The organism is Variovorax sp. GW531-E2 (assembly GCF_059423125.1).
The window spans coordinates 1-56,927 of record NZ_JBWKXQ010000035.1 but is presented as its reverse complement, the minus strand read 5'-3'; the positions used below and the strand labels follow the sequence as shown (position 1 = coordinate 56,927).

Annotated in this window: 49 protein-coding genes (1 of these 49 running past the window's edge); 27 read left to right on the top strand and 22 right to left on the bottom strand. The window is 69.1% G+C overall.

Annotation, left to right across the window (positions count from 1 at the left end; translation table 11 throughout):
* Positions 1-1,926 carry part of the coding region annotated (locus AC07XP_RS20110; protein ID WP_495265660.1) for a tandem-95 repeat protein on the bottom strand (this coding region is incomplete at its 3' end). 1,909 nt of the annotated region lie to the left of the window's left edge, so 1,926 of the 3,835 annotated nt are shown.
* Positions 1,927-2,547: 621 nt separating this feature from the next.
* Between AC07XP_RS20110 and AC07XP_RS20105 the strand changes: the two genes are divergently transcribed.
* The 4 genes from AC07XP_RS20105 (at position 2,548) to AC07XP_RS20090 (ending at position 7,281) form a co-directional block, all read left to right on the top strand.
* Positions 2,548-3,375: a response regulator transcription factor gene (locus AC07XP_RS20105; protein ID WP_095746131.1), complete on the top strand. Its 828-nt coding sequence runs from the start codon at positions 2,548-2,550 to the stop codon at positions 3,373-3,375.
* Between the two features lie 15 nt (positions 3,376-3,390).
* Positions 3,391-5,700 carry a sensor histidine kinase gene (locus AC07XP_RS20100; protein ID WP_495265659.1) on the top strand — a complete coding sequence of 770 codons (2,310 nt, stop codon included), beginning with the start codon at positions 3,391-3,393 and terminating at the stop codon, positions 5,698-5,700.
* A gap of 139 nt (positions 5,701-5,839) precedes the next feature.
* Positions 5,840-6,427 (top strand): PadR family transcriptional regulator, encoded by a 588-nt coding sequence (locus tag AC07XP_RS20095; protein WP_062474958.1) that lies wholly within the window; start codon positions 5,840-5,842, stop codon positions 6,425-6,427.
* Between the two features lie 11 nt (positions 6,428-6,438).
* Positions 6,439-7,281 (top strand): siderophore-interacting protein, encoded by an 843-nt coding sequence (locus AC07XP_RS20090; RefSeq protein ID WP_495265658.1) that lies wholly within the window; start codon positions 6,439-6,441, stop codon positions 7,279-7,281.
* 43 nt (positions 7,282-7,324) lie between these two features.
* Here AC07XP_RS20090 and AC07XP_RS20085 read toward each other — a convergent pair whose 3' ends face one another.
* The 3 genes from AC07XP_RS20085 to AC07XP_RS20075 form a co-directional block, all read right to left on the bottom strand.
* On the bottom strand, positions 7,325-8,314 hold the full coding sequence (locus tag AC07XP_RS20085) for a magnesium and cobalt transport protein CorA (protein WP_307589033.1): 990 nt from the start codon (positions 8,312-8,314) through the stop codon (positions 7,325-7,327).
* A gap of 32 nt (positions 8,315-8,346) precedes the next feature.
* Positions 8,347-8,976: a hypothetical protein gene (locus tag AC07XP_RS20080; protein WP_495265657.1), complete on the bottom strand. Its 630-nt coding sequence runs from the start codon at positions 8,974-8,976 to the stop codon at positions 8,347-8,349.
* A 73-nt stretch (positions 8,977-9,049) separates the two neighbouring features.
* On the bottom strand, positions 9,050-9,238 hold the full coding sequence (locus AC07XP_RS20075) for a polysaccharide deacetylase (protein WP_390342593.1): 189 nt from the start codon (positions 9,236-9,238) through the stop codon (positions 9,050-9,052).
* 253 nt (positions 9,239-9,491) lie between these two features.
* Here AC07XP_RS20075 and mutS point away from each other — a divergent pair, with 253 nt between their 5' ends.
* From mutS to AC07XP_RS20060, 3 genes are read left to right on the top strand one after another with little or no spacing between them, the layout of a single operon-like run.
* Entirely contained in the window at positions 9,492-12,158 is a 2,667-nt protein-coding gene (gene mutS, locus AC07XP_RS20070; protein WP_495265656.1) for a DNA mismatch repair protein MutS, read from the top strand.
* A gap of 28 nt (positions 12,159-12,186) precedes the next feature.
* Complete coding sequence (locus tag AC07XP_RS20065) at positions 12,187-13,026, top strand: proteasome-type protease (protein ID WP_062474940.1); 840 nt, start codon at positions 12,187-12,189, stop codon at positions 13,024-13,026.
* A gap of 2 nt (positions 13,027-13,028) precedes the next feature.
* The gene (locus AC07XP_RS20060; protein ID WP_206167908.1) at positions 13,029-13,835 is read left to right on the top strand and encodes an alpha/beta fold hydrolase; all 807 of its coding nucleotides are present in this window, start codon (positions 13,029-13,031) and stop codon (positions 13,833-13,835) included.
* 7 nt (positions 13,836-13,842) lie between these two features.
* On the opposite strand, the gene AC07XP_RS20055 is transcribed toward AC07XP_RS20060, so the two are convergent.
* Positions 13,843-14,355, bottom strand: a complete 513-nt coding sequence (locus AC07XP_RS20055; protein ID WP_495265655.1) for an MOSC domain-containing protein — start codon at positions 14,353-14,355, stop codon at positions 13,843-13,845.
* Between the two features lie 113 nt (positions 14,356-14,468).
* Here AC07XP_RS20055 and AC07XP_RS20050 point away from each other — a divergent pair, with 113 nt between their 5' ends.
* From AC07XP_RS20050 to AC07XP_RS20030, 5 genes are all read left to right on the top strand, one after another.
* Positions 14,469-15,767, top strand: coding sequence for an RNA polymerase sigma factor (locus tag AC07XP_RS20050; RefSeq protein ID WP_495265654.1), 1,299 nt, complete (start codon positions 14,469-14,471; stop codon positions 15,765-15,767).
* On the top strand, positions 15,749-16,129 hold the full coding sequence (locus tag AC07XP_RS20045) for a YciI family protein (RefSeq protein WP_070062632.1): 381 nt from the start codon (positions 15,749-15,751) through the stop codon (positions 16,127-16,129). Before AC07XP_RS20050 ends, AC07XP_RS20045 begins: the two co-directional genes overlap by 19 nt.
* Positions 16,130-16,228: 99 nt before the next feature.
* Positions 16,229-17,041 (top strand): SDR family NAD(P)-dependent oxidoreductase, encoded by an 813-nt coding sequence (locus AC07XP_RS20040; RefSeq protein ID WP_495265653.1) that lies wholly within the window; start codon positions 16,229-16,231, stop codon positions 17,039-17,041.
* Positions 17,042-17,154: 113 nt separating this feature from the next.
* The gene (locus AC07XP_RS20035; RefSeq protein ID WP_095948901.1) at positions 17,155-17,868 is read left to right on the top strand and encodes a response regulator transcription factor; all 714 of its coding nucleotides are present in this window, start codon (positions 17,155-17,157) and stop codon (positions 17,866-17,868) included.
* Entirely contained in the window at positions 17,778-19,709 is a 1,932-nt protein-coding gene (locus AC07XP_RS20030; protein ID WP_495265652.1) for a sensor histidine kinase, read from the top strand. Before AC07XP_RS20035 ends, AC07XP_RS20030 begins: the two co-directional genes overlap by 91 nt.
* Here the strand turns inward: AC07XP_RS20030 and azu are convergent.
* From azu to AC07XP_RS20015, 3 genes are all read right to left on the bottom strand, one after another.
* Positions 19,702-20,154 carry an azurin gene (gene azu / locus AC07XP_RS20025; protein ID WP_495265651.1) on the bottom strand — a complete coding sequence of 151 codons (453 nt, stop codon included), beginning with the start codon at positions 20,152-20,154 and terminating at the stop codon, positions 19,702-19,704. The two genes, AC07XP_RS20030 and azu, sit on opposite strands and share 8 nt — an antisense overlap.
* Before the next feature lie 98 nt (positions 20,155-20,252).
* Positions 20,253-22,601: a cytochrome P450/oxidoreductase gene (locus AC07XP_RS20020; protein ID WP_495265650.1), complete on the bottom strand. Its 2,349-nt coding sequence runs from the start codon at positions 22,599-22,601 to the stop codon at positions 20,253-20,255.
* A 10-nt stretch (positions 22,602-22,611) separates the two neighbouring features.
* Positions 22,612-23,586, bottom strand: coding sequence for a Bug family tripartite tricarboxylate transporter substrate binding protein (locus tag AC07XP_RS20015; RefSeq protein WP_095746145.1), 975 nt, complete (start codon positions 23,584-23,586; stop codon positions 22,612-22,614).
* 113 nt (positions 23,587-23,699) lie between these two features.
* Here AC07XP_RS20015 and AC07XP_RS20010 point away from each other — a divergent pair, with 113 nt between their 5' ends.
* Positions 23,700-24,509 carry an IclR family transcriptional regulator gene (locus tag AC07XP_RS20010; RefSeq protein ID WP_095948905.1) on the top strand — a complete coding sequence of 270 codons (810 nt, stop codon included), beginning with the start codon at positions 23,700-23,702 and terminating at the stop codon, positions 24,507-24,509.
* Between the two features lie 10 nt (positions 24,510-24,519).
* On the opposite strand, the gene AC07XP_RS20005 is transcribed toward AC07XP_RS20010, so the two are convergent.
* The gene (locus tag AC07XP_RS20005) at positions 24,520-25,344 is read right to left on the bottom strand and encodes an undecaprenyl-diphosphate phosphatase (RefSeq protein ID WP_495265649.1); all 825 of its coding nucleotides are present in this window, start codon (positions 25,342-25,344) and stop codon (positions 24,520-24,522) included.
* 182 nt (positions 25,345-25,526) lie between these two features.
* Here AC07XP_RS20005 and AC07XP_RS20000 point away from each other — a divergent pair, with 182 nt between their 5' ends.
* On the top strand, positions 25,527-26,384 hold the full coding sequence (locus AC07XP_RS20000) for a hypothetical protein (protein ID WP_495265648.1): 858 nt from the start codon (positions 25,527-25,529) through the stop codon (positions 26,382-26,384).
* Here the strand turns inward: AC07XP_RS20000 and AC07XP_RS19995 are convergent.
* Genes AC07XP_RS19995 through AC07XP_RS19985 form a run of 3 tightly spaced genes read right to left on the bottom strand, consistent with a single transcriptional unit; the run spans position 26,376 to position 29,338 of the window.
* Positions 26,376-27,026 carry an aspartate/glutamate racemase family protein gene (locus tag AC07XP_RS19995; RefSeq protein ID WP_495265647.1) on the bottom strand — a complete coding sequence of 217 codons (651 nt, stop codon included), beginning with the start codon at positions 27,024-27,026 and terminating at the stop codon, positions 26,376-26,378. The two genes, AC07XP_RS20000 and AC07XP_RS19995, sit on opposite strands and share 9 nt — an antisense overlap.
* A 14-nt stretch (positions 27,027-27,040) precedes the next feature.
* Positions 27,041-27,958, bottom strand: coding sequence for a transporter substrate-binding domain-containing protein (locus AC07XP_RS19990; protein WP_495265646.1), 918 nt, complete (start codon positions 27,956-27,958; stop codon positions 27,041-27,043).
* Positions 27,959-28,003: 45 nt separating this feature from the next.
* Positions 28,004-29,338, bottom strand: a complete 1,335-nt coding sequence (locus AC07XP_RS19985; RefSeq protein WP_495265645.1) for an aspartate aminotransferase family protein — start codon at positions 29,336-29,338, stop codon at positions 28,004-28,006.
* Between the two features lie 203 nt (positions 29,339-29,541).
* Between AC07XP_RS19985 and AC07XP_RS19980 the strand changes: the two genes are divergently transcribed.
* On the top strand, positions 29,542-30,408 hold the full coding sequence (locus AC07XP_RS19980) for a MurR/RpiR family transcriptional regulator (RefSeq protein WP_495265644.1): 867 nt from the start codon (positions 29,542-29,544) through the stop codon (positions 30,406-30,408).
* Here the strand turns inward: AC07XP_RS19980 and AC07XP_RS19975 are convergent, their stop codons facing one another.
* From AC07XP_RS19975 to AC07XP_RS19960, 4 genes are all read right to left on the bottom strand, one after another.
* Complete coding sequence (locus AC07XP_RS19975; protein ID WP_083259300.1) at positions 30,409-31,140, bottom strand: GntR family transcriptional regulator; 732 nt, start codon at positions 31,138-31,140, stop codon at positions 30,409-30,411.
* Positions 31,141-31,304: 164 nt separating this feature from the next.
* Positions 31,305-31,769: a (2Fe-2S)-binding protein gene (locus AC07XP_RS19970; RefSeq protein WP_307637588.1), complete on the bottom strand. Its 465-nt coding sequence runs from the start codon at positions 31,767-31,769 to the stop codon at positions 31,305-31,307.
* A 28-nt stretch (positions 31,770-31,797) separates the two neighbouring features.
* Positions 31,798-34,077: a xanthine dehydrogenase family protein molybdopterin-binding subunit gene (locus AC07XP_RS19965; protein ID WP_495265643.1), complete on the bottom strand. Its 2,280-nt coding sequence runs from the start codon at positions 34,075-34,077 to the stop codon at positions 31,798-31,800.
* 62 nt (positions 34,078-34,139) lie between these two features.
* Entirely contained in the window at positions 34,140-34,724 is a 585-nt protein-coding gene (locus AC07XP_RS19960) for a TetR/AcrR family transcriptional regulator (protein ID WP_495265642.1), read from the bottom strand.
* A gap of 169 nt (positions 34,725-34,893) precedes the next feature.
* Here AC07XP_RS19960 and AC07XP_RS19955 point away from each other — a divergent pair, with 169 nt between their 5' ends.
* A complete protein-coding gene (locus AC07XP_RS19955) occupies positions 34,894-35,259 on the top strand; it encodes an SPW repeat protein (RefSeq protein ID WP_062474873.1) in 366 nt (121 codons plus the stop codon).
* Positions 35,260-35,390: 131 nt separating this feature from the next.
* On the opposite strand, the gene AC07XP_RS19950 is transcribed toward AC07XP_RS19955, so the two are convergent.
* The 4 genes from AC07XP_RS19950 to AC07XP_RS19935 form a co-directional block, all read right to left on the bottom strand.
* Positions 35,391-36,890, bottom strand: a complete 1,500-nt coding sequence (locus AC07XP_RS19950) for an efflux transporter outer membrane subunit (protein WP_495265641.1) — start codon at positions 36,888-36,890, stop codon at positions 35,391-35,393.
* Positions 36,891-36,901: 11 nt separating this feature from the next.
* Positions 36,902-40,162: an efflux RND transporter permease subunit gene (locus tag AC07XP_RS19945; RefSeq protein ID WP_495265640.1), complete on the bottom strand. Its 3,261-nt coding sequence runs from the start codon at positions 40,160-40,162 to the stop codon at positions 36,902-36,904.
* A gap of 748 nt (positions 40,163-40,910) precedes the next feature.
* Entirely contained in the window at positions 40,911-44,036 is a 3,126-nt protein-coding gene (locus tag AC07XP_RS19940) for an efflux RND transporter permease subunit (protein ID WP_495265639.1), read from the bottom strand.
* Positions 44,033-45,721, bottom strand: a complete 1,689-nt coding sequence (locus AC07XP_RS19935) for an efflux RND transporter periplasmic adaptor subunit (protein WP_495265638.1) — start codon at positions 45,719-45,721, stop codon at positions 44,033-44,035. The genes AC07XP_RS19940 and AC07XP_RS19935 overlap by 4 nt, the downstream gene beginning before the upstream one ends.
* Positions 45,722-46,009: 288 nt before the next feature.
* Between AC07XP_RS19935 and AC07XP_RS19930 the strand changes: the two genes are divergently transcribed.
* Genes AC07XP_RS19930 through AC07XP_RS19910 form a run of 5 tightly spaced genes read left to right on the top strand, consistent with a single transcriptional unit; the run spans position 46,010 to position 49,791 of the window.
* Entirely contained in the window at positions 46,010-46,531 is a 522-nt protein-coding gene (locus tag AC07XP_RS19930; RefSeq protein WP_495265637.1) for a DUF6622 family protein, read from the top strand.
* A gap of 41 nt (positions 46,532-46,572) precedes the next feature.
* On the top strand, positions 46,573-47,538 hold the full coding sequence (locus AC07XP_RS19925) for a sterol desaturase family protein (protein WP_495265636.1): 966 nt from the start codon (positions 46,573-46,575) through the stop codon (positions 47,536-47,538).
* Positions 47,535-47,849 (top strand): 2TM domain-containing protein, encoded by a 315-nt coding sequence (locus AC07XP_RS19920; RefSeq protein ID WP_495265635.1) that lies wholly within the window; start codon positions 47,535-47,537, stop codon positions 47,847-47,849. The genes AC07XP_RS19925 and AC07XP_RS19920 overlap by 4 nt, the downstream gene beginning before the upstream one ends.
* Positions 47,846-48,928, top strand: a complete 1,083-nt coding sequence (locus AC07XP_RS19915; protein WP_492684385.1) for a sensor histidine kinase — start codon at positions 47,846-47,848, stop codon at positions 48,926-48,928. The genes AC07XP_RS19920 and AC07XP_RS19915 overlap by 4 nt, the downstream gene beginning before the upstream one ends.
* A 26-nt stretch (positions 48,929-48,954) precedes the next feature.
* On the top strand, positions 48,955-49,791 hold the full coding sequence (locus tag AC07XP_RS19910; protein WP_495265634.1) for a LytR/AlgR family response regulator transcription factor: 837 nt from the start codon (positions 48,955-48,957) through the stop codon (positions 49,789-49,791).
* Between the two features lie 80 nt (positions 49,792-49,871).
* Here AC07XP_RS19910 and AC07XP_RS19905 read toward each other — a convergent pair whose 3' ends face one another.
* On the bottom strand, positions 49,872-50,231 hold the full coding sequence (locus tag AC07XP_RS19905; protein WP_070062581.1) for a hypothetical protein: 360 nt from the start codon (positions 50,229-50,231) through the stop codon (positions 49,872-49,874).
* Between the two features lie 137 nt (positions 50,232-50,368).
* On the opposite strand from AC07XP_RS19905, the gene AC07XP_RS19900 reads away from it, so the two are divergent.
* The 6 genes from AC07XP_RS19900 (at position 50,369) to AC07XP_RS19875 (ending at position 55,993) form a co-directional block, all read left to right on the top strand.
* Positions 50,369-52,186, top strand: coding sequence for a glutamine--tRNA ligase/YqeY domain fusion protein (locus AC07XP_RS19900; RefSeq protein ID WP_495265633.1), 1,818 nt, complete (start codon positions 50,369-50,371; stop codon positions 52,184-52,186).
* Between the two features lie 96 nt (positions 52,187-52,282).
* On the top strand, positions 52,283-52,846 hold the full coding sequence (locus AC07XP_RS19895) for a pseudouridine synthase (RefSeq protein WP_390342553.1): 564 nt from the start codon (positions 52,283-52,285) through the stop codon (positions 52,844-52,846).
* Positions 52,847-52,889: 43 nt separating this feature from the next.
* Positions 52,890-53,792 (top strand): peptidoglycan DD-metalloendopeptidase family protein, encoded by a 903-nt coding sequence (locus tag AC07XP_RS19890; RefSeq protein WP_495265632.1) that lies wholly within the window; start codon positions 52,890-52,892, stop codon positions 53,790-53,792.
* Between the two features lie 48 nt (positions 53,793-53,840).
* Positions 53,841-54,716: a hypothetical protein gene (locus AC07XP_RS19885; RefSeq protein WP_495265631.1), complete on the top strand. Its 876-nt coding sequence runs from the start codon at positions 53,841-53,843 to the stop codon at positions 54,714-54,716.
* Between the two features lie 60 nt (positions 54,717-54,776).
* Positions 54,777-55,652, top strand: a complete 876-nt coding sequence (locus AC07XP_RS19880; RefSeq protein ID WP_495265630.1) for a restriction endonuclease — start codon at positions 54,777-54,779, stop codon at positions 55,650-55,652.
* 14 nt (positions 55,653-55,666) lie between these two features.
* The gene (locus AC07XP_RS19875) at positions 55,667-55,993 is read left to right on the top strand and encodes a hypothetical protein (RefSeq protein WP_307587577.1); all 327 of its coding nucleotides are present in this window, start codon (positions 55,667-55,669) and stop codon (positions 55,991-55,993) included.
* A 17-nt stretch (positions 55,994-56,010) separates the two neighbouring features.
* Here the strand turns inward: AC07XP_RS19875 and AC07XP_RS19870 are convergent.
* A partial coding sequence (locus AC07XP_RS19870; protein ID WP_495265629.1) for a M14 family metallopeptidase occupies positions 56,011-56,927 on the bottom strand: 917 nt, incomplete at its 5' end.

Here is a 56,927-nt window from a genome sequence, read left to right as displayed (position 1 = left end):
CGCATCGCCGTCCACGTCAGTGCCCGTCACCTTGCCGTTGACCGGTGTGTCTTCGTTCGTGGTCTGGGTGTAGTTGGGTGCCGTGGGGGCGTCGTTGACCGGGTCGATCGTCACGGTAACGGTGCTGGTCGTCGTGCCGCCGTGGCCGTCGCTGACCGTGACGGTGAAGCTGTCGGCGCCGTTGAAGTTGGCGTTCGGGGTGTAGGTATAGGTGCCGTCCGCGTTGACCGTGACCGTGCCGTTCGCGGGGTCGCTGCCCTTCACGTAGGTCAGCGTGTCGCCATCGACGTCGCTGCCAACCACTTGACCGCTGACGGGTGTGTCTTCGTCCGTGGTCTGAGCGTAGTTAGGCACCGTGGGGGCGTCGTTCACCGGGTCGACGGTGACCGTGATGGTGCTGGTCGTCGTGCCACCGTTGCCGTCGCTCACCGTCACCGTGAAGCTGTCGGTACCGTTGAAATTGGCTCCAGGGACGTAGGTGTAGGTGCCGTCGGGATTGACCGTGACGGTGCCGTGCGCTGGATCGCTGCCCTTCGTGTAGGTCAGTGCGTCGCCATCGACGTCGCTGCCGACGACCTGGCCGCTGACAGGCGTGTCTTCGTTCGTGGTCTCGGTGTAGTTGGGCGCCGTCGGTGCGTCGTTGACCGGGTTGATGGTCACGTTCACCGTGCTGGTCGTCGTACCGCCATGGCCGTCGCTCACCGTCACGGTGAAGCTGTCGGTTCCATTGAAGTTCGGATTCGGCGTGTAGACATACGTGCCATCGGGATTGACCGTCACCGTGCCGTTCGCCGGATCGCTGCCCTTCACGTACGTCAGCGCATCGCCATCGACGTCACTGCCGACCACGCTTCCGCTGATCGGCGTGTCTTCGTTCGTCGTCTCGTCGTAGTCCGGAGCCTTGGGCGCGTCGTTGACGGGCGAGACCGTCACCGTCACCGTGCTCGTCGTCGTCCCGCCATGGCCGTCGCTCACCGTCACGGTGAAGCTGTCGGTGCCATTGAAATTGGGGTTCGGCGTGTAGACATACGTGCCATCCGGGTTGACCGTCACCGTGCCGTGCGCCGGGTCGCTGCCCTTCGTGTAGGTCAGCGTGTCGCCGCTGTCGATGTCGCTGCCGGTCACGCGGCCGCTCACGGGCGTGTCTTCGGCCGTGGTCTCGGTGTAGTCGGGCGCGGTGGGCGCGTCGTTGACGGGCGAGACGGTCACGGGCACCGTGACGGTGGTGGTGCCGCCCTTGCCGTCGCTGACGGTCACCTCGAAGCTGTCGGGCCCTTCGTAGCCGGGCTTGGGGGTGTAGACGAACTGGCCCGTGGTCGGATCGACGGTGACGGTGCCGTGCTCGGGGCCCTTGGCGACGGTGTAGGTCAGCGTGTCACGGTCCGGGTCGGTCGCGTGCACTTGTCCGCTAACAGGCTTGTCCTGATCGGTGACGACAGGCTCGGCCTTGCCTTCGGGGCCGCGGTTCTGCGCGGGAAGCAACGGCGGGATGAAGGCCGGGCCACCACCGCCGCCGCCGCCACCACCGCTCGCAGCGGCACCGACGCCCAGCACGCCGAGCGCGCCCAGCAGCCAGCCCGGCACGCCGTCGGGCAGCAAGGCACCGCCGGCGTCGTTCCATTCGATCTCGGTGAAGTGGAAGTCTTTCCAGGGCGCGGTGTACTGGCCCCACCACTGCACGCCGGCACCGTCTTCGAGCACGAGGTCGTTGCGGCCGGCGTCGGGGTACTCGGCGAAGAAGCCGCGCACGGCGACTTCCTGGCCGTCGCGCAGCACGAGCACGAGGTCGTCGCCGCGGCGCTCGAACTTGAGCACGCTCTCGGGCGCGATCTTCAGCGTGACGATCGACGGGCGATCCAGAACCAGAGGGGCTTCCGCCGTCGCTTTGCGGGATGACGCGCCACCAGACTTGTAAACAGCTTCCATGATTGGTCTTTCTCCTTGACTCCGGACCTCGGGCGAGCCCTCGCTTTCAGCGAACAGCCCGGGTCGCACGTTGGGAAATCTCGAAGGCCGCGGGTGGCTCTCGAGGACTCGCCGGCGCGACCCGGTGTGCGGATCACGCAGGCTTGCGCTTGCATGGGGCGGGATTCTTGGTTCGGGGGGGTGTCCGGACTTTTGCCGGAGAGGCCGTGGCGTTTGCCGTGGCGTACAACTGTTCACAAACGTGTGTGAATGTCGAATACTTCACACGATTGGCGAAAGAAAATCAGCAATTCGCAAGTTGGGAAAGCGAGCGCTGGCGGTCTTTTGGCTTACGGGCTTTTGCCGGAGCGTCCAATTCTTTTGATGGACGGAATCGGCCCGGCTATTTCCTGCAATACCGAACGGGCCCTGTCCAGCCCCCCGTTTTCCCTCTGACAGACCCCCTCGCCGCGGCACCTTTTTTAAGGCCTCGGGCGGCAATGGCGGGCGGATCGATCAGGAATGAAGACCGGTCATTGGATGAATTTGCATTTCTTGTGACAATGATTACCAAATTAATTCCTTGGTTACATTGTTTCGGTCACAGGGCGTTCCAACGCAGTGCCGGCGCCCCCTCTTTCCATGTCCTATTGGTCACCTCCGGAGCCCCGGAGAGCTCATCTGCTGGTTGTCGACGACAACGTCGACGAACTCAAGCTCTTGCTGGAAACGCTGCGGGGCACCGGCTACCGCATCACGCTCGCCTTCGATGCGATGGAGGGCTACCGGCGGGCGACGACGCTGCAGATGGACCTGGTGCTGCTGGACGTGCGCCTGGGCGGCACCGACGGGTTTGCCGCCTGCCGCCTGCTGAAGGCCGACCCGGCCACGGCGGACATTCCGGTGATCTTCGTGACCTCGTCGGCCAGCCTGGAAGAGCGCCTGACGGGCCTGCGGGCCGGTGCGGTCGACTACATCGTGAAGCCCTTCGACCCAGCCGAGGTGATGGCCCGCGTCGAGATTCACCTGGCGCTGGCGGAATCCCGCAGGGCGCGCATCGCCCCTGCCACGCAGGCGGCGCCCCCGCCCGACAGTCCCGCCGCGAACGACGGCGGCGCGCCGGGCTCGGGCATGGACCGCGCACTCATGCAGGCGGCGGAGCGGTTGATACTGGCCGACCTGAGCCGCGTGCTGCCGCTGCGCGAGCTGGCGGCGCGCGTGGGCACGCATGAAAAGCGCCTGTCGCGCGTGTTCAAGGAGCTGACGAATCGCACGGTGTTCGAGTTCGTGCGCGAAGCGCGGCTGCACGAGGCGCAGCGCCTGCTGCTCGAATCGGCCATGCGCATCGAAGAGATCGCTGCGGCGGTGGGGTTCTCGAGCGCCGCGAATTTCGCGACGGCGTTTCGCGAGTACTTCGACTGCACGCCCTCGGCCTGTCGCCAGGCCGGTGTCGAACGTTCCGGCACCTGACGCGCGATGCATCCGGTGCGCACACGCCCCTGGTGGGCAAGCGGCTTGCTGCTCGGCCTGGCCTTGTGGTTGTGGGGCTTCGCGGCCAGCGCGGCGGAGGCCGTCAGGTTCAGCGCGCTGAACCGGGGCAATGTCTCCGTCGAACAGACCGTCGAAGTGCTGGAAGACCCCACGGCCCGCCTGTCGGCGCGCGAGGTGCTCGCCGTGCCCAGCGGCGGTGCGAACGGGTTCGCGCCCGCCACGCCCGACCAGCTGATGCGCGGGTTCTCGACCTCGGCGGTCTGGCTGCGCCTGTCGCTGGTCAACGATGCGCAGGAAGTGCGCACAGCGCGGTTCGGGCTCAACGTGACGTGGCTGCGGAATGTCGACTTTCATCTGCTGCGCACGCGCAATGGCCAACCCGCATGGACGCACGCGCAGGCCGGCGTGTCCGACCCGATGGACGCCACGCACCGCCACGACCGCATTCCGCAGTTGCAGATCGACCTGCAGCCGGGCGAGTCGGTGCAGGTGCTGGTGCGCGTCATGAGCACGGGCCAGATCAAGCTGGTGCTGGAGCTGCACACCGACGAGGCGTGGCATCACATCGAACGCAACCATGCGCTGCTCAGCGGCCTGCTGATCGGCGGGCTGCTGGCCTTCGCGGTGTATTCGGCCGCGCTGTGGTGGATTTCGCGCACGCCGATGCTGGCCTTCCAGGCGGGGAGCTTTGCGCTGCTGGCGCTGTACGAGGCCACCTACCGGGGCTATGCGCGCATCGCGCTGTGGCCCGACAGCACCGTCTGGAGCTACCGCGGCCACAGCGTGATGGTGGCGGCCACGGCGCTGTGCCTGCTGCTGTACTTTCACGAGCGCGGCCGCCAGAGCCCGGTGCGCGTGCCCGGGCGCCCGCTGCTGTTCGTGCTGGCCGGCGTCGAGATCGTCGTGCTGCTGGGCACCCTGCTCGGCCCCTACGCGACCTTCGCGGCCATCGGCATCGTGAACGCGCCGCTGATCGTGCTCGCGCTGACGGTCTGCACCTTCATCTACCAGCGGCGCGCCGGGCCGGGCGGGCGGCTGTCGCTGCTGGTGATGTTGGTGATCTGCGTGGGCGCACTGATGCGCATGTCGGCGCTGATGTTCGCGGAGCGCTCGATGTCCGACTTCGACCACTATGCGCTGGCGTTCCCGGGCATGCTGGTCGGCGCCTTCGCGATCACGGCGTGGTCGTTCCAGGAAACGCGCCAGCGCAATGCGGCGCAGCAGACGCTGCTGGCGTGGCAGGCCCAGGAACAGCAGCGGCTCGAAGAAGAAGTGGTTCGCAAGACCCGCGCCCTGAGCGAGGCGCTGGGCCAGGCCGAGCAGCGCACGCGCGAACAGAAGGAACTGCTGGCCTACATCAGCCACGACCTGCGCGCGCCGGTGGCCACCATCCTGGGCAACCTGAAGCTGATGCAGGACGGCAGCGACACGCCCGCGCCCGCGCGGCTCGCCACCATCGAACGCAGTGCGGCCTACCAGCTGGAGCTGATCGATGACCTGGTCGACTACGCCAAGGGCGAGCTGGCGCCGCTGGCCGTCGAGGCGCAGCCGGTGCAGCTGCGCACGCTGGTCGACAACGTCGCGCAGTACGCGCACGCGCTCGCGCAGCGACAGCACAACAGCTTCGAACTGACGATCGACGGCGAACTGCCGGCCCTGGTCCGCCTGGACGGCAAGCGGCTGCAGCAGGTGGTGCTGAACCTGCTGTCGAACGCGGCCAGGTTCACGCGCAACGGCACCATCGGGCTGCGCTTGCAGGCGCAGCCGTCCGGCGGCGCGTGGCAGCTGCACTTCGAAGTGACCGACAGCGGCACGGGCATCGACGCCGACACGCTCGAGCGCATGACGCGCCTGCTGGCCGACAACGCGCCCAGCATGGCGGGCGGCGGCCTTGGGCTGGTGATTGCGCAGCGCATCGTGCAGCGGATGGGCGGGCGGCTCGCCATTCACAGCGGCATGGGCTCGGGGACGCGGGTGGTGTTCTCGCTGTCGACCGAGCCGGCGCCTTCGGATGCGCCTGCACCGCCGCCATCGGAACCCATCGCCGCGCCGCGCCCGCGCGCCAGGCCCCGGGCGCGCGGCCGGCTGCTGCCGGTGCTGACGCCGCTGTCGCCGGCGCAGAAGGACGAACTCGAAGTGCTCGCCCGCGACGGGCGCTGGAGCGACCTCCACGAGTGGGTGAACCGGCTGGCCACGGAGGCGCACAGCCAGCCGATGGTGCTGACGCTTCGCCAGGCGCTGGACCGGCTGGATTTCGAGCAGATCCGGCTGATTGCGCGCGCGGCGCCTTTGCGTCCGCTGTAGCCCGCTCTCACTCGCTCTCGCCCGCCAGGGCCGCGCCGCCAGAACCCATGCGACCGGCAGGGTCGCCCCATGGGTGGGCTTTCGCTTTCTATTTCGATATATCTAGAATAGTCTCGACCCACTCAAGAAAGCCATCCCCATGCGCCACCTTCACCACGCTCCGCACCACCATCACCACCGCCACGCCCCGCGCGGCGAACACGAAGACGGCCTGGCCGGCGGTGGCCGCGGGATGCGCGGCGGGCGCGGCGGCGGTGCGGGCCGGGTGTTCGGCCACGGCGGGCTGCGCTTCGTGCTGCTGCAGCTCATTGCCGACAAGCCCTCGCACGGCTACGAGCTCATCAAGGCCATCGAAGACCGTCTGGGCGGCACCTACGCGCCAAGTCCCGGCGTGGTCTACCCCACGCTCACGCTGCTGGAAGAGCTGGGCTACCTGAGCGTGGAAACCGCCGATGTCGGCGGTCGCAAGCGCTACAGCATCACGCCGAGCGGCCAGGAGTTCCTGGCTGCCAACCGCGAGACGGCCGACGCCATGATGGCCCGCATGGCGGGCGGCGTGGACGGCGCCGGCCCGCGCGCCGGACGGCCCCCGCAAGTCACCCGCGCCATCGAGAACCTCAAGCTCGCGATGCGCCTGCGCCTCGGCGGCGCCCCCCTCACCGAACAACAAGCCCACGAATTCGCCGCGGTGCTCGACAGCGCCGCACAACAGCTCGAACGCATCTGAACCAACCTGACATGACCGACTTCACAACCGCTACGCCCTCCTCCAACACGCCCGACCGCACGCCCCGCCGCGTGCGCCACGAACTGCGCTTTCGCCAACTCACGGTGAAGACCGTGCAGCGCGTGACGCCGCACCTGATCCGCATCACGCTGACCGGCGACGCGCTCCAGGGCTTCACCAGCCCCGGCTTCGACGACCACGCGAAGCTGTTCTTTCCCGATGCCGTCACCGGCCAGCTCACGCTGCCGACCGCCGGCCCCGACGGCCCCGTGTGGCCCGAAGGCGGGCGCCCCGCCATGCGCGACTACACGCCGCGCCGCCACGACGCACAAGCCAACACGCTGGAGATCGACTTCGCGCTGCACGACGCCGGCCCCGCCACGCAATGGGCCGAGCAGGCCAAGCCCGGCGACATCGTCGGCGTGGGCGGCCCGCGCGGCTCGTTCATCGTGCCGACCGAATTCGACTGGCACCTGCTGATCGGCGACGACACCGCCCTGCCCGCCATCTCTCGCCGCCTGGCCGAACTGCCGGCCGGCGCGCGCGTGGTGGTGCTGGCGGAAGTCGACAGCGCAGCCGACGAGATTCCCTTCGAGACGCAGGCCGAGCTCACGCTGCGCTGGGTGCACCGCCAGGGCGCCGCGCCGGGCCTGAGCCCCGTGCTGGTCGACACGCTGAAAGCGATGACGCTGCCAGCCGGCGACTTCCACGCCTGGGTGGGTTGCGAATCGGCGATCGCGAAGGCGCTGCGCGCGCACCTCGTGGGCGAGCGCGGCGCGAACCCGAAGTGGGTTCGGGCGTCGGGTTACTGGCGTCGCGGTGCCGTGGCGACGCACGACACGCACGACGAATAAGGAAAGCGCGATTCAGTCGCGAAGCCCGGGGCCGGGCTTCGTGCTAGAGCCAGCCGACGCGCTTGAACCGGTAGTAGAGGTAGCCGCAGGTGCTGACGATCAGCCCCAGCGCCATCGCGTACCCATAGCGGAATTTCAGCTCCGGCATGTGCTCGAAGTTCATGCCCCAGATGCCCGCAAAGGCGGTGCACACCGCGAAGATGCTGGCCCAGGCGGCGAGCCGCTTGGTCACTTCGCTCTCTTCGATGGTGACCATCGAGAGGTTCACCTGCACCGCCGTGGCGATGGTGTCGCGCACCGCGTCGATGGAGCCGTTGATGCGCACCAGGTGGTCGCCCACGTCGCGAAAGTACTCCTGCGTGCCCACGCAGATCTGCGGCACGCGCCCGCCGTGCAGCTTGCCCGCCGCCTCCACCAGCGGCGCCACCGCACGCTTGAGGATGAGGCTGCGGCGCTTCAGGTCGTACAGCTGCTTGATCTTGTCGCGCGCCGCGCCGCCCTGGGCAAAGATCTGCTGCTCGATGGATTCGAGTTCCACTTCGAGCGCGTCGATCACCGGAAAGTAGCGGTCGACCACCGCGTCCATCAGCGCATAGAGCACGAAGCCCGCGCCATTGCGCAGCAGGTCGGGCTCGCGCTCGCAGCGCTCGCGCACGCCCAGGAAGCCCTGCTGGCTGCGGTTGCGCACCGACAGCACGTAGTTGCGGCCGACGAACACGTTGACCTCGCCCACGTTCACGCTGTGCCCACCCTCCCCCTCGGCGTCGGTCGAAGGCTCGACCAGGTGCATCACGACGAACAGCGAGTCGCCGTACTCCTCCACCTTGGGCCGCTGGTGGCCGTGCTGGGCGTCTTCGACGGCCAGCGGGTGCAGGTCGAACTCGTCCTGCATCTGGGCCAGCTCTTCGGGCGTGGCGTCGCTCAGCGCCACCCAGACGAAGCAGCCGGCGCGGGAGATGTAGTCGCTGATGTCCTCGACGGGAATGTCGGCGAGCTTGGCGCCGTTTTCATAGGCCACGCAGTTGATCAGCATCGGAGCACTTCCATCGTCGAACTTGAAGGAGGTCAGGCCGCCGCATCGGTCGGTGCGGTCGCGGCCAGGCGGGCCGTGTCGGCCAGCGAGGCCTCGATGGCCTGCGTCTCGCGCGCGAGCAGGGCCAGCCCCTGGTCGGCGAACGCGCGGTGGCTGGCCACGTCGGCCCACAGGCTCGCCGCAGCTTCGGCACACGTCAGCGACGTGAAGCGGATGCGGCCCTTGGCCAGCGCGACGAAGCGCTGCTCGCGCAGCGGATCGGCCCGGTCCCAGGCGCCGCCGATGAGCACGCGCTTGCCGCGCTTGATGCGCGGTTCGCGCTCGGCGAAGAAAGGCAGCTTGGCGCCGAACCAGCCCGGCAGGCCGGTGTTCAGCGCGGTGTCGAAAGCCGAGGGCGCGGCGTTCGCCTTGGCAAATTCGCGCAGCGTGCCGAGCTGGTAGAGCGCCGGGTCCTTGGCGCCGCCCGTGCCCTCGACGGGCCGGATCACGGTCGGGCCGCTGTTGCCCGCGCCCGGTCGCCCTTCAGGCCGTTTCGACTTGCGCAGGTCCGCCAACTGGGCCGGCGACATGCACAGATACAGCGCCGCGAGGTCAGCGGGCAGGGTGGCGGTGTCCGGGAGCGCGTCCGCTGCAGGGCCTTTGATTTCATCCGACGGGGCCATGGGCGCCTTTGTTCTTCACGCGGGGTTTGCGCCGGGGGATTTTAGGAGGGGCGGTGCAGGCCGCCCGGCCGCGTCAGTGCTCGGGGCCGCCCTGCCCCTGCGGCTCGGGCGCCGGGGCCGGCAGCCATTGCAGCTCGTCCGGCAGGTACGGCCGCGACCAGCGCATGCCGTCCAGCCGCACGCGCAGCGTGAGCCCCCGCACGGTGGTCACGGTGCCGGGCTGCCCGTGCACCAGCACCCTGGCGCCCTTGCGGGCAGGCACATGAAATCGTTTCCGGATGTCCTCGTAACTCACTGGGGTCTCCATCGATGAAGGTCGCGTGCGCCCGCGTAGTCATGCGCATGCGCATGACTACGCACGGGGGAGCTGTCTGGATTCAGGGGAATGCGGCCAAAGTGGACGCGGCGGGGGCGTCGGTGCGGGGAGGCCGGCGCGCACGCCGATGGCCGTCCCCGATAATGACCCGATCCCCGGGATGCGCAGCGCGCACCCTCTTTTCTTCTCCACGGATTCAATGACCTTACCGGTGAAAAGCACCAAAGATCAAGCCCCCTCGGCTGGCGATTTCTCCGGGCACACGCCCATGATGGCGCAGTACCTGGGCCTCAAAGCCGACCATCCGGACACCCTGCTGTTCTACCGGATGGGCGATTTCTACGAACTGTTCTGGGCCGACGCCGAAAAGGCCTCGCGCCTGCTCGACATCACACTCACCCAGCGCGGCCAGTCGGCCGGGCAGCCGGTGCTGATGTGCGGCGTGCCCTTCCACTCGGTCGACACCTACCTGGCGCGGCTCATCAAGCTGGGCGAGTCGGTCGCCATCTGCGAGCAGGTGGGCGAGGTCGGCGCCAGCAAGGGGCCGGTCGAGCGCAAGGTGGTGCGGGTGGTCACGCCCGGCACGCTGACCGATTCGGAACTGCTCAACGACAAGAGCGATTCGCTGCTGCTCGCCGTGCATGCGGGCACACGCAACTTCTGCGGCCTGGCCTGGCTCAGCGTGACGGGTGCCGAGCTGCGGCTGGCCGAGTGCCCGGCCGATGCGCTCGAAGCCTGGATCGCGCGCATCGCACCGAGCGAACTGCTGTACAGCGCCGAGGTCACGCCCGCCTTCGAGCAGCGCCTGAAGGCCGCGCGCGCGGCCGTGCCGTTCACGCTGTCGCTGCGTCCGGCCTGGCAGTTCGATCCCGGCCTGGGCGAGCGCAAGCTCAGCGAGCAGATGGGCAGCCACAGCCTCGCGGCGTGGAACGCCGAATCGCTGGGCAACGCGCACGCCGCCGCCGCCGCGCTGCTGGGCTATGCCGAGCACACGCAGGGCCGCGCGCTGTCGCACGTGCAGCGGCTGTCGGTGGAACGCGACGGCGACCTGATCGAGCTGCCGCCCACCACGCGCCGCAACCTGGAGCTGGTGCAGACGCTGCGCGGCGAAGACTCGCCCACGATGTTCTCGCTGCTCGACACCTGCATGACGGGCATGGGCAGCCGCCTGCTCAAGCGCTGGCTGCTCTCGCCGCGTCGCGACCGCAGCGAAGCCCAGGGCCGGCTCGACGCCATCGGCGCGCTGCAGTCCCCCGGGCCCGGCGCCACGGCCGCGCCCTGGCGCACGCTGCGCGAGCAGCTGAAGAACACCAGCGACGTGGAACGCATCGCGGCGCGCATCGCGCTGCGCCAGGTGCGCCCGCGCGAACTGGTGGCGCTGCAGCTCGCGCTGGCGAAGGCCGAGCAACTGGCGCCGCTGCTGCCGGGCGCCGCCGCGCTGCTGGCGCAGATCACCGAACGCCTGGCACCGCCGCCGGGCTGCGCCGACCTGCTGGTGCGCGCGATCAAGCCCGATCCGTCGGCGCTGGTGCGCGACGGCGGCGTGATCGCCACCGGCCACGACGCCGAGCTCGACGAGCTGCGCGAGATCAGCGAGAACTGCGACGACTTCCTGCTCAAGCTCGAGATCAGCGAGCGCGAGCGCACCGGCATCAGCAACCTGCGCGTGCAGTTCAACCGCGTGCACGGCTTCTACATCGAGGTGACGCAAAGCGCGCTCTCGAAGGTGCCCGACAACTACCGCCGCCGACAGACGCTGAAGAACGCCGAGCGCTTCATCACGCCCGAGCTCAAGGCCTTCGAAGACAAGGCGTTGAGCGCGCAAGACCGCGCGCTGGCGCGCGAGAAGTGGCTGTACGAACAGCTGCTCGACGCGCTGCAGCCTTCGGTGCCCGCGCTCACGCAGCTGGCCGGCGGCATCGCCGCGCTCGACGCGCTGTGCGCGCTGGCCGAACGCTCGCACACGCTGAACTGGCGCGCGCCGACCTTCGTGTCGCACCCGTGCATCGAGATCCAGCAGGGCCGCCACCCGGTGGTGGAGGCGCGGCTGGCCGAGAAGTCGTCGGGCGGCTTCATCGCCAACGACACGCAGATGGGCCCGCAGCAGCGCATGCAGATCATCACCGGCCCGAACATGGGCGGTAAGTCGACCTACATGCGGCAGGTGGCGATCGTGGTGCTGCTGGCCTCCATCGGCTCGCACGTGCCAGCCACGGCCTGCCGGCTCGGGCCGATCGACGCGATCCACACGCGCATCGGCGCGGCCGACGACCTGGCCAATGCACAGTCGACCTTCATGCTCGAGATGACCGAGGCCGCGCAGATCCTGCACAGCGCCACGGCGCAGTCGCTGGTGCTGATGGACGAGATCGGCCGCGGCACCAGCACCTTCGACGGCCTGGCGCTGGCGGCCGGCATCGCGGCGCAGCTGCACGACCGCAGCAAGGCCTTCACGCTGTTCGCCACCCACTACTTCGAGCTCACCGAGTTCCCGGCCACGCACCACGGCGCGGTGAACATGCACGTGAGCGCGACCGAGTCGGGCCGCGACATCGTGTTCCTGCACGAGATGCAGCCGGGCCCGGCCAGCAAGAGCTACGGCATCCAGGTGGCGCGCCTCGCGGGCATGCCCGCGGCGGTGGTCAACCATGCGCGGCAGGCGCTCGACGCGCTCGAATCGCAGCATGCGCAAACGCGTGCGCAGGTCGACCTGTTCGCGCCGCCACCGGCCACCGAAACCCCCATGGCCAGCGCCGTAGAATCCGCGCTGGCTGCCCTCGACCCGGACGCCATGAGCCCGCGCGAAGCCCTCGACGCGCTCTATGCCCTCCAGAAACTGAACGCACGTGAACGCAGTACCGCATGAGCGGGCCCAGTTCCTGCAAGGCGAACCCATGACTTATTGCGTAGGCATCAAACTCAACGCCGGCCTGGTGTTTCTCTCCGACTCGCGCACGAACGCGGGGGTCGACCACATCAGCACCTTCCGCAAGATGATCGTCTACGAGCAGCCGGGCGACCGCGTCATGGTGCTGCTGTCGTCGGGCAACCTGAGCATCTCGCAGTCGGTGCGCGAAATTTTGCAGATCGAAGAGCTGCGCGAAACGCGCGAAGACGGCACGCAGGGCGAACCCATCACCATCTGGAACGCCAAGAGCATGTTCGACGCCGCGCGCGTGCTGGGCTCGGCCGTGCGCCATGTGTACGACCGCGACGCCGAGGCGCTCAAGCATGCGGGCCTGGACTTCAACGTGTCGTTCATCTTCGGCGGGCAGGTCAAGGGCGAAGGCATGCGCCTGTTCCTGGTCTACGCCGCGGGCAACTTCATCGAAGCGACCACCGAGACGCCCTACTTCCAGGTGGGCGAATCGAAGTACGGCAAGCCCGTGCTCGACCGCGTGCTCACGCCCGAGACGCCGCTGGACGAAGCCGCCAAGTGCGCGCTGGTGTCGATGGACTCGACCATGAAGTCGAACCTGTCGGTCGGCCTGCCGCTGGACCTCGTGGTGTACGAGGCCAACAAGCTCGAGACCGACCGCGTGATCTGCATCGACGCCGACAACCCCTACTACCGCATGATGCACAACAGCTGGGGCCAGAAGCTGCGCGAGGTGTTCGACAGCATCGAAGACCCGGTGTGGGACGACAGCGCCACCGAACACCCGCTGCGGATGCCGGCCACGCGCCACAGCCCGCTGCGAAAAATCTCGACCCCCGACGAAAAGCTCATCTGAATCTGTCCGTGCCTCCTGTCATCTTTTCGCACGGCAACAGCTTTCCGGCGAGCACCTACCGCGTCGTTCTCGACAGCCTTCGCAACCGGGGCTTCGAGGTCGACGCCATCGAGAAATTCGGGCACGACCCGAAGTACCCCGTCACCGACAACTGGCCGCACCTGGTGCAGCAGCTGGCCGACTTCGCCAAGCTGCGTGCCGACCGCGCGGGCGGCCCGGTGTTCCTCATCGGCCATTCGCTGGGCGGCTTCCTGAGCCTGATGTGCGCGGCGCGCCACCCCGAGCTGGCACGCGGCGTGCTGCTGATCGACTCGCCGATCCTCGGCGGCTGGCGCGCGAACACGCTCAACGTGGTCAAGCGCACGCCGCTCATGAAGAGCATTTCGCCCGGCGCCGTGAGCCGCAAGCGCAAGAACAGCTGGGAGCACCGCGAGGCGGTGTTCGAGCACTTCCGCAGCAAGAAGGCGTTCGCGAAGTGGGACGAGCAGGTGCTGCACGACTATATCGACCACGGCACCTTCGACAGCGAAGACACGCGCTCGCTGAGCTTCGACCGCGACGTGGAAACCGCCATCTACAACACGCTGCCCCACACGCTGGGCGCGCTGCTGCGCCGCCATCCGCTCAAGTGCAAGGCGGCCTTCATCGGCGGGCGCCAGTCGGTCGAGATGAAGCAGGTGGGCATGGCGATGACCGAGCAGGTCACCAAGGGCCGCATCACGATGCTCGACGGCAGCCACCTGTTCCCGATGGAAAAGCCGCTGGCCACGGCGGCGGCCATCGAGGCTTCGCTGCGCAACCTGATGTAGGTGGTGTTCAGGCGGTGCGGCAGGCGACCGCGTCGCCGACGCGCAGCACACCGCCACGCAGCACCCGCGCCGTCACGCCGCCATGCCCGCGCATGGCGTTGTAGCCACCGGGGCCGAGCAGTTCTTCCATGCGCGAGCAGGGCTCGCAGGGCCCGGTGATCTCGAGCAGCACCTCGGGCCCGAGCGCCAGCACCAGCGGCTGGTCACGAAACAGCGAGCGCGCTGCCAGCAGGTTGAGGCCCGACACGACGAGGTTGCGGCGCAGCAGGCCGGCATCCACACCCTCCATGCGCTGCGCGAGCGCCGCGACAACCGGCAGATGCTCCGCCTGGATCAGCGTGACCTGCCGCTTGCCACCGCCGCGCCCCGCACTGCTGCGGTCGCCGGCCAGGCCCAGCGCTTCGATCGCCAGCACCTCCTGCACCGACTCGACGGGCGTGCGCCGCGCGGGGCGCAGCAGGATGGCGTCGAGCCGGCCAGGGTGCGGGAACTGCCGGGTCAGGGCGTGGAGGTCGGGCATGCGCCGCATTGTCCACGCGGACTTTTTTTGCGCACCGCTGTCGGCCCGCCGCATACTGGCGCGTCCTTGGGGTTGAACCTGCCTTCTTCGAAGCGACACGCACCGCGCCGACGATGACCACCACCGAGCTGAGCTGGATCGCCACCACGCTGACCGCCGCGCGTCCGCGCGCGGTGGCGGCGCTGCTGCGTTACTTCCGCGACCTGGACACGGCCGAGGAAGGTTTTCAGGAAGCCAGCCTGCGCGCGCTGCGGCACTGGCCCGAGCACGGGCCACCCGACGATCCGCTGGCGTGGCTGATCCTCGTGGGGCGCAACGCGGCGCTCGACGAGCTGCGGCGGCGCGACCGGCACGATCCGCTGCCCGAAGCCGACGACGGCGACGCGGACATGGCCCTCGACCCCGACCTCGCCGAACAGCTCGACCAGTCGCACTACCGCGACGACGTGCTGCGCCTGCTGTTTGTGTGCTGCCACCCCGCGCTGCCGCTCGCGCAGCAGATCGCGCTCGCGCTGCGCATCGTCTCGGGGCTGTCGGTGCCGGAGATCGCACGCGCGTTCCTGGTCGGCGAGCGCGCGATGGAGCAACGCATCACGCGCGCCAAGCAGCGCGTCGCCGCGGCCGGCCTGCCCTTCGATGCGCCCGGGGCGCGCGAACGTGGCGAGCGGCTGGCGGCCGTGGGCGCGGTGGTCTACCTGCTGTTCAACGAAGGCTATGCGGCCAGCGGCGGCACGGCCCATGTGCGCGTGGCGCTGTGCGAAGAGGCGATCCGGCTCGCGCGCCTGCTGTGCGACCTGTTCCCCGACGAGCCCGAAACCGCCGGCCTGTGCGCCCTGCTGCTGTTGCAGCACGCACGCGCCGATGCGCGGCTGGACGCGGGCGGCATGGTCGTGCTGCTCGAAGACCAGGACCGCACGCGATGGCACCGCGCGGCAATCGACGAGGGGCTGGCCCTGCTCGATGCCGCGCTGCGCCAGCGCCGCATCGGGCCGTACCAGCTGCAGGCCGCCATCGCGGCCACGCACGCACGGGCCGCGCGCGCCGCCGACACCGACTGGGCCGAGATCGACCGGCTCTACGCCGGGCTCGAGAAGCTGCAGCCCTCGCCCGTGGTCACGCTCAACCGCGCGGTGGCCGTGGCCAAGGTGCGCGGGCCCGAGGCGGCGCTGGCGATGGTCGACGGGCTGGCGGCGCCGCTGTCGGCGTACTTCCACTTCCACGGCCTGCGCGGCGGGCTGCTGATGCAGCTGGGCCGCAGCGACGAAGCGCGCCGCGCTTTTGCCGACGCGCTCGCACTGGCCCGCACCGCCGCCGAGGCCGCGCACATCCGCCTGCTGCTCGACCGCCTCGGCGCGGGCGCCTCTTCCGACTCGCTTCAAGCAAAGGACGAACGATGCTCTATTCCATCCTGATCTACGGTTCCGAAGCTGCGGCGGCCGGCTGGGCGCCCGAGGTCGAAGACGAGATGCTCGAGCGCCACACCGACCTGCGCGACGAGCTGCAGGCCGCCGGCCGGCTCGGCACCGTGCTGCGCCTGATGCCCGACACCGCCACCACGGTGCGGCACGCCGGCGCCGCGCACCCGCTGGTGACCGACGGGCCGTTCGCCGAGACGAAGGAGCAGCTGATGGGCATCTACATCGTCGAGTGCGAGTCGCTCGAAGACGCGCGGCATGCCGCGCGGCGGCTGGACTTCGAGGGCGGCGTGTTCGAGATCCGTCCGGTGACCTGGTACGACCCGGGCGTGATCGCGCCGCGCATCCCGCAGGTCTGAAAAAATCCCACTGCGCTGTCGGATCAGCTGGGCCTGCGCCGTCCTTGGAACGAGCGCCCGCATGTCGCGGGTCGCCATTCACGCCAAGGAGAAGCTCTCATGCCCTCGAATGCCCTGTCTTTGAAAGACCGCTGCGCCGTGATCCACGGCGGCAGCGGTGCCCTCGGCGGCGCCGTCGCCCGCGCCTTTGCACGCGAAGGCGCCCGCGTGTTCGTCACCGGCCGCAACCGCGACAAGCTCGACGCGGTGGTGCGAGACATCACCCAAGTCGGCGGCCGCGCGCAGGCCGCAGTGGTCGACGCGCTGGACGAGGCCGCGATGCTGCGCCACGCAGCCGAAGTGGCCGAACAGGCCGGCGGCATCGACCTCGCATTCAACGCGGTCGGCGTCTTCCACGTGCAGGGCCGGCCGCTGGCCGAGCTGTCGCTGGAAGACTTCTTCCTCCCTGTCCACGCCTACACGCGCAGCAACTTCCTCACCGCCAAGGCCGTGGCACCGCACATGGCGGCGCGCGGCGGCGGCGTGATCCTGTCGGTGTCGACGCCCGCCTCGCGCCTACCCGGCCCCGGGTACCTCGGACATGCCGTGGCCTGCGCCGGCGTGGAGGGGCTCGCGCGCCACATGGCGGGCGAGCTGGCGGCCTTTCGCATCCGCACGGCCTGCATCCGCTCGCACGCGATCCCCGAGGCGGTGGCCGCGGGCTCGCACAGCGGCGAGGTGTTTCGCCCGGCGGCCGAGCGCATGGGCCTCACGGTCGAGCAGATGCTGGCCGCGCGGCCCGAGGGGCTGCTGGTCGAGCGCCTGCCCTCGCTGGAGCAGCTCGCGGGCACCGCGGTGTTCCTGGCCTCGCCGCTGGCCGGGGCCATGACGGGCGCAATAGTCAACCTGAGCGGAGGGGTCATCCTCGATTAGGGTTGTGGTCGCTTTGAATTAACATCAAGATACAAATAGGAACTTTAGAAACAGTCGTTTCATTTAAGAAAAAACGTTGCACCACGTACACCACGGCTCAAAAATGTCGTCCTATGTCTGCCCCTCTCCTGGAAGACGTTGAAGTGGTCTCGCTGAGCCCCGCGCTGGTGGTCGAAGACGATCCGGCGATGCGCGAGCGCCTGGCGTACGTGCTGTCGACGCTCGGATGCGACGAGCCCCAGATCGCCTGGGCCGACAGCCTGACCTCGGCCCGCTCGCTGCTGGAGCAGCAGCATTTCGGCGTGGCGCTGGTCGACATCGGCCTGCCCGACGGCAGCGGCGTCGACCTGATCGAGTGGATGCACGTGCACCACCGGCTGGTGCCCGCGGTGGTGATCTCGGCCTGGCGCACCGAGGCCGTGATCTTCGCGGCGCTGCGCGCCGGCGCCATCGGCTACCTGCTGAAGGAACGCGACGACCTCGAACTCAGCATCGCGCTGCGCAGCATCGAGCAAGGCGGCGCACCGATCGACCCGGCCATCGCCCGTCGCATCCTCGGCTGGGTCGCGACCCAGCTGCCCGGCCTGCCCTCGCCGCCCGACGACCCGTCGCTGACGCCGGCCACCACGCCCGTCATGCTGACGCCGCGCGAGCGCAAAATCCTCGAGCTTGTGTCGCAAGGAATGAGCAACCGCGACATGGCGGAGGCGCTGTCGATCTCCAGACTGACCGTGGAATGCCACACCAAGAACATCTACCGAAAGCTGGCCGTCAACTCGCGCACCGAGGCGGTCTACCAGGGCCGAAGGCAGGGCTTGCTGCGCTGAGGTTCCTTGCGGGCCTCCTGCTGTGGGCCCTGTGGGTGCTGCTCTCGACGGGCAGCGCACACGCACAAACACCGGTGGTTCCTGAACTTCGCGCCGAAGCCGCACGCGGCACCGGCTGGGACGACACGACCCCGCCCACCGACGGCTGGACACCCGTCGCCCTGCCCGACAGCTGGGCCACGCGCTGGCCCGGCTTCGACGGCGTGGTCTGGTACCGGCTGACCTGGGAGCAGCCCGCGCCAGTGACCGAGACCGGGCTGCTGCTGCACTACCTGAACATGGCCGGCGAGGTCTCGCTCAACGGCACGACGATCTGGCGCGACCGCAGCCTGGTCGAACCGCTCACGCGCGCCTGGAACTCGTCGCGCTACTGGGTGCTTGCCGCACCGCAGCTGCGCGCCGGCACCAACACGCTGCTCGTGCGCGTGTCGGGCCTGTCGGCCTACCAGGCCGGGCTGGGGCCGGTGAGCCTGGGCACGCCCGCGGCCATGCAGGCCGAGTTCGGCCGCGAGCAGCTCATGCGGCGCGACCTGCAGGTGTTCGGCCTGGCGACCAGCGCGGCGGTGTCGGCCTTCTTCGCGGCGTGGTGGCTGCTGCGGCGGCGCGAGACGGCCTACGGCTGGTTCGCGGCGATGTCGGTGCTGTGGCTGCTGTTCGGCTACAACCAGATCGCCACCAGCCCCTGGCCCTTTGCCAGCAACCACAGCTGGCAGGCGCTCAACACCTCATTGCTGCTGTTCTTCAGCGTGTCGTACGGCGTGTTCGTGCTGCGCTTTGCCGGGCGGCGCCTGCCGCGCCTGGAGATCGCGGCGTTCGCGGTGGCGGCCATCGGCGTGCTCGACCTGTGGTTCGCGGGCACCGCCAACCTGCCCACCCACCGCGCGATCTGGACGCTGGTGGGCGGCCTCACGATCATCGTGGTGAACAGCAGCGGCATCTTCCACGCACTGCGCCACCGGGGCAGCCCGATGCGTTCGCTCGCGCCGTTCATGGCGGTGTCGGCGCTCACGGGCGCGCACGACCTGCTGGTGTTCACGCAGGTGATCGACAGCAACATCTACTACACGACCATGTCCTCGTACGTGCTGCTCTTGGGCATGGCGCTGACGCAGGCCGGGCGCTTTGTGCAGAGCCTGCGGCGCATCGAGAACTTCAACACCGAGCTGATCGAGGAAGTGAACGCCGCCAAGGCCGAGCTCGCGTCCACGCTCGCGCAGCAGCACGCGCTGGAGCTCGCGCACGCGCGCATCGGCGAGCGCGTGGCGCTGGTGAGCGACCTGCACGACGGCCTGGGCGGCATGCTGGTGGGCAGCATCGCGACGCTGGAGCGCACGCCGGAGCACCTCAGCGCGCCACAACTGCTGGCGATGCTCAAGAGCCTGCGCGACGACCTGCGGCTGATCATCGACGCCACCGGCCGCGACGACGGTGCGCGCGCGCTCGGCGAGCTGCTGGCGCCGCTGCGCTACCGCAGCGCGCAGCTGCTGGACGCCAACGGCATCGACTGCCGCTGGAAGGTCTCGGGCATCGACACGCTCGAACTCGCGCCCTCGCAGAGCCTGGACCTGATGCGCTTCCTGCAGGAGGCGCTGACCAACGTGCTCAAGCACAGCGCGGGCCGGCGCGTGGACGTGACGGTGGCGCGCGCGGGCGCCGAGCTGCAGCTCAGCGTGCGCGACGACGGCCGCGGCTTCGCGGTGGACGGCGTGAGCGGCGGCGCGGGGCTGCGCAACCTGCGGGCACGGGCACGCCGCCTGGGCGCGCAGCTGCAGCTGCAGTCGCGCCCCGGCGAGACGCAGGTGGTGCTGCGGATGCCCCTGGGCGGCGCGGCGCCTACTTGACCAGCGCCAGCGTGCCCTTCATGAGCGACGCGTGCCCCGGGAACGAGCAGAACCACGCATAGCTGTCCCCCGCCTTGAGCTTGCTCACGTCAAAGCTCACGGCATCGGTCTCGCCGCCGCCGATGACCTTCGAATGCGCGATGACGCGGGCATCGCCCGGCTTTACGTAGGCCTTGTCCAGCCCCGCGCCGATGCCGTCCGCCGCCACGCCCTGCGCGTCGGCGGCCTTGCTCAGCACCCAGTTGTGGCCCATCGAGGCCTTGGGCAGCTTGCCGACGTGCTTGAGCTTCACGGTGAACTGCTTGCAGCTGGCCGGCACCGCGATGGCGGTCTTGTTGAACTGCATCGCGTCGTTGCCTTCGATCTCGATGTCGCAGGTGGCGGCCAGCACGGGGCCGGCAAGCAGCGCCGTGAAAAGCAGGGCCGCGGTGGTTCTCGTCTTCATCACATGGTTCCTTCGGTGAGGTGCCGATTCGGCACGCCCCACTGTGCGGTGGGCGTGCCGCGAAACACTTGCGATGAATCAATGCGCGGCGAAAAGCCTCAAAGCTCGAGCACCAGCCGCCCCTCGCAGGCGCGAGAACAGCAGGCCATCATCTTCGTGTTCGCATCGCGCTCACTGCGCGTGAGCACCACGTCGCGGTGATCGACCTTGCCGGCCAGCACGCGCACTTCGCACGAACCGCACAGGCCTTCCTCGCAGTCGCTCTGCACATCGACGTTGGCCGCGCGCAGGGCCGTCAGCAAGGTCTGGTCGGGCGGCACGGTGATGACGAGGCCGGAGTCTTTCAGCTCCACCTCGAAGGCATGTTCCTTCGACGGGTCGAGCGTGGCCAGCGTCGATTCGAAATGCTCCACGCGCAAGGCGCCTTCAGGCCATGCGGCGCAGCAGTCTTCAAGCGCTTCGAGCATGCGCAGCGGGCCGCAGGCGTACACCTGCGCGCCGGGCACGGGCGTGGCCAGCAGCGCGCGCAGGTCGTTGCGCCGGCCTTCGTCGGCCGCGTGCACATGCAGGCGCTCGCCGTGCAGCGCGGCCAGTTCGTCGACGAAGGCCATGCTCGCGCGGCTGCGGCCGCTGTAGTGCAGCTCGTAGTCCATGCCCAGCGCCTTGGCGCGCCGCGCCATCGCGCTCACGGGCGTGATGCCGATGCCGCCGGCGATGAAGATCGCCTTCGGCAGCGACTCGTCGAGCCGGAAGTGGTTGCGCGGGCCGCGGATGCGCAGGCGATCGCCCGCCTTCACGTTCGCATGCACCCAGGCCGAACCGCCACGGCCTTCGGGCTCGTGCAGCACGGCGATCTCCAGCGCATGGGCTTCGTCGGGGTCGCCGCACAGCGAATACTGGCGCGACAGCTCGGGCGTGCCGCATTCCACGTCGATGTGCGAGCCCGGCGTCCAGCGCGGCAGCGGCTTGCCATCGGGCGACACCAGGCGCAGCCGCACGATGCCGTCGGCCACCGGCGTCACACGCTCGACCACCACGGGCCGCGCGATGGCGTGCGCCGACGGCTCGCCGATGCGCACGGGCACCTGCACGTCGCGCAGGCCGGCGTTGGCACGCTCGGGGTTGGCGCGCGGGTCCCACTCGACCCACAAGTGCTCAGGGCCGCGGAACGAGGTGTTGGGCACGTAGCTGAAGCGCTGCTCCGACAGGCGCATGTGCGGCATACGGCGCGTGAACTCCTCCAGGAAGATCTGCATCTCCATGCGCGCCAGGTTCTTGCCCATGCACTGGTGCGAGCCGTAGCCGAAGGTCAGGTGGTCGCTGGCGTTGTCGCGCCGGATGTCGAACAGGTCGGCATCGGCGAAGTGGCCTTCGTCGTGGTTGGCCGACGAGGTGACGATCAAGAGGCGCGAGCCTGCCGGCAGGTCGACGCCGCCGACCTGCGTGTCTTTGGTGACGAGCCGGCGCCAGGCGGCCACCGAGCCGTTGTGGCGCAGGCACTCTTCCACCGCGTTGGGAATGAGGCCCGGGTCGTCGCACAGCTCCTGCCACACCTGCGGGTGCTGCAGCAGCAGCTTCACGGCGTTGGCGGTGGCGTTGGCGGTGGTCTCGTGCGCGGCCACGATGCCGGCCATCATCATCGAGTGCAGGTACGAGTCGGTGACGACCTCGGGGTGCTGCATCTGCTTGCGGATGCCGTACTGCATCCAGCCCGGTGCGTCGGGGTCCTGGCGCATCTTGTCGAGCACCTTGCCGGCGTACTGCCAGAAGTTGCCGACGGCGTGCGCCACGGCCACCTGCTCCTCGGGCTTGGGGCGGCCCCAGGTGTTGACGGTGTGCGCGATGGAGTATTTGCGCAGCGTGTCCATGTCTTCCTCGGGCACGCCGAGAAAGTGCAGCGCCACGGTGAGCGGAATCTCCCACAGCATCTGGTCGACGAGGTCGGCGCGGCCGTCGTCGATGAAGCGGTCGACATAGCTGCGCGCGAGTTCGCGCACCAGCGGCTCGTGGTGCTTCAGCGCCTCGGGCGTGAACGGGTCCATGAGCGCGCGGCGGCGCGGCATGTGGGCCGGCTCGTCCTCGTTCACCAGCGTGCGGTTGAGCGCGAAGCCGTAGCTTGCGAGCACGGCGTTGGCTTCTTCGCCGGTGGGCGTGATCTTCTCCAGCGCGTTCGACGGGCTGAAGGTGAGGTTGTCGCGGAACACCGCCTTGATGTCGTCGTAGCGCGTGATCACCCAGTAGCCCAGCTTGGGGCTGTAGAAGATCGGCTCCTGCTCGCGGGCCCAGCGCACGTACTCGGGCGGGTCCTGCTGGTAGCCGTCCTCGAAGGGATCGAACTCGGCGGCGCGCTGGCTCACGGGGCAGCCGGTGGGCGTGCGCTCGGCGGAGAGCGCCCCGTGCGCGACGGGGCAGCCGGAGGTGCGCGAAGGCATGGCGGTATCGGACATGGCAGCAGACTCAGTCGAGCGTGATCTTCAGGTCGCGGATCAGCTTGTGCCAGCGCGCGGTCTCGGCCTTGAGCAGCTCGGTGTACTGCGCGGGCGTGTTGCCCACGGGCTCGACGCCGAAGTCGACCATGCGCTTGTTCACCGAGGGCTCGTGGATGGCGGCCACCAGCTGGCGGTTGAGCGTGTTCACCACGTCGGCCGGCGTGGCCGCGGGCACCACCACGCCGACCAGCGCGGCGGCCTCGACGTTCTTGTAGCCGAGCTCGGCGAAGGTGGGCACGTCGGGCAGCTGCGGCAGGCGCGTGGGGTTGGCCACGGCCAGCGCGCGCACCTTGCCGCCCTTGATGAAGCCGGCGCCGGCGGCCATGTCGACCATCATGGCCGGCAGCTGCCCGCCGACCACGTCGGCCAGCGCGGGCGCCGCGCCGCGGTACGGCACGTGGACCATGAAGAGCTTGGCCTCGACCTTCAGCAGTTCCATCGCCAGGTGGTGCGGGCTGCCCGCACCGGCCGAGGCGTAGTTGATGCCGCCCGGCTTGGCCTTGGCCTGGGCGATGAAGTCCTTGGCGGTGGCAAAGCCCGAGTTGGCGCCGACCACCAGGATCATCGGGAACTTGCCCATCAGCGTGACGGGCGCCAGGTCCTTCGTGGGGCTGTAGCTCAGCGACTTGTACAGCGCCGGGTTGAACACCAGCGTGCCGTTGTCGGCCGAGAGCACGGTGTAGCCGTCGGCCGGGGCGCGCGCGGTTTCGGCGGCGGCCAGCGCGGTGTTGCCGCCCGGCTTGTTGTCCACCAGCACCGGCTGGCCGACCTGCGTCGACAGCGTCTGGGCGACCGTGCGCGCGAGGAAGTCGGAGCCGCCGCCCGCTGCGTAGGGCACGAGCCAGCGGATCGGCTTGGCGGGGAAGGTGGTCTGGGCGCTGGCGGCAGTGGCCAGGGCAGCCAGGGACAGGACCGCAAGGCCGCGGGCGAAGTGCTTCTTCATCGGGGTGTCTCCGGGGTGGAAATTGTGTATTGCGTAATTATCATACGCATTGCGTAATCACCAGACCACGGGTTTACCCGGCCACCGAGGCCGCCACCTAAGATGAGGACGACATGACCTCCCCCGCTGAAGCACCCTCTTCCCCTCCCCGCGAGCGCCGCCAGCGCGTGCAGTCCGCCGAGACCGGCATGGCCGTGCTCAAGGGCCTGGCGCACCTGGGCGGGCGCAGCAGCCTCACGGCGCTGGCCACCCACGTGGGCGAGAGCCCGGCCAAGGTGCACCGCTACCTCGCGAGCCTGATGGAAGAAAGCCTGGTGCGCCAGGACACCGCCTCGCAGCACTACTACCTGGGCCCCGAGGCGATCCAGATCGGCCTGGCTGCCATGCGCCAGGCCGACCCGATCCGCGCGGCCGAGCCCTGCCTGATCCGCCTGCGCGAATCGCTGGAAGTGACCTGCTTCGTCGCGGTGATGGGCAACAAGGGCCCGACCATCGTGCGCTTCGAGGAGCCGGGCCTGCCGGTGACGGTGAACGTGCGCGCCGGCTCGGTGATGTCGATGCTGTGGTCGGCCACCGGGCGCGCCTTCCTGGGCCTGCTCGACGAGTCGCGCGTGGTCGCGCTGGCCGAGCAGGAACTGGCCGACGCCACCGAGGACATGCGCGCGCTGCTCGATGCCGACGACCCCATCGGCGCGCTGCGCCGCGAGGTGCAGCAGGCGCACTGCGCCATCGTGCGGGACACCTACCTGCGCGGCATCAGCGCCGTGGCGGCGCCGGTGTACGACTACGCGGGAAGGGTGTGCGCCGTGATCACCGCGCTGGGTGCCACGGGCGGGTTCGACCCGGCCATCGACGGGCCGATCGCCATCGCCGTGCGGCGGGAGGCGAAGGCCGCCGGCGCGCTGCTGGGCGCGGCGGCCTGAAGCTGCCGGCTTATTCCGCCCAGACCACCGCGCCGGTCCACGCCGTGGCCAGCACCACGATGCCGAAGGCGATGCGATACCAGGCGAACGGAATGAAGTTGTGCGTGCTGATGTACTTCAGCAGCCAGCGCACGCACAGCCATGCGCTGATGAACGAGAAGGCCAGACCCACCGTGAACATCGGAATGTCGGCCACCGACAGCAGCGCGCGCTCCTTGTAGAGGCTGTAGGAGCCCGCGCCGATCAGCGTCGGAATGGCCAGGAAGAACGAGAAATCGGTCGCCGCCTGGCGCGACAGGCCCAGCAGCATGCCGCCGATGATGGTCGAGCCGCTGCGGCTGGTGCCGGGGATCATCGCGAAGCATTGCACCAGGCCGACCTTGAGCGCGTCCCAGGGCGTCATGTCGTCCACGTGCTCGACGCGCACCGAACCGGGCGGGCGCTTCTCGGCCCACAGGATGATGAAGCCGCCGATGATGAAGGTGCTGGCCACCACGGTCGGGATGAACAGGTGCGCCTTGATCATCTTGCCGAACAGCAGGCCCAGCACCACCGCGGGCAGGAAGCCGATGACGATGTTCAGCGCCAGCCGGCGCGCCTTGGGCTGGCGCGGCAGCGCCACCACGGTCGAATGGATCTTCTGCCAATAGACCAGGATCACCGCGAAGATCGCGCCGGTCTGGATGGCGATGTCGAACACCTTGGCCTTGGCGTCGTCGAAGCCCAGCAGCGAGCCCGCAAGAATGAGGTGGCCGGTCGACGAGATCGGCAGGAATTCGGTCAGACCCTCCACGATGCCCATGACAGCGGCCTTGACCAGCAAAACGATATCCACGCGTACTCCTTGAAAGAGCGGCAATTATGGCGAGGCCATCGGTCAGGCCCTGTTCAGGCGCCGTTCCGCCGGTGGAACGCAAGGCAGCTCTCCTACGGAAATACCTAGTTCAGGTGATGTTCGACCTCGGCGCGTTAATACATATTGATAACAGTTATTCATCTGCGTCCGAAGGAGCATCCATGTCAACGTTCACCACCGGGAGTGAACTCGAGGCGTGCGTCGCTGAAGAACGCCCCTCGACGCTCGACGACCATGTCGAAGACCGTCTCAAGAGCCCCTGCCAGCTGGAGCGGGAGCAGTGCCACGGCATGCTGCGCGTGGCCGAAGCCACCGGCGCCTCGGCTCACGAGCTGCGCCAGCTGACGCAGCGCCTGGCCGACATCGACCGCTGCGGCGCCAGCGCCTGCATCGTCGCGCAGGGCCATGTGGAGGCCGACCGCATGGCTTCCGGCCTGCAGGCCGACGCCGCCCTGTGCATCGACTTCCGATTGCTGGAGCCGCTGGGCCCGGCCCATGACAAGAAATGGTTTGCGCGCTGGAAGTTCTGGAGCTTCCTGCTCGGCGCGGCCGGCCCGGTGGCCGCGCTCACGCTGCAGGGCCTGGCGTTGCGGCCGGCCGAACCGCACGACGCGCACGCCGACCTGGTCGCCAAGTCGCGCAAGGTGCTCGAAAGCTGGCGCCGCACCTCCGACACCCTCTTCTGGCACGCGGTGGAAGACTACGTGCGCCAGCAGGCCTTCTCGCTCGAGACCCAGGCCTACCTGATGCACTGCGTGGCGTCGGTCTTCGCCGCCGACGCGCCCGTGCTGTGCGACGCCGAGCGCGAACGGCTGGCCTCCGTGCTCACCGACACCTACTGCGACGCGCTCGGCACGGCGGCGACCATGCCCTCGTCGGACATCTACCGCCGCCTGGCGCAGGGCCTGGAAACCGACAGCGGCAACGCCGGCCCGGGCCGCCCGCTCGCGCGCGGCGAAGCGGCCCAGGTGGCGATGACCACGCTGTTCACGGTCGTCGGCAACGGCGGCTCACACTGAAGCTGAAGCGCGTCGGCGCAGCGCACGCACCGCGCTGTCGACCGTCGTCAGCACCGGCAGGCCGCTCGCTGCCTCGCAGGCGCCACGCGCCCGCGCCATGCTGAACTGAGCCAGGGCAATGCGCGTGCAGCCGCGTGCGCGCAGCGCGGCGGCCTGTTCGGCGATGAGCGCATCGTGGCGCTGTGCATCACCCGCATCGAGCGCGGCCAGCGCGCCCTCGGCCAGCGCGAGTTCGAGCGCCATGCCCGCAGGAAACTCCGGCGGCATCGATTCCAGCGTGCGCGCGAAGGTCGCGATCAGGCCCAGGCGGCCTTCGCCCTGCACGGCCTCCTCGATCATGGCCTCGTTGGGCTTGAGCACCGGAATGCCCGCGTGCCGCTGTGCCACCGCCTCGATGCACGGCCCGAAGGCCGAGCAGGTGAAGAGGATGCCGCGCGCGCCCGTGTCCACCGCGTACTGCGCCAGGCGCTGGAAGCGCTCGTGCATCGCCGCGTCGAGCCCCTTGCCGTCGCGCGCGAGGTCGGCCGAGAGGCTGTCGTCCAGCAGGTTCATGCGCACGGCCTCGGGCCAGTCGCGCGCGAAGGCTTCGTTGATGGGCGCGACGGAATGCGAGAGCGCGTGGATGAGGGCGATGCGTGTCATGAAGTCAGGTGAGATCAGATGCCCTTGGACGACGGGTTGGCAAAGGCCTCCTTCGTCTCGGCATTGAGCGGGTAGTTGATGTTGATGCCCTTGGGCGGAATCGGCGACATGAACCACTTGCTGTAGAGCTTTTCCATCTCGCCGGACTTCATCATGCCCGACACCACGCGGTCCACCAGCGCCTTGAAGGCCGGGTCGTCCTTGCGGAACATCAGCGACTGGTTCTCGGTGCGCAGGCTCTCGCCGGTGATGACGAAGTCCTTCGGGTTGCGCGCGTTGGCGATCTGGCCCGCGAGCAGGATGTCGTCGAGCACGAAGGCCTGCGCGCGGCCGCTCTCGACCAGCAGGAACGAGTCGGTGTGGTCCTTGCCCGAGAGCTGGTTCACCTCGAGGCTGCGGCCCTTGTCGGCCGCGCGCAGCAGGCGAAACGACGTGGTGCCGGCGGTGGTGACCACCGTCTTGCCCTGCAGGTCGGCGATGCTCTTGATGCCCGAATCGGCCTTCACCAGCGTGCGCACGTTGTAGCGGAAGATGTCCGGCGAGAAGGCCACCTGCGACTGGCGCTCGACCAGGTTGGTGGTGGAGCCGCACTCGATGTCCACCGTGCCGTTCTGCACCAGCGGGATGCGGTTGGCCGAGGTCACGGCCTGGTACTTGACCTCGACGGCCGGCAGCTTCAGCTCGGTCTTCAGAGCGTCGACGATGCGGTTGCAGATCTCGATGCTGTAGCCCACGGGCTTGAGGTTGGCGTCCAGGTACGAGAAACCGAACGAGGCCTCGCGGTAGCCGAAGGTGATGGCGCCGCTGGCCTTGATCTTGGCGAGCGTGTCGTTGGCGGGCTGCGCCTGCGCGGGAGCGGTCGGTGCCAGGGCGGCAAGGGCCAGCGCGAAGGCGGCGGCGGCGATGGAAAGCGACGGGCGAAGCTGGGGCATGGAACGCTCCTCGGAACGGCGGTTGAAGAAAAAAGGGGCGGTGGCTCAGCGCGTCACGCCGCGCGTGACCGCATCGACCGAGGCCGTGAGCCGCGCGACGATTTCGTGCAGGTGGTCGCGTGTCGCGATGTACGGCGGCGCCAGCAGCACGTGATCGCCCTGGCGCCCGTCCACCGTGCCGCCGAAGGGGTAGCACAGCAGGCCGCGCGCCATCGCGTCTTTCTTGAGGAGCGCATGGACCTTCAGCGATGGATCGAAGGGCTGCTTGCTCGCGCGGTCGGCCACCAGCTCGACGCCCCAGAAGAAGCCGCGCCCGCGGATGTCGCCCACGTGCGGGTGGTCGCCCAGCGCCTCGGCCAGCATCGCGCCGAAGGCAACGCCGTCGTCGCGCACCTTGGCGACCAGGCCGTCGCGGCGGATCACCTGCTGCACCGCGAGCGCCGCTGCGCAGGCCATCGGATGGCCCAGGTACGTATGGCCGTGCTGGAAGAAGCCGCTGCCCTTGGACATGGCCTCGACGATGCGGCGCTGCGCCAGCACCGCGCCGATCGGCTGGTAGCCGCCGCCCAGGCCCTTGGCGATGGTCATCAGGTCGGGCACCACGCCCTCCTGCTCGTAGGCGTGCAGCGAGCCGGTGCGGCCCATGCCGCACATCACCTCGTCGAGGATCAGCAGCACGCCGTACTTGTCGCACACGGCGCGCACGGCCTTGAAGTAGCCCGGCACCGGCGTGAGCACGCCGGCGGTGGCGCCGCCCACGGTCTCGGCCACGAAGGCGATCACGCGGTCAGCGCCCTGCGCGACGATGGCCGCTTCCAGCTCGGCCGCCAGGCGCAGGCCGTACTGCTCGGCGCTTTCATCGGCGCGCTGCTCGCGGTACGGATAGCACGGCGCGACGTGCGTGGCCGGCACGAGGATGGGTGCGAAGGGCTCGCGCCGCCAGGCGTTGCCGCCCACCGCGAGCGCGCCCAGCGTGTTGCCGTGGTAGCTCTGGCGGCGCGCGATGAAGTGCGTGCGCTGCGGCTGGCCGATTTCCACGAAGTACTGGCGCGCCATCTTCAGCGCCGACTCCACCGCCTCGGAACCGCCGCTCACGAGGTACACGTGGCTCATGCCTTCGGGGGCGCCACCGATGAGCTCGTCGGCCAGCTGCTCGGCCACCTCGCTCGTGAAGAAGCTGGTGTGGGCATAGGCCAGTGTGTCGATCTGCGCGTGCATGGCGGCCATCACCTCGGGATGGCCATGGCCGAGCGAGGACACGGCCGCGCCGCCCGAGGCGTCGAGGTATTCGCGCCCTTCGGCGTCGCGGATGAACATGCCCTGCGCGCTGGCGGCAACGGGCGGGGTCTGGCGAAGGTGGCGGTGGAAGACGTGCGTCATGGCGGGAGGAAAGCGGGGCCTGTTTTTGGAACTAACGTTTCGGCCGAATTATTGTTTGGAACATTTGTTCCGTCAACTCCTGGGATTTCCCTGCTCCGGTACATTCGTTCCAGACACCGCACGAAAAGAGACACCGCCATGAGCGCTGCGCCGGGCCGCCCCAAGCAAGCTCGCACCGCAGTGCGAAGCACGAAGGTATTTCGATGAACGCCAAAGAACTGATCCGCCAACGCTTCAACGAACTGAGCCCCGCCCTGCAGCAGGTAGCGCGCTACGTGCTCGACCACCCCAATGAGGTGGTCACGGGCTCGATGCGCAACGTCGGCACGCGCGCGCAGAGCACGCCGGCCACGCTGGTGCGTTTCGCGCAGCACCTGGGCTTCGAGGGCTGGCCGCAGCTGAAGGAGGCCTTCGCCGCCGACATGGGCCTGGGCACCGAGACCTACGGCGGGCGCGCCAAGCAGTTGGTGGGCCGCGTCGCCGACCAGGGCCTGGCGGGCGAGATGTTCGAGGTGCAGCGGCGCAACCTGGAGCTCACGCACCAGCAGAGCGGGCCGGCGCTGCTCAAGGCCTGCGCGCTGCTGGAGAAGGCGCCGGCCGTGCACGCGGCGGGCTTTCGCGCGTGCTTTCCGATCGCCTTCTCGTTCGTGTACGTGTACCGGCTCTTTCGCACCAGCGTGCACCTCGTGGACGGCCAGGGCGGCTCGCTCGAGATGCAGCAGCGCGCCTTCGCCAAGGGCGACGCGCTGGTGGTGGCGAGCTTTGCACCCTACTCACGCGAAGCCTTGCAGGTGGCCGAGGCGGCGAAGGCGGCGGGTTGCCGCATCGTGGCGATCACCGACAGCGTGACCTCGCCGCTGTCGCTGCTGGCGGACGAGACGCTGCTCTTCACCATCCACAGCCCCTCGTTCTTCCCGTCGGTGGCGGCCGGCGTGGCGGTGACGGAAGCGCTGGTCGAGCTGCTGGCAAGCCGCGCGGGCAAGCCGGTGATCCGGCGCATCGACCAGGCCGAGGCGCAGCTGTTCGAGTCGGGGGCCTACCTCATGGCGCCGGTGGCGCGGGGCGGCTGATCAGGCCAGTGCGCGGGTGCGGCCGGCGCTCTGGCGCAGGTAGAGCACCAGCAGGTCGCGGTTGGCGTTGATGTGCTCGCGCATCGCGGCTTCGGCGCCCGAGGCCTCCTGACGACCCAGCGCCTCGACGATGCAGCGGTGCTCTTCGAGCGCCTGCAGGGCCTGGCTGTGCCGGTACAGCAGCATCGCGGCGTCGTGCCTGTGCGGGCGCGAGCGGCTGTCGAAGATCACCGGCAGCTGGCAGGCGCGCTGCACGGCCTCGCTGAGCCAGCGGTTGTCGGCCAGCGACAGCAGCTTGTGGTGGAAGGCCTGGTTCAGGTCCTGCCACTGATCGGCCCGCTCGTCGGTCCATTCGCCGCTGTCGTGCAGCAGCGCATGCTGCTCGTCGACCATGGCCGTGAGTTCGGCCAGCGCCTCGTCGTCCAGGCCACGCTCGCTGAGCAGGCGGCAGCCCATGCCTTCGAGCGTGGCGCGCACGCTGAAGGCGTCGAACACGTCCTTGGCGTCGAAGCGGCGCACCTGGAAACCCCGCTGCGGGTGGTAGACCAGCAACCCCTCGTCGGCCAGACGCGCCATGGCGCCGCGCACAGGGGTGCGCGACACGCCAAGCTCATTGGCGAGCGAAATCTCCATCAGGTGGGCGCCGGGGGCGATCGCACCGTCGAAGATGCGGGTGCGCAGCGTGTCGGCCACGGACAAAACGCGCGTCCGCGAGGGATCTGGGGGGGTCATCGAAAGTCGGAAACAGGGGACGGCCGGAAGCGGGCCGCGCGGATGGTACGGCGGCGTATCGAAGCTTCATATCCCCAATTTCCGTAAAAATACCGTTCTGGCGACTTTTTCGAGAATTACGGAAAAATTATTAACTTCTGTAAACAACCACCCCGGTTTCTGCGTTACCGCCCCGCTGTTTCTGCCGCCAGGTGGATCGCGGCGCGAATCCGGGGGTAGGTGCCGCAGCGGCAGATGTTGCCGCGCATGGCGTCCGAGACCTGGTCGTCGCTGGGTTTGGGCGTGGTTTTGAGCAGCGCGCAGGCCGACATGAGCTGGCCGCTCTGGCAGTAACCGCACTGCACCACGTCGACCTCGGTCCAGGCCGCGCGCAGGGCGTCGGCCTCCCGGCCCTTCAGGCCCTCGATGGTGGTGACTTCGCGCCCGCCCACGGCCTCCAGCGGGGTGACGCAGGAGCGCACGGCCTGGCCGTCCAGGTGCACGGTGCAGGCGCCGCACAGCGCCTTGCCGCAGCCGAACTTGGTGCCGACGAGCTTCATTTCGCCGCGCAGCACCCACAGCAGCGGGGTGTCGGGCTCGGCGCTCACGGTGGCGGTCTGGCCGTTGATCTTCAGCGTGGTGGTGGTCATGGGGTGTCTTTCTTGCTGTTCCGGGAGATCAGGCCAGCCGCAGAGGCAGGCTGCGCAGGCGCTGGCCGGTCAGCGCAAACACGGCGTTGGCCACGGCGGGCGCGATGGGCGGCGTGCCCGGCTCGCCCACGCCACCAGGCGGCACCTCGGCGCCGGTGCCGGCGAGGATGTCGACCTCGATGGCCGGGCACTCGTCGATGCGCAGCGGCGTGTAGTCGTGGAAGTTGCTCTGCTGCACCTGGCCGCGCGCCACGGTGATCTCGCCGCGCAGCGCGGCCGACAGGCCGAACACGATGCCGCCTTCCATCTGCTGGCGGATCAGGTTGGGGTTGACCGGCAGGCCGCAGTCGATCACGCACACCACGCGGTGCACGCGGATCTGCCGCTCGGGCGTCACCGACACCTCGGCCACCTGCGCCACGATGCTGCCGAAGGCGCGGTGGATGGCCACGCCGCGCGCGCGCTTCGTGCCGTCGGGTCCGTCGGCCAGCGGCTCGCCCCACTTCGAGAGTTCGGCCACGCGCTTGAGCACCGCCAGGTGGCGCGCGTCCTTGGCGAGCAGGCCGGCGCGGAAAGCCACCGGGTCCTTGCCGGCGGCGACGGCGCATTCGTCGATGAAGCTCTCGACGAAGAAGCCGTTCTGCGAATGCGCCACCGAGCGCCAGATGCCGGTGGTGACGGCCGATTCGACCGGCACGTGCGCCACGCGGGCCTGCGGGAAATCGTAGGCGGTGTTCCAGGCGCCGTCGGTCGAGTTGTCCATGAACGACGGCGCCCCGAGGCTGGAGCCGGCGCTGGTGGTCTGCCACGCGACCAGCGCGCCCGCCGCGTCGAAGCCGGCCTTGCACAGCGCCACGTAGGCGGGGCGGTAGAAGTCGTGCGTCATGTCTTCCTCGCGCGACCAGATCAGTTGCACCGGCGCGCCGCCGGCCTCGCGCGCGAGCTGCGCGGCCTGCACCAGGAAGTCGATGAAGTAGCGCCGCCCGAAGCCGCCGCCCAGGTAGGTGACGTGCAGCGTGACCTTCTCGGCATCGATGCCCAGTGCCTTGGCGACCGCGGCGCGTGCGAAGCCCGGCGCCTGCGTGGGCGCCCAGACGGTGGCGGCGCCGTCCTTGAACTGCACGGTGCAGTTCATCGGCTCCATGGTGGCGTGCGCCAGGAAGGGCACGCGGTACTCGACCTCGATCGTGCGCGCGGCGGACTTCAGCGCCGCCGCCACGCCGCCGGTGTCCAGGCGCGCATTGCCCGCGTCGGCGTCGAGCGTGCGCGCGAGGCGGTCGATCATCTCGGCGCTCGACAGGCTCGCGGCGGGGCCGTGGTCCCATTCGATGTCGACCTTCTTCAGCGCCCGCATCGCGTGGTACGGCGTGTCGGCGATCACGGCCACGCCGCCCGCCGTGCTGCCGGTGCCGACAAGGCTCGCGGCCACCGGTTCCAGCGCCATCACCTTGCGCACGCCGGGCAACGCCTCGGCGGCTTTCGCATCGAAGCGCGCGACGCGGCCGGCCAGCGTCGGGCACATGGCGATGCTGGCGTACAGCAGGCCCGGCGGCAGCACGTCGATGCCGTAGGTGGCGGTGCCATTGAGCTTGCCGGCGTTGTCGATGCGCCGCTGCGGCTGGCCGATGACGCGGAAGTCGGCGGGCGCCTTGAGCTTCACCCCCGTGGGCAGCGGCTGCTGCGCGGCCTTCGCGGCCAGCTCACCGAAGCGCGCGCTGCGGTTGGAGGCCGGGTGCAGCACGCGGCCGGCCTCGGTGCGGCATTCGCTGGCGGGCACCTGCCACTGTGCCGCCGCCGCGCCCACCAGCATGAGCCGTGCCGACGCGCCGGCCTCGCGCACCGGGCCCCACTGGTCGGTGACGCTCGACGAGCCGCCCGTGCCCGAAAGCCCCGGGATCGTGCGCAGCAGCTTGCCCACGACCTGGTGCGCCGCGCGCTTGCCGAAGCCCTCGTCGCCAGGCTTGAAGGGCAGCGCGTCGAGGATCATGGCCTGGTTGTTGTAGATGGCGTCGAAGCCGGCCTGCTCGAGCCGCACCTGCGACACCGCGGCGTCCATTTCTTCGGCCAGCAGCATCGCCAGGCCGGTGTGCGTGCCCTGCCCCATTTCCGACTGCGTCATCACCAGCGTGACCGTGTCGTCGCTGCCCACCTTGACCCAGCCGTTGAGCGCGACCTGCCCGTTGCCCGCCGGCAGCGGCGCGCCGGGCACGAGGCGCGAAGCCGCCGGCGTGGCGGCCCAGCCGACGACCAGGGCGCCGGCGGCGCCGAGGGTGCCGAGCACGAAGTGGCGGCGTTTGAGTTGGGGCATGGCGTGGTCTTTCTTCGGTGGGTCTTGTCGTTCGTGCGGGAGGTGGGGTCGTCGTCAGGTCGTCAGGGCGGCACGGCGATGCCTTGCCAGAAGATCTCGAAACCGGCTTCGGCGTAGTCGAAGGCCGGCGCCGCGTCGCCCGCCTGCGCGATGTAGTCGACCGTGGTCTCGGCCATCGCCGTGAGCATCGCGCCCAGGAATTCCATCGGTCGCTCGACGACCAGCCCGCGCCGCATGCACTCCTGCGCCACCGCTTCCAGCCGCGCGAACGGCGCCATGCCGGCGGCGCGGCTCTCGTCGCTCAGTTCGTCGGAGACCTTGAGCTGCGCCAGCACGCGCAGCTTGCCGGGGTGCGCCACGCCCCAGCGCACGTAGCGGTCCCAGATGTGGCGGAACTGGGTGCGCGGATCGGCGGCCTCGGGCCAGTCGGCCAGCATCACGCCGGCCAGCTCGGTCTTCAGCGCGCGGTACAGCGCGTCGGTCAGCAGCGCCTTGCTCGCGAAGTAGGTGAACAGCGTGCCCTCGGCCACGCCCGCGGTGCGCGAGATCGCCGAGGTCGGCGTGGCCCACACGCCGCGCCGGCCGAACTCGACCAGCGCCGCCTCGAGGATGGCGTTGTGCTTGTCGACACTGCGAGGGCGGGCCATGCGCGGAGGGTCTCCATCGTTCGTTTAGTTGAGTGCTCACTCAAGTATAGGAACGCGGCGCCGATCCGCAAGCCCCGCGCGGCCCGCGCCATGCCGCATGGCGGAACCACGGCGCGGCGCGGCAGTCCAACCAGAGTCGTGGCGTCGTGCTGCGACAGGAGGTACGACCATGAAGCATGTGAAGCATTGGCAGGACCCCGTCAACGCCGTCGCCGGCGTGTGGCTGATCGTCTCGCCATGGGTACTGGGCTTTCAGGGCAATTCGCTCGCCATGTGGACCATGGTGGCGACCGGCATCGTGCTGGGCGCCGTGGCCTTGGGCGCGACCTTCGTGCCGCACCAGTGGGAAGAGTGGACCGAAGTGGCGCTGGCAGCCTGGCTGGCGGTGTCGCCCTGGTTGCTCGACTTCCGCATGGTCGAGCCGGCGCTGGTCAATGCAGTCCTCGTGGCTGCGGTGATCATGGTGCTCGCCCTCTGGGTCCTGGTGACAGACAAGGACTACCTGGGCGAGGCCCTCGACCGACCAGCGCACTGATGGGGAGAGAGCGATCCTGTGAGCGCCGAGCGGTGACCACCGCCGCGAAGCGACGACGCCCGGTCCGGTGTTCGCGCCGGTCGGGCCGACGGGCCAGGCAGGTTCCCATGCCCGCCCGCAACCCCCGCCCCTTACGGTGTGCGGGAAGCGGCGCTGTTGTTTGAAGTGCTGTTGCCGGCCGGACGGGTCGCCCCCATCCAGTCGGCCTGCCAGCCGCCGCCCATGGCCTGGATCAGCGCGATTGCCGCGGCCTGGCGATTGACCTGAAGCTGCACGAGCGCGCGCCGCGCGCTCAGTGCGGCGGCCTGCGCCTGCACCACATCGGTGTAGCTCACCTGCCCCGCGCGATACCGGTTGAGCAGTTGCTGCTCGGTCTTGTCGGCCGCTGCCGTGGCCTCGCGGCGCAAGCCTTCCTGCTGCGCCAGCGTGGCGCCGCTGGTCAGCTGGTCTTCCACGGCCTGGAACGCGGCCAGCACGGTCTGGCGGTAGCGCGCCACGCTGGCCTCGTGGCCGGCCTTGGCGGCATCGACGCTGGCGCTGATGGCGCCCGCGTCGAACACCACCTGCGCCACCGACAGGCCCAGCCCCCACAGCGTGTTGGCCGCGCCGAAGAGGTCTCTCACGCGGCTGGCGTTGCTGCCGACCGAGGCCGTGAGCGAGATGTTCGGGTAATAAGCCGAGCGCGCCACGCCGATCTGCGCATTGGCCGCGGCCACCGCGCGCTCCGCCGCCGCGATGTCGGGGCGGCGCTGCAGCAGCGTCGAAGGCACGCCGGTCGGCACGCCGGGCACCGTGGGCGTCCAGCGCGCGGGCGGCAGGCTGAAGTCGGCCGGCGCCACGCCCACCAGCATCGCGATGGCGTGCTCCAGCGTGGCGCGCGTGCGCTGCAGGCCCACGCGGTCGGCCTTGGCGTTCACCAGCTGGGTCTGCGCCTGCAGCACGTCGGTCTGCGCGGCAATGCCGGCGGCATAGCGGTTGCTCGTGATCTCGAACGCGCGCTGGTAGCCGAGGATGGTTTCGTCGAGCAGCACGATCTCGGCGTCGGCCTCGCGCAGCGAGAAGTAGTTGGTGGCCAGGTCGCCGACGGCCGACAGCCGCGCCGAGGCCAGGTCGGCCTCGCTGGCCTGGGCGTTGGCCTGCGCGCTGTTCACGGCCTCGCGCAGGCGGCCCCACACGTCGGGCGTCCAGCTCGCGCCCAGCGTGGCGCCGAAGGTGTTCGACGGGCTGGCCGAGGCGTTGCCGCCCACCGTGCCCGAGCGCTTGCCGCTGCCGTCGAAGGACACCGACGGGAACAGCCCCGCGCGCTGCTCGCGCACCAGCGCCTGGGCCTGCGTGTAGCTGGCGACGGCGGCGGCGATGTTCTGGTTCGACACCTGCACGCGCGCCGCGAGTTCGTCGAGCGTGGCGTCGCCGAAGAGCTTCCACCACTCGCCGCGGTCGAGCGCGTCGGCCGGCGCGGCGGGCAGCCAACCGTCGGCGGCGGGCTGTTCCTTCCAGCCGGCCGATGCCGCCGACTCGGGCACCTTGTAGGCCGGGCCCACGGCGCAGCCGGCGAGCACGGCGGCCAGCGCGAGCGTGCTCAGCGCGAAGAAACGGCGTGAAGGGCCGATAGAAGAAAGGGAGGCATTCATGGTCATGGGTCTCAGACGGCCGGGGCGCGGCTCAGCGCGTGTTCGTTCTTGCCGCGGCGGCGCAGCTTGTCCAGCAGCAGGTAAACCACCGGCGTGGTGAGCAGCGTCAGCAACTGGCTCGCGATGAGCCCGCCGATGATCGCCACGCCCAACGGCCGGCGCAGCTCGGCGCCCTCGCCGAAACCGATGGCCAGCGGCAGCGCGCCGAGCGCGGCGGCCAGCGTGGTCATCAGGATCGGGCGGAAGCGCAGCAGGCAGGCCTCGCGCACCGCCTCGAGCGGGCTCAGGCCGCGCGAGCGCTCGGCCTCCAGCGCGAAATCGATGATCAAAATGGCGTTCTTCTTCACGATGCCGATCAGCAGGAACACGCCGATCAGCGCAATGATGGAAAACTCCATGCGGAACATCAAGAGCGCCAGCACCGCGCCCACGCCGGCCGAAGGCAAGGTCGAGAGCACCGTCACCGGATGCACCAGGCTCTCGTACAGGATGCCCAGCACGATGTAGATCACCACCAGCGCCGCCACGATCAGCATCGCCTGCTGGCCCTGCGACTGCTGCGCGCTCAGCGCGGTGCCGGCAAAGGCGCCGCGCACATTCGTCGGCATGGCGATGTTGGCCTCGGCCTTGGCGATGGCCTCTCGCGCATCGCCGAGGTTGGCGCCCTCGGCCAGGTTGAACGAGATGGTGGTGGCGAGCTCGCCGTCCTCATGGCTCACCGACGTGGCCACCGACTGCTCCTCGAACTTCGCCACCGCCGACAGCGGCACCAGCGCGGTGGCCGTGTTGCTCAGCACGTTGCCGGTCGAGGCGTTGCGCGAGCCGGCGTTGGCCGACACCGGCACCGTCGCGGCGGCGGCGCTGGCGGAGGTCGTCGTGCCGCCCGTGGACGTCGTGGCCGCCACCTGCGTGGTCACCGCCTGCCCCGCCACCACCGAGGTCTTCGTGGCCGGCACGTACACGTCGCGCAGCGCGTTCGGGCTGCGCGTGTAGCCCGGCGCCCATTCCATCACCACGTGGTACTGGTTGAGCTCGGTGTAGATGGTGGCCACCTGCCGCTGGCCGAAGGCGTTGTACAGCGCGTTGTCGATGGCGGTGGAGGTGAGCCCCAGCCGCCGTGCGCTGTCGCGGTCGACCTTGGCCACCGTCTCCACGCCGTTCTGGTCCTGGTCGGTGTCGATGTCCGTCAGCGTGGGCTGCAGCTTCATCTCGTCGGCCAGCTTCACGGCCCAGGTGCGCAGGTCGGACAGGCTGTCGCTCTTGAGCGTGTACTGGTAGGTGGAGTTGCTGGAGCGCCCGCCCGAGCGCACGTCCTGCACCGGGCCGAGGAACACGCGCAGCCCCGTCACCTGCGCCAGCTGCGGGCGCAGCCGCGCGATCACGGCCAGGCCGCTGTCCTTGCGCTGGCTGGCCGGCTTCAGGTTGACGAACATGAAGCCGCCACCCGCGCGCCCGCCGCCCGTGAAGCCCACCACGGTGTCGACCGCCTCGTCCTTGCGGATGATGTCGACCACCTCGCGCAGCTTGGCGCCCATGGCCTGCGACGAAATGCTCTGGTCGGCGCGCAGGCCGCCGTTGAGCTGGCCGCTGTCCTGCTGCGGGAAGAAGCCCTTGGGCGCCGCGCTGAACAGGTAGACATTGAGCCCCACCACCGCCAGCAGCACGACCATGACGATCGCCTTGCTGTCCAGCGCCCAGTCGAGTGCGCTCTCGTAGCGCTTGAGCATCCAGTCGTAGCTGCGCGCCGCCGCGCGGCCGAAGCGGCCTTGCGGCTTGTTCTTGCCGTGCTCGCCGCCGGGCTTGAGCATCCACGCGCACATCATCGGCGTGGTGGTGAGCGAGATGACCAGCGAGATCAGCACCGCCGCCGACAGCGTGACCGCGAACTCGCGGAACAGCCGCCCCACCTGCCCGCCCATGAACAGCAGCGGAATGAAAACCGCCACCAGCGACACGCTGATCGACAGCACCGTGAAGCCCACCTCCTGCGCGCCGAGCAGCGCCGCCTTCATGCGCGACATGCCCGATTCGATGTGTCGGCTGGTGTTCTCCAGCACCACGATCGCGTCGTCCACCACGAAGCCCGTGGCCACCGTGAGCGCCATCAGGCTCAGGTTGTTGAGGCTGAAGCCCAGCAGGTGCATCACCCCGAACGTGCCCAGCAGCGCCACCACCGTGGCCACCGCCGGCACCACCGTCGCGCGCACGCTGCGCAGGAACAGGCTGACCACCAGCACCACCAGCAGCACCGCGATGACCAGCGTCATCTCCACCTCGCGCAGCGAGCTGCGGATGGAGTTGGTGCTGTCCGAGGCGACCTGCAGCGTCACGTCCGGCGGCAGTTGGGCCTGCAGCTCGGGCAGCAGCGCGCGCACGTTGTCGACGGTCTCGATGATGTTGGCCGAGGGCTGGCGCGTGATCAGCACGATGATCGCCGGCTCGCCGTTGAACAGGCCCAGCGTGCGCGTGTCTTCCACGCCGTCGATCACGTCGGCCACCTCCCGCAGCCGCACCGCCGCGCCGTTGCGCCAGGCCACGACCATCGAGGCGTAGTCGCTTGCGCGCAGTGCCGGGGTCTGGGTGTAGATCTGCAGCTTGCGGCCTTCGCCTTGCACCATGCCCTTGGGGCGGTTGGCGTTGGACGCCTGGATCGCTGCGCGCACGTCTTCGGTGCTGATGCCGTAGCGGTTGAGGGCGAAGGGGAGCAGTTCGATGCGCACCGCGGGGAGCGAGCCGCCGCCGATTTCCACGTCGCCTACGCCGTCTACTTGAGACAGGCGCTGGCTGACGATGTTGGAGACGGCGTCGTAGATCTGGCCTGGGGTCTTTGTTTTGGACGTGAGGGCCAGGATGATGACTGGGGAGGCGGCCGGATTGGCTTTGCGGTAGGTCGGGTTGCTTCTTAAGGTGGCTGGCAGGTCTACGCGGCTGGCGTTGATGGCGGCCTGGACTTCTCTGGCGGCGCCGTCGATGTTGCGGCTGAGGTCGAATTGCAGGGTGACTCGGGAGGAGCCTACGGAGCTGGTGGACGTCATTTCGTTGACGCCTGCGATGGTGCCCAGGTGTCTTTCCAGCGGGGTCGCGACGCTGGTGGCCATCGTCTCTGGGCTGGCTCCTGGGATCGAGGCTCTTACTGAGATGACTGGGTAGTCGACCTGAGGGAGGGGGGAGACTGGGAGGACGAAGAACGCTGCAATTCCTGCCAGGGCGATGCCTATGGTCAGGAGGACTGTGCCTATGGGGCGGCGGACGAAGGGGCGCGACAGGTTCATCGCAGTGCCTTCTTTTGGGTTCCGAGGCCGGGTCTCGCCCCGGCAGGCGACCTACTTTTCTTTGCTTCGCCAAAGAAACGTAGGCAAAAGAAAGGCGACCCTGCTGTCTGCGTCCCTACGCTTCGCTTCGGGCAACCTGCGGTGCTCGCGTTTCGCGGGGTCTCGCCCAAACTCGCTTCGCTCAAACAAGGGCGAGCCCTGATCCGCGAAACGCTGCGCTCCTCGGCGCATACAGAAGGGGTTGGGATACCTACGGGCCATCGCTTCGCTCGGCCAGTGGGCCGCAGCAGGCGCTTTGCGCCTGCTGCGGCTGGGATTGGTTGGTACGCGTGCGCGTGCGCGGGCGCGAGCGATGGCGCTTGTGTTGCCGTTGGCGTTTGCGTTGCCCTTGCTGTTGGCAAGGAACCGCGCGCAGGCGAAGCCGCGCGCATGCGCATTGGATTCGGCTGTTGGTACTGCAGGGCCGAGCGAAGCGATGGCCCGCCCGGTATCAAAGCCCCTCTGGCTGCGCCGAGGAGCGGAGCGTTTCGCGGATCAGGGCTCGCAGCTGTTTGAGCGAAGCGAGTTCTGCGAGACCCCGCGAAACGTGAGCACCGCAGGTTGCCCCGTAGCGAAGCGCAGGGGTCGCAGACAGTGGGGTCGCCTTTTCTTTGCTTACTTTCTTTTGGCGAAGCAAAAGAAAGTAAGTCCGCCGCCGGGCGGAACTCCCGGCCTCGGAAAGCAAACAAGCAGCAGGAGTACAGACAGATCAAGCCGCCTCCTCCTCAAGCTCCGAAGAAGAAGCCCGAGCACTCCCCCCACCCAACCGATCAAACGCCAGATAAATAACCGGCGTAGTAAACAAAGTCAGCATCTGACTAACGATCAACCCCCCAAAGATCGCCAACCCGAGAGGACGCCTCAACTCAGCCCCGTCCCCAAAACTGAACATCAAGGGAACAGCAGCAAACAGCGCAGCCAACGTAGTCATCAAGATCGGCCGAAACCGCAACAACGCAGCCTGATGAATCGCCTCACGGGCCGACTTCCCCTGCGTCCTCTCAGCATCAATAGCAAAGTCGATCATCATGATCGCGTTCTTCTTCACGATGCCGATCAGCAGGATGATCCCGATGATCCCGATCACCCCCAGGTCATTGCCAGTCAGCATCAAGGCCAACAAAGCCCCAACCCCAGCAGAAGGCAACGTAGACAAGATCGTCAACGGATGCACATAGCTCTCGTACAGCACCCCCAGCACGATGTACACACAAACCACCGCCGCCAGAATCAACCACAGCTGATTCGACAACGACTTCTCATAGGCCCCAGAAGCCCCCAGAAAAGTCATCGTCACACTGCTCGGCAACCCGATCTCTTTCGCCGCCGCGCGAATCGCGGCAACCGATCCACCGAGCGACACCCCCGGCGCCGTATCGAAGTTCAACGTACTCGCCGGGTACTGCGCCACGTGCGTGATCTGCAACGGCGCCTGCTGCTCGCTGATCTCCGCAAACGCCGACAGCGGCGTCGCCGTGCCAGACCCCGCAATGAGGTTCAACTGCCCCAGCGTCTGCGGCGTGTTCACCATCCCGGGCTGCGCTTCCAGGATCACGCGGTACTGGTTCGTCTCGGTGAAGATCGTCGACACGATGCGCTGCCCGAAGGCGCTGTACAGCGCGTCATCCACCGAACTCGCAGTGATCGACAGCCGCGACGCCGTGTCGCGATTCACGTTCACATACGCCGCCAGCCCCTGCGCCCCGGCATCGCTGCTCACGTTGCGCACCTTGTCCGATTCCTGCAGCTTCGCCACCAGCTTCTGCATCCACTCGGTGACCAGCGCGCTGTTCACGCCTTCGAGCGACACGCGGTACTCGGTCGGCCCGGTCTCGGCGTCGATGGTCAGGTCCTGCGTGGGCTGCAGGTACAGCGTGAGGCCGGCCACCTGCCGCACACGATCGCGCAGGCGCTCCATCACCTCCTGCTGGTTGTCGTGGCTGCGGGTCAGGTTGATGAGCATGCTGCCGGTGTGCAGCATGGTGTTGTTGGCCGCGTCCACGCCGACGAAGGAACTCAGATTCTCGACGTCATGGTCTTCAAGAATGGCGCGTGCGGCCTGCTGCTGCAGCTGCGCCATGCGGTCGAAGGACACGTCTTGTGCGGCCTGCACGCGGGCCTGAAGCTGGCCAGTGTCCTGCGTGGGGAACAAACCCTTGGGGATCGTGAGGTACAGCACCACGGTCAGCACCAGGGTGAGCAGCGCCACCAGCAGCGTGAGCGGCTGGTGCGCGATCACCCAGTGCAGCGAGCGGTCGTAGCGCACCATCACGCCGTCGAAGAAACGCTGGGCGCGCGCGCCGAAGCCGGTGCCCGACGCATCTTTCTTCGGCTCGTGCTTGAGCCAGCGCGCCGACATCATCGGCACCAGCGTGAGCGACACCACGCCCGAGATCAGGATGGTGATCGCCAGCGTCACCGCGAACTCGCGGAACAGGCGGCCCACCACGTCGCCCATGAAGAGCAGCGGGATGAGCACGGCGATGAGCGACACGGTCAGCGAGATGATCGTGAAGCCGATCTGCGCGGCGCCCTTGAACGCAGCCTGCAACGGCTTCTCGCCCTCCTCGATGTAGCGCGCGATGTTCTCGATCATGACGATCGCGTCGTCCACCACGAAGCCGGTGGCGATGGTCAGCGCCATCAGGCTCAGGTTGTTCAGGCTGTAGCCCAGCAGGTACATCAGGCCAAAGCTGCCGATCAGCGAGATCGGCACGGCGATGCTGGCGATGACGGTGGCGCGCAGGCTGCCCAGGAAGGCGAAGATCACCAGCACCACGAGCACCACGGCCAGCACCAGTTCCATCTCGACGTGCTGCACCGACGAGCGGATGCCGGCGGTGCGGTCGCTCAGCACCTCGACCTGCAGGCCCGCGGGCATGCCGGCCTGCAGCTCGGGCAGCTGCTTCTTGATGGCGTTGACGGTGGCGATCACGTTGGCGCCGGGCTGGCGCTGCACGTTCAGGATGATGGCCGGCGTGAGCTGCACCTGCCCGTCGACCTTGCGCCCGGCCCAGGCGCCCAGCTGCGTGTTCTCGGCGCTGTTGACCACGCGCGCCACGTCGACCATGCGGATCGGCGCGCCGTTCTTGTAGCTGACGATGAGGTTCTTGTAGTCGTCGACCGTGAGCAGCTGGTCGTTCGAGTTGATCGTGTAGGCGCGCTTGGGGCCGTCGAAGCTGCCCTTGGCGCCGTTGGAGTTGGCCGCGCTGATGGCCGTGCGCAGCGAATCCAGCCCGATGCCGTTGGCCGCCAGCGCCTGCGTGTTGGCCTGGATGCGCACGGCCGGGCGCTGCCCGCCGCTGAGCGACACGAGGCCCACGCCCGAGACCTGGCTGATCTTCTGCGCGAGCCGGGTGTTCACGAGGTTCTGCACCTCGGTGAGCGGCAGCGTGTCGGAGGTGATGGCCAGCGTGAGCACCGGCGCGTCGGCCGGGTTGACCTTGGCGTACACCGGCGGCGCCGGCAGGTCGGCCGGCAGCAGCGAGCCGCCGGCGTTGATCGCGGCCTGCACTTCCTGCTCGGCGACGTCGAGCGTCTGGCCCAGCGAGAACTGCAGCGTGATGATCGACACGCCCGCCGCGCTGGTCGAGCTCATGCGGTCCAGGCCCGACATCTGGCCGAACTGGCGCTCCAGCGGCGCGGTGACGGTGTTGCTCATGACCTCGGGGCTGGCCCCGGGGTAGAGCGTCTGGACCTGGATGGTCGGGTAGTCGACCTGCGGCAGCGCCGCCAGCGGCAGGAAGCGGAACGCCACCAGGCCGGCCAGCACGATGGCCAGCATCAGCAGCGAGGTGGCGACCGGCCGCAGGATGAACGGGCGCGAGGGGCTCATGGGCTGCGCCGTCCCTCACCGCCGCGTTCGCCGCCGCCACCGGCGCCACCGCGCTCGGCCATGCGCTGCCAGCGCTCCAGCGCGGCGGGCTCGCCGCGGTCGAGGGCTTCGAGGAAACGCTTGCGGCGTTCGAGTTGCTCGGGGTCGTCCTTGGCCGCGTCGAGCATGCGCTGGCGCTGCTCGGGGGTGGGGAGCTTGGCGGGCGTGGCTGCGGGTGCAGGGGCTGCCGCAGGTGCAGGCGTTGTGGCCGCCGGCGCTGCAGCCGGCGCAGCCGTTCCGGCGGCAGGTGCAGCCGGTGCCTGCGATGGCGAAGCCGGTGCCGCCGCTTCGGCGGGACGAGCACCGCCGCCCTGCGCACCACCGCCACCTTCCTGCCGACGTCCGCCACGCCGTCCGCCCGGCGCTGCCGCGCCCGAGGCCGCACCGGCCGGCCGGTCGACCGTGGTCTGCACGCGCGCGCCGTCCTTCAGGCGGTCGCCGCCTTCGGTGACCACGGTTTCGCCGGGCTGCAGGCCCTTGGTGATGGAGGCGAAATCGACGCTCGATTCGCCGCGCGTCACCGGCCGCTGCGAGGCCGTGTTCTCGGCCGTCACCACGTACACGTAGTCGCCGTTCGGGCCGTGGCGCAGCGCCGTGACCGGCACCACCACCGCGCTGCTCACGGTGCGCAGCAGCAGCCGCAGGTTGACGAACTGGTTCGGGAACAGCGCGCCGTCGGCGTTGGTGAAGCGCGCCTTGGCCTTCACGGTGCCGGTCTGCGTGTCGACCATGTTGTCGAGCGTGGAGAAGCTGCCGTCGGCCAGACGGCGCGTGCGCGTGCGGTCGAAGGCGGTGGTGGCGAGCGTGGCGCCCTGGCCCAGCCGCTCCTGCACCTCGGGCACGCGGTCCTGCGGAATGGCGAACTCGACGTCGATGGGCGCGATCTGCGTGATGGTGGCCACGCCGCCGGTGCTGCCGGTCGAGATGTAGTTGCCCGCGTCCACCGGCCGCAGGCCGATGCGCCCGCTCACCGGCGCCGTGATGCGGCTCCAGGCCAGGTTGAGCTTGGCGGTGTTCTCGTTGGCGCGGTCGATGGCCACGGTGCCTTCGAGCTGCTTGACCAGCGCGGCCTGGGTGTCGACGTCCTGGCGGGCGATGGAGTCCTGCCCGAGCAGCGTCTGGTAGCGCTGCAGCGTGACGCGCGCCGCGGCCAGCTGGGCCTCGTCGCGCTGGCGGGCACCGGCGGCCTGCGCCAGCGCGTTCTCGAAGGGCTGCGGGTCGATGGTGGCGAGCACGTCGCCCTTCTTGACCATCTGGCCTTCCTTGAACAGCACGGCCGTGAGCACGCCCGACACCTGCGGCTGCACCGTCACGTTGGCCAGCGGCGTGACCGTGCCCAGCGCTTCGAGCTGCACCGGGATGTCGGCCTGCCGCGCGACGGCGGTGCCGACGGTGCTGGAGGCCGGGCCTCCGCCACCCGCGCGCCCACCAGGCCCACCGCCGCCGGGCCGGCCCGCACCGGCGCCCGGTCCACCCGCGCCGGGCGCCGGTGATTTGGAACGCTGCACCAGATACCAGGCACCGCCCCCGAGGGCCACCAACAGAAGCAGGGCCAGCAGGCTCCCGACCCAGCGGCGCCGGCGCGCCGGAGGATGGGTCGGCGACACGACGGGTGGCAGGGGCTCGGGGGGCGTTTGGGAATCCATGGGCGGTGCGTGCGAAGGGGTGCGAAAAGGCGGCCTGAAGGGAGGCGGCCTAGAGTACAGCGCGAAATATCACTCCCCAAGTTTTCCGTGCCGTAAAGCGACGGTAAAGCTTCCGTTTGCGCGGCGACCCCGCCATCCCGCGCCCGCCATTCGCGCCGGCGACCCGCACTTCACGCCGCCCACCCGCATTTCGTCGCATGGCCGTGGCGGGGGCCGGGCGGCATCGGCACAGTCCGCTCCATCGATTCCCTGCCCCCTTTGTCTTCTTCCAACCGAACGGAGCCTCTCATGCTGATGCAAATCCTTCTTCACACCCCGAAGTGGGTGTTCGCCGTGTTCGTCCTGCTGGCCTGGCTCGGCGGCCGGCAGCTGGTGGCCAACCGCATCGGCCTGAACCGCGTGCTGGTGATGCCGGTCGCCATGGCCGGCCTGTCGTTCTGGGGCGTGGTGTCGGTGTCCGGCGAGTCGGCCGGCGCCCTGCTCGGCTGGGCCGTGGCCGCGCTGCTGCTCATGGTGCTGGTGCTGCGCCGTCCGCTGCCGGCGACCACGCGCTACGACGCCACGGCGCGCCAGTTCCAGGTGGCCGGCACCGCCGTGCCGCTGATGCTCATGATGGGCATCTTCCTCACCAAGTACGTGGTGGGCGTGTCGCTGGCCCTGCATCCGGAGCTGCGCCACCAGGCCGCCTTCGCCCTGGGCGTGCCGGCGCTGTACGGCGCCTTCAGCGGCATCTTCGCGGCCCGCGCCGCGCGCCTGTGGCGCCTGGCCGCCGCGTCGGGCGCGATGGTCAGCAGCGCCCGCGCGGCCTAAGATTCCGACGCCCCGCCCGCCCTTCGCCGCCAGGAACCGCCATGACCGTGCTCGTGTTGATCCTCAAGATTTCCATCTCGGTGGTGCTGCTTGCCTCGCTGGCCGAAGCGCTGGTGCTGTCGTGGCGCAACGGCTGGCGCAGCTACGACTGGAAGGCGGCGGGCATCTCGGTGTTCGACTTCCTGGTGCGCGAATACCCGCTGCGCTGGCTGCTGCCGCTGGCCTTCTGGGTCGGCGCCATGGACTGGCTCTACGCCCACCGGCTCTTCACGCTGCCGATGGACCACTGGACCGGCTGGCTCGCCTGCTTCGTCGGCCAGGAGTTCTGCTACTACTGGTACCACCGCGCCGCGCACCGCGTGCGCTGGTTCTGGTGCACCCACGCCGTGCACCACTCGCCGAACCAGCTGAACCTGTCGGCCGCCTACCGCTTCGGCTGGACCGGCCGGCTCACCGGCACGCTGGCCTTCTTCCTGCTGGCGCCGCTGTTGGGCATGCCGCCGCGGATCATCCTGCTGATGCTCACGCTGAACCTGCTCTACCAGTTCTGGATTCACGCGACCTGGATTCCGAAGCTCGGCCCGCTCGAATGGGTGCTGAACACGCCCTCGGCCCACCGCGTGCACCACGCCTCGAACCTGGAGTACCTGGACGGCAATTACGGCGGCGTGCTGATCGTGTTCGACCGCCTGTTCGGCACCTACATCCCCGAGCGCGCCGACCTGCCCTGCCGCTACGGGCTCGTGAAGCCGATCACCTCGTACAACCTGCTCGAGATCGAGTTCAGCCAGTGGCGCGACCTGTGGCGCGACCTGCGCTCGGCGCGTTCGCTGCGCGCCTTCGTCGGCTACCTCGTGAAGCCGCCGGGCTGGCGGCCGGACGGGCCGGGCGAGACCACCGAGGAGCTGCGCCAGCGCGCGGCCCTGCCACCTTCACCGTCGATGCCGGCACCGGCCGCCAGCGACTTCGTTCCCCTTTCACCTGTCTCTTTCAAGGAGCTGTCATGACCCCCATGTCCTCTTCCTCTTCTTCCTCCTCCTCTTCTTCGTCCGCCGACATCGAACGGCGCGCCCGCCGCCGCGCCGGCGCCAAGATGGGCTGGTTCATCCATGCCTTCGTCTACGTGGTCGTCAACGTCGGGCTGGTGGGGCTTGCCGCCTCGCGCGGCCACAACTGGGCCGTGTACCCGCTCATGGGCTGGGGCCTGGGCCTGCTGATCCACGGCGCCGTGGTCTGGCTCATCGCGCCCGGCGGCGGCCTGTACGACCAGCTGCTGGAACGTGAGCGCCGCGCGCTAGGTGGCGGGGACCGCCGGTGACGGCCACGGCGGACGACACGCCACGCCCGTCGCGCTTTCGCGCCGAGAACCTGCGGGACATCCTGCGGCACGGCCTGATCACGGCCGCCTTCTGCTGCGTCATCGCCGCGGCGCTGACCGTCTCGGGCATGGGCAGCTGGAGTTCGCAGATGGTGTATTCGCTGTCGATCGGAACGATCAGCTGGCTGGTCATCGACACCGGGCGCCTGTTCATCAGCGGCCACCAGAACGTGCTCTGGCCGCACGGCCCCTGGGGCTTCGTGCTGGTGGCCTTCGGTGTCACGCTGGGCTTCCTCGGCGGCGGCGCCATCGGGGACGCCTGGGTCGGCCGACCGCTGTTCGACTTCACCGGCTTCGCCCGGCACCGGATGGTCTCCACCATCGTCATCACGCTGGCAGCCACCATCGGCATGTGCTACTTCTTCTACAGCCTCGGGCGCAGCAAGCACATGCAGCGCCAGCTCGACCTGGCGCAGCGAGACGCCACGGACGCCCGCCTCAAGCTGCTCGAAACCCAGCTCGAGCCGCACATGCTGTTCAACACGCTGGCCAACCTGCGCGTGCTGATCACCGTCGATCCGCCGCGCGCCGTGGCGATGCTCGACCGGCTCAACAGTTACCTGCGCATGACGCTCAGCGGCTCGCGCGCGCTGTCGCATCCGCTGTCGGCCGAGTTCGACCGGCTGGGCGACTACCTCGAACTGATGTCGGTGCGCATGGGCGAGCGCCTGCGCTACACGCTCGACCTGCCCGACGACCTGCGCGACACGCCCGTGCCGCCGCTGCTGCTGCAGCCGCTGGTCGAGAACAGCATCCGCCACGGCCTCGAGCCCCAGGTCGAAGGCGGCGAGATCGCCGTGCGCGCGCGCCGCGAGGCGGGCGAACTGGTCATCGAGGTGAGCGACACCGGTGTCGGGCTCGATGCGGCACCGCAGCCGTCGGAAGGTGGCGGCTTCGGGCTCGAACAGGTGCGCGAGCGGTTGGCCACCGTGTACGGTGAGCAAGGCCGCCTGAGCCTGGCCCCCGCGCCCACGGGCGGCGGAACGCGCGTCACCCTGAACCTCCCCCTGCCCGCCTGAACAGGCCCCACGACAACAAGAAGACGATGCCCCTCACCGCCCTCATCGCCGAAGACGAACCCCTGCTGGCCCAGGCCCTGCAGGCCGAACTGGCCGCCGCCTGGCCCGAGCTGCGCGTGGTCGCCACCGCCCGCGACGGCCGCAGCGCCGTGCGCGAGGCGCTGAGGCTGCTGCCGCAGGTGCTGTTCTTCGACATCCGCATGCCCGGCCTGGACGGCCTGGGCGCCGCCGCCGAGCTGGCCGACAGCTGGCCCACCGACGAGGCGCCGATGCCGCAGCTGGTGTTCGTCACCGCCTACGACGAATACGCCGCGCGCGCCTTCGAGGCCGAGGCCATCGACTACGTGCTCAAGCCCGTGCAGCCCGAGCGCCTGCGCAAGACCGTGGCGCGGCTGCGGCAGGCGCTGGCGGCGGCCGCACCATCGATGACGCCGCCCATCCCGGCCGACGAAGCGCTGGAGCGCACCCTCGCCCAGTGGCGCCAGGTGCTGGGCGCCGCCGGCGGTGCGCCGTCGGCATCGTCCTCTTCAGCGCCGCTGCGCATGATCGCCGCCAGCGATGCGGGCGGCGCCACCGTGCGCATGGTGCCGATCGACGAGGTGCTGTATTTCGAGGCCGCCGACAAGTACCTGCGCGTGCTCACCGCCACGCAGGAATACCTGATCCGCACGCCCCTGAAGCAGCTGCTGCCCCAGCTCGATGCCGACACCTTCTGGCAGGTGCACCGGGCGGTGGTGGTGCGCAGCGCGGCCATCGAGGCGGTGCACCGCGACGAGGCCGGCAAGCTGCACCTTGCGCTGCGCGGGCGGGCCGAGAAGATCCCGGTCAGCCGGCTCTACGCCCACCTGTTTCGCGCCATGTGAAATCCAGGCGCCGGGCGCGCAGCAAAAAGCCGGCCTTTTCGGGGCCGGCTTTTTCATTCAGTCACGAATGGCGTTGTAAATCAGCGCCAGTGGCCGTGTCCGTGGCCATGACCACGGTGATAACCACGACCGTAGTAGCGCGGGCCGTAATAGGCCGGCGGCGGCGCGTAGTAGACCGGCGCCGGGCGGTAGTACACCGGCGGCGGCGGGCGGTAGTAGACCGGGGGCGGCGGTGCGTAATACACCGGGGCCGGCGGCGCATAGACCGGGGCCGGGTAGTAGGCGGGACCGCCCACGCCGACCGCCACGCCGGGCACGCCGACGCCGATCGACCAGCTCACGTCGCCGCGGGCGCTGGCCGAGGTGGCGGCAAACAGCGCACCGAAGGCCACCGCACCGGCGGCGGCCCATTTGAAGAGGGTAGAACGTGTGACGCTCATGATGTGGGACTCCTTGTTGGGGGGCGTTGTGCGCCCCATGTCCGTATTGAACGCTGCAATTGCAAAGCGGGTGGACGCTGCATTGTGAAGAGCGTTGCCAAAAGTAACCCCGACAGGCCCCCCTCTAGAATGACGCGATGACCTCCCCGACCGACAAAAGCGGCACCAAAACGACCGCTGCACCGAGCAATTTCCTGCGCCACGTGATCGAGAACGACCTCGCACAGGGTGCCTACGCAGGCCGCACCTGGGGCGGTTCCCCGGGCGACGCCGCCCACCACGCCCAGGGCATGCCCGACCCCGCCAAGGTCCGCATGCGCTTTCCGCCCGAGCCCAACGGCTACCTGCACATCGGCCACGCCAAGAGCATCTGGCTGAATTTCGAGCTGGCCAAGGAATACGGCGGCGTGTGCCACCTGCGCTTCGACGACACCAACCCCGAGAAGGAAGAGCAGGAGTACGTCGATTCCATCCGCGACGCCGTGAAGTGGCTCGGCTACGAAACCTACCTGGCCGACCGCCCCAGCGCGCCCGGCACGATTCAGGAGCACGAGTACTTCGCCAGCAACTACTTCGACTTCATGTACGAAGCCGCCGAGTACCTGATCCGCGCCGGCCTGGCGTATGTCGACGAGCAGACGCCCGACGAGATGCGCGCCAACCGCGGCGACTTCAACACGCCCGGCACCGACAGCCGCTTTCGCAGCCGCACGCCCGACGAAAACCTGGCGCGCTTTCGCGAGATGCGCGACGGCAAGCTCGCCGACGGCGCCGCCATCCTGCGCGCCAAGATCGACATGGCGAGCCCCAACATCAACATGCGCGACCCCGCGCTGTACCGCATCCGCCGGGCCACCCACCACAACACGGGCGACAAGTGGTGCATCTACCCGATGTACACCTACGCGCACCCCATCGAAGACGCGCTGGAGCAGATCACCCACTCCATCTGCACGCTCGAATTCGAAGACCAGCGCCCCTTCTACGACTGGCTGCTCGACCGCCTGGCCGAAGGCGGCCTCGTCGCCAGCCCGCACCCGCGCCAGTACGAGTTCGCCCGCCTGAACGTCACCCACGTGATGACCAGCAAGCGCAAGCTGCGCCAGCTGGTCGAGGAAAAGCACGTCGACGGCTGGGACGACCCCCGCATGCCCACCATCGCCGGCCTGCGCCGCCGCGGCTACACGCCCGCCGCGCTGCAGCTGTTCTGCGAACGCAGCGGCACCACCAAGTCGGGCGGCTGGATCGAGTACGCCAGCCTGGAGGCCGCGCTGCGCGACACCCTCGACCCCATCGCGCCGCGCGCCATGGCCGTGCTCGACCCGGTGAAGCTCGTCATCACCAACTGGGGTGAGCTGATGGGCGGCGTCGATGTGCTCGACGACTGCTCCGCCCCCGTGCACCCGCACCACCCCGAGATGGGCAAGCGCGAGTTCAAGCTCGGCCGCGAAGTCTGGATCGAGCGCACCGACTACGAAGACGTGCAGCCCAAGGGCTTCTTCCGCCTGTTCCCCGGCAACAAGGTGCGCCTGAAGTACGGCCACGTCATCGAATGCACCGGCGCCACGCGCGACGCCGACGGCAAGCTCCTCGAAGTTCAGGCCACGCTGGTGCCCGACACCAAGAGCGGCACGCCCGGCGCGGACGCGATCAAGGTCAAGGGCAACATCACCTGGGTGGCTGCTGCGGATGCCGTGCAGGCCGAGGTGCGGTTGTACGAGCGCCTGTTCGCCGAAGCCAACCCCGGCAGCGGCGAGCTGCTGGACGAACTGAACAAGCACAGCCTGGAGGTGTGCACGGCCTTCGTCGAGCCGTCGCTGGCGAAGGCCGAACCCGGCGTGGGCATCCAGTTCGAACGGCATGGCTACTTCGTGCGCGACACGAAGGGCGCCGCCGCCGGCGGACAGGTGGTGTTCAACCGCGCGGCGGGGATGCGGGACAGCTGGGCCAAGTAAGCCCAGTCTATCTCTCTCCCGCAAAGCCGGGGCCGTCAGGGCTCCGGCTTTTTTCTTGCGCCGAGCGTCGACAGACCCCGGCTATCCTGTCGGTTCATGAACGCTACGAGCCCTTCTTCTCGCCTCATCCGCTTCAACAAACCCTACGGCGTCCTCAGCCAGTTCACGCCCGAGGGCCGCTGGCGCGGGCTGAAGGACTTCATCGACCTGCCCGGTGTCTACGTCGCCGGACGGCTCGATGCCGACAGCGAGGGCCTGCTGCTGCTCACCGACGACGGCAAGCTCCAGGCGCGCATCGCCGATCCGCGCTTCAAGATGGAGAAAACCTACTGGGTGCAGGTCGAGGGCGTGCCGACCGACGAAGCGCTGGCGGCGCTGCGCAACGGCGTGCAGCTCAACGACGGCCCCACGCGCCCCGCACGGGCGCGCCGGCTCGATCCGCCGCCCGACGTGTGGCACCGCGAGCCCCCCATCCGCGAGCGCAAGCTCATTCCCACCGCGTGGCTGGAGCTGGCGATCAGCGAAGGCCGCAACCGCCAGGTGCGGCGCATGACGGCGGCCGTGGGGCTGCCGACGCTGCGCCTCATCCGCGCCGCCATCGGGCCTTACACGCTCGACGGGCTCGCGCCCGGAACCTGGCGGGAACAAAGCGGCGGCTGAACCGCCGCCCCCTCAACCCCTTATTCGAATCCTGTCCATGCACATGAACCTTCCTTTCTCCGACCTCCCCTCCTCTGCCGCATTGAACCGTCGCAGCGCCGTGCTCGGCGCCCTCGGCTTGCTCGCGCTGCCCGCCGGTGCCGCGGCCCCGGCCAAGAAAACCAACAAGCCGCAGGCGCCCGATGTCTGGCCGCGCGCCTTGCTGGTGCCGGGCGGCGTCGCCCGCCTGTCGCTCGGCCCCGCGGCCACGCGCCCCAAGGCCTTCGCCGGTGATGTGCCGGTGCTGGTGCTCGGCGATCCGATCGAATGGACCGCGCTGGTCGGCATTCCGCTCGCCACCCCACCCGGCGAAGCCAGCATCAGCGTGCGCGCCGAGGGCAACAAGCCCGAGCGCCAGATCGCCTACACCGTCGCCCCAAAGCAGTACCGCGAACAACGCCTGACAGTGGCGCCGCGCACGGTCGACCTGTCGCCCGAGGACGAGGCTCGCTACACCAAGGAGCGCGATCACCTGACCGGCGTGATGGCCACGCTCTCCGACCTGCGCCCCGACGCCGCGCTGCAGATGCGCGTGCCCGTGCCGGGCCGCCGCTCCAGTTCCTTCGGCCTGCGCCGCGTGTTCAACGGCCAGTCGCGCAATCCGCACAGCGGCATGGACATCGCAGCCGGCACCGGCACGCCCGTGCGCGCGCCGCTGGCCGGCAAGGTGATCGACACCGGCGACTACTTCTTCAACGGCGGCACCGTCTGGGTCGACCACGGCGGCGGCCTGCTGACGATGTACTGCCACCTGAGCCGCTGGGACGTGAAAGTGGGCGATGTGCTCAAGGCCGGCGAGCCGTTGGCCGCGGTGGGCGCGACGGGACGGGTGACCGGGCCGCACCTGCATTGGGGGGTGATGCTGAACCGGACGATGGTGGACCCGGCGTTGTTCGTTGCCAGTTGAGTTGCGCGCGTGGGAACGAGCCCTCACGAGCCTCGGGGATCGCGGCGCATGACCGTCCGGACGAAATCCTTCCTCATCTGGCTTTCCGTCGTCCCTGTGCTCTCGGCCCTGTGCGTCATTGGCCTGAACCTGTTGCCGTTGTGGTTCGTGTACCTCTTGCCCTATGCGATCGGGGTGGCCTTGCTGATGATCCTCGTGGCGATCGTGGCCGCAGGCGGTGCGACCAAGACTCTCGGCGCGAGCTTTGGGGGCTTCGCTGCCGGCGTCGTGCTGGTGTTCGTCGCCTACGACATCGTCAAAACCGCTGATCGAGCGGATTGGAACGCTTCGTACAAAGAATTCCGGCAGTTCAGCCAAGTCGTGGCACGCGGGGATCGAAAGGCCACAGCAGCGGCCCTTGACGATCTCCGGCGCTTTACGCCGGCCGAAGCGCTCTGCATCCTTGGTTCCGAGAGCGGGACCGGCGGCTCAGGCTATCTCATGCCCGAGGGGCCGGATACGCAGCGCACCCGCCAGGGAAATCGCTACTTCATCTCGACGCCGCGACTTTTCGAGGTGGCCGAGATCCTCGTTTCGACGCAGCCTGCTCAGCGCGAAACGCAGGTGGCCCTTTACGACATGCTGCAGGACTTGCACCGGCGCGGCGACCCCGCGGCATTTCCGCGCTGGGAACAGCTCTGGCTGCGCACAAAAGCCGCCACGGGCGGCACGGCCGGCTGGCACTTCGACGGCGCCCGTCTGAGGTGGCCATCCGAGCAGTGCGGGGGAGACGACGACACGCACCTGGCCGACCTGGTCAAGGAGATCAACAAGCCACCCGAAACACCGGCAGAGTCCCGTGCCCACGAGTCCAGCAGTTCGCAAGCGCGGCAAGCCGCAGACAACGCGCTTCGCGACGCGCAGAACACCGCAGTCGCACGGTGAAGACCCGGGCGCCCGCCCCGGCTTATAAAGAGATCTTTCGAGGAGCGAGGCAAGCGACCGATGGCAAAACAGACACGAGCCGAGCGCCGACGCGAGCGGGCGCGACAGGAACTGGCCGGCAAGGCCTGGATGGCGATCTTCGTCGGCATCCTGCTGCTGGTGGTCGCTCCCGCCTTCCTGAAAGGGCCGATCGTGGGCACGCTCGGGCCTGCGCTCCGGCCTGCCGGTTGGGTCGCGCTGGCGATCGGGGCCGTGCTGCTGGGCCTGCACTACGTCGTCCGCCGTCAGGCTGCCCCCGTGGAGATCGAGTCCGCGGCAGCTCGCGCTCACGCACGTCCCGCGCCATCGACAACACCCCATGCGGGCCAGGAATCGCAGTGGAGCCCCGCCGTGCTCCACGCCATCGAATGGCGTCGCTTCGAGGCCTTGTGCGAGGCGCTCTACGCACAAGCCGGCTTCACCACGCGCAGCCAATCGCACGGCGCGGACGGCGGCGTCGATATCTGGCTTCAGTCCAGGCACAGTGACGTGCCGCGCATCGTCCAGTGCAAGCATTGGCAAGGCAAAGCAGTGGGCGTGAAGGAGATGCGCGAGTTCCTCGGCGTGATGGCTTCGCGCCAATTGAAGAGCGGCACCTACGTGACGAGCTCGACCTTCTCGGCGGAAGCGGCGGCATTTGCGAAGGCGAACGGCATCCACGCCCAAGACGGCGCAGCCCTGCTCCGGCTCGTCGGCCAGCGCACGCCCGAACAACAGGCGGCACTGCTGGCCGTGGCCTACGAAGGCGAATACTGGCGGCCCACCTGCGCGAGTTGCGGCACCAAGATGGTCGAAAGAAGCTCGTCCAAGAACGACGGCAGCTTCTGGGGCTGCGCCAACTACCCGAAGTGCAAGGGCCGGACGATCCCGAAGTCGAAGACATCTGCGACGGTCTAGCCGGGAAGCGAGCCATGGCCCATCCACCGATGTTCACCGAAGCCTGCCTCGACACCTCGTTCGCGCGCACCAGCGAACGCCGCGAAGCCCTCGCCTTGCTCAACACCCGCCTGCACCCCGTCCTGCAGAAAATCGTCGCCGCCGAAGTCGCCTCGGGCAACCGCGTCAATGGCGTCGGCATCGACTGGCCCGACCTGGGCTCGGTGCACGTGACGATGGGCAAACATTTCGGCGACCGCCACGCCAGCGCAGACGCCGCTTTCAGCCTCTGCGACGACCCGCACTACTGGCATGCCGACTACAGCACCGCGGACAAACCGCGGCACCTGCTGATCTGCTGAAGAGAAGAACGCCGGCCTCAGAGCGGCCTGGTCAGGTACACCGCCTCGCGCCCCACGATCGTGCGCTGCGCGGGCATGAAGATCGTGCAGTCGTCGCACGGCGCGCGGATTTCGTCGGGGCCGTTGGTGGCGATCAGCTCGCCCTTGGCAAAGGTCTCGAAGCCGATCAGCGGGCGCACGAAGGCGAAGTCTTCCGACTTGATCACATGCGTCTGGAGCAGCTCGAAGCGACGCTGCTCGCCAGGCGCGGGCACGGCCGGGTCCCTGTCGATGAGGCCGAAGTGCGCCAGGAAGTCGAGCGAGATGGCGGTGGCCAGTTCGGAGGCCGAGCGCAGGAAATGCTGGCCGCACTCGGCCACCAGCGCCACGCCCTTGCCGTCGGCCCGGCCATGCTGGCCGTGCTGGATCAGCGGCGTGCCCGAGCCCAGGCCGTCGGGCATCACCAGGTGCACCGACGGACGGCCGATGGCCATGGCGGCCTCGGCGTTGCGGTCGAAGGCCGGGTACACCCAGAACGGGATCACGGGCTGGCTCGTGGAATGGATGTCGAGGATGTGGTCGGCCGCGCTCACCACCGGGCGCAACTCGCGGGCGCGGCGCAGCTCAGGGCTGTCCTCGCTGCCGTCGAGCCACTCGGGCGACCACACGCGGTTGAGGTTGTGCACCAGCTGACGGCTGTCGAACGGCAGCGCCTCGTTGAAGGACTCGTAGGCCGCCACGTTGGCAAAGCTGACGGTGAGCGTGCCGATCTTCGGGCGCACGCCGGTGTCGAGCAGGTGCGTGGCGGCGGTCATGCCGCAGATCTCGTTGCCGTGCGTCAGGGCATTGATCAGCACGTGCGGGCCGGGCTTGCCGGATTCGAAACGGTGCACGTAGTCGATGCCGACGTTGCCCTCGCGGTAGGCGGAAAGATCGCGGGGGAGGACTTCGAGGG

Bases quoted from the DNA above. Each gene is read 5' to 3' on its own strand.
- AC07XP_RS20015 (WP_095746145.1), bottom strand. From the start codon at position 23,586: ATGAAGAAGCACTTCGCCCGCGGCCTTGCGGTCCTGTCCCTGGCTGCC.
- AC07XP_RS19930 (WP_495265637.1), top strand. From the start codon at position 46,010: ATGCTGATGCAAATCCTTCTTCACACCCCGAAGTGGGTGTTCGCCGTG.
- AC07XP_RS19905 (WP_070062581.1), bottom strand. From the start codon at position 50,231: ATGAGCGTCACACGTTCTACCCTCTTCAAATGGGCCGCCGCCGGTGCG.
- AC07XP_RS19900 (WP_495265633.1), top strand. From the start codon at position 50,369: ATGACCTCCCCGACCGACAAAAGCGGCACCAAAACGACCGCTGCACCG.
- AC07XP_RS19895 (WP_390342553.1), top strand. From the start codon at position 52,283: ATGAACGCTACGAGCCCTTCTTCTCGCCTCATCCGCTTCAACAAACCC.
- AC07XP_RS20105 (WP_095746131.1), top strand. From the start codon at position 2,548: ATGTCCTATTGGTCACCTCCGGAGCCCCGGAGAGCTCATCTGCTGGTT.
- AC07XP_RS19995 (WP_495265647.1), bottom strand. From the start codon at position 27,026: ATGACACGCATCGCCCTCATCCACGCGCTCTCGCATTCCGTCGCGCCC.
- AC07XP_RS20095 (WP_062474958.1), top strand. From the start codon at position 5,840: ATGCGCCACCTTCACCACGCTCCGCACCACCATCACCACCGCCACGCC.
- mutS (WP_495265656.1), top strand. From the start codon at position 9,492: ATGACCTTACCGGTGAAAAGCACCAAAGATCAAGCCCCCTCGGCTGGC.
- AC07XP_RS20045 (WP_070062632.1), top strand. From the start codon at position 15,749: ATGCTCTATTCCATCCTGATCTACGGTTCCGAAGCTGCGGCGGCCGGC.
- AC07XP_RS19920 (WP_495265635.1), top strand. From the start codon at position 47,535: ATGACCCCCATGTCCTCTTCCTCTTCTTCCTCCTCCTCTTCTTCGTCC.
- AC07XP_RS19950 (WP_495265641.1), bottom strand. From the start codon at position 36,890: ATGAATGCCTCCCTTTCTTCTATCGGCCCTTCACGCCGTTTCTTCGCG.
- AC07XP_RS19935 (WP_495265638.1), bottom strand. From the start codon at position 45,721: ATGGATTCCCAAACGCCCCCCGAGCCCCTGCCACCCGTCGTGTCGCCG.
- AC07XP_RS20085 (WP_307589033.1), bottom strand. From the start codon at position 8,314: ATGCTGATCAACTGCGTGGCCTATGAAAACGGCGCCAAGCTCGCCGAC.
- AC07XP_RS19910 (WP_495265634.1), top strand. From the start codon at position 48,955: ATGCCCCTCACCGCCCTCATCGCCGAAGACGAACCCCTGCTGGCCCAG.
- AC07XP_RS19960 (WP_495265642.1), bottom strand. From the start codon at position 34,724: ATGGCCCGCCCTCGCAGTGTCGACAAGCACAACGCCATCCTCGAGGCG.
- AC07XP_RS19955 (WP_062474873.1), top strand. From the start codon at position 34,894: ATGAAGCATGTGAAGCATTGGCAGGACCCCGTCAACGCCGTCGCCGGC.
- AC07XP_RS19990 (WP_495265646.1), bottom strand. From the start codon at position 27,958: ATGCCCCAGCTTCGCCCGTCGCTTTCCATCGCCGCCGCCGCCTTCGCG.
- AC07XP_RS19980 (WP_495265644.1), top strand. From the start codon at position 29,542: ATGAACGCCAAAGAACTGATCCGCCAACGCTTCAACGAACTGAGCCCC.
- AC07XP_RS20065 (WP_062474940.1), top strand. From the start codon at position 12,187: ATGACTTATTGCGTAGGCATCAAACTCAACGCCGGCCTGGTGTTTCTC.
- AC07XP_RS20050 (WP_495265654.1), top strand. From the start codon at position 14,469: ATGACCACCACCGAGCTGAGCTGGATCGCCACCACGCTGACCGCCGCG.
- AC07XP_RS19985 (WP_495265645.1), bottom strand. From the start codon at position 29,338: ATGACGCACGTCTTCCACCGCCACCTTCGCCAGACCCCGCCCGTTGCC.
- AC07XP_RS20030 (WP_495265652.1), top strand. From the start codon at position 17,778: ATGCCACACCAAGAACATCTACCGAAAGCTGGCCGTCAACTCGCGCAC.
- AC07XP_RS20035 (WP_095948901.1), top strand. From the start codon at position 17,155: ATGTCTGCCCCTCTCCTGGAAGACGTTGAAGTGGTCTCGCTGAGCCCC.
- AC07XP_RS20090 (WP_495265658.1), top strand. From the start codon at position 6,439: ATGACCGACTTCACAACCGCTACGCCCTCCTCCAACACGCCCGACCGC.
- AC07XP_RS19880 (WP_495265630.1), top strand. From the start codon at position 54,777: ATGGCAAAACAGACACGAGCCGAGCGCCGACGCGAGCGGGCGCGACAG.
- AC07XP_RS19875 (WP_307587577.1), top strand. From the start codon at position 55,667: ATGGCCCATCCACCGATGTTCACCGAAGCCTGCCTCGACACCTCGTTC.
- AC07XP_RS19965 (WP_495265643.1), bottom strand. From the start codon at position 34,077: ATGCCCCAACTCAAACGCCGCCACTTCGTGCTCGGCACCCTCGGCGCC.
- AC07XP_RS19940 (WP_495265639.1), bottom strand. From the start codon at position 44,036: ATGAGCCCCTCGCGCCCGTTCATCCTGCGGCCGGTCGCCACCTCGCTG.
- AC07XP_RS19890 (WP_495265632.1), top strand. From the start codon at position 52,890: ATGAACCTTCCTTTCTCCGACCTCCCCTCCTCTGCCGCATTGAACCGT.
- AC07XP_RS20010 (WP_095948905.1), top strand. From the start codon at position 23,700: ATGACCTCCCCCGCTGAAGCACCCTCTTCCCCTCCCCGCGAGCGCCGC.
- AC07XP_RS19925 (WP_495265636.1), top strand. From the start codon at position 46,573: ATGACCGTGCTCGTGTTGATCCTCAAGATTTCCATCTCGGTGGTGCTG.
- AC07XP_RS20020 (WP_495265650.1), bottom strand. From the start codon at position 22,601: ATGTCCGATACCGCCATGCCTTCGCGCACCTCCGGCTGCCCCGTCGCG.
- AC07XP_RS19970 (WP_307637588.1), bottom strand. From the start codon at position 31,769: ATGACCACCACCACGCTGAAGATCAACGGCCAGACCGCCACCGTGAGC.
- AC07XP_RS20040 (WP_495265653.1), top strand. From the start codon at position 16,229: ATGCCCTCGAATGCCCTGTCTTTGAAAGACCGCTGCGCCGTGATCCAC.
- AC07XP_RS19885 (WP_495265631.1), top strand. From the start codon at position 53,841: ATGACCGTCCGGACGAAATCCTTCCTCATCTGGCTTTCCGTCGTCCCT.
- AC07XP_RS20000 (WP_495265648.1), top strand. From the start codon at position 25,527: ATGTCAACGTTCACCACCGGGAGTGAACTCGAGGCGTGCGTCGCTGAA.
- azu (WP_495265651.1), bottom strand. From the start codon at position 20,154: ATGAAGACGAGAACCACCGCGGCCCTGCTTTTCACGGCGCTGCTTGCC.
- AC07XP_RS20080 (WP_495265657.1), bottom strand. From the start codon at position 8,976: ATGGCCCCGTCGGATGAAATCAAAGGCCCTGCAGCGGACGCGCTCCCG.
- AC07XP_RS19945 (WP_495265640.1), bottom strand. From the start codon at position 40,162: ATGAACCTGTCGCGCCCCTTCGTCCGCCGCCCCATAGGCACAGTCCTC.
- AC07XP_RS20055 (WP_495265655.1), bottom strand. From the start codon at position 14,355: ATGCCCGACCTCCACGCCCTGACCCGGCAGTTCCCGCACCCTGGCCGG.
- AC07XP_RS19975 (WP_083259300.1), bottom strand. From the start codon at position 31,140: ATGACCCCCCCAGATCCCTCGCGGACGCGCGTTTTGTCCGTGGCCGAC.